This window comes from uncultured Apibacter sp. (assembly GCF_946479295.1).
GTDB lineage: Bacteria > Bacteroidota > Bacteroidia > Flavobacteriales > Weeksellaceae > Apibacter.
In genome coordinates, this window is the sequence record NZ_CAMLFD010000001.1 from 346,028 (window position 1) to 403,698 (window position 57,671).

Annotated in this window: 55 protein-coding genes and 1 tRNA gene; 20 read left to right on the forward strand and 36 right to left on the reverse strand. The window is 29.7% G+C overall.

Annotation, left to right across the window (positions count from 1 at the left end; all coding sequences use genetic code 11):
- Positions 1–1,597: 1,597 nt before the first annotated feature.
- The 10 genes from Q0T35_RS01635 to nuoE all read right to left on the reverse strand — a co-directional run bounded on the left by Q0T35_RS01635 (position 1,598) and on the right by nuoE (position 11,201).
- Entirely contained in the window at positions 1,598–3,070 is a 1,473-nt protein-coding gene (locus tag Q0T35_RS01635; protein ID WP_295840640.1) for an NADH-quinone oxidoreductase subunit M, read from the reverse strand.
- 27 nt (positions 3,071–3,097) lie between these two features.
- Positions 3,098–4,990, reverse strand: coding sequence for an NADH-quinone oxidoreductase subunit L (nuoL, locus tag Q0T35_RS01640; protein WP_295840642.1), 1,893 nt, complete (start codon positions 4,988–4,990; stop codon positions 3,098–3,100).
- A gap of 3 nt (positions 4,991–4,993) precedes the next feature.
- Positions 4,994–5,317, reverse strand: a complete 324-nt coding sequence (gene nuoK / locus Q0T35_RS01645; protein WP_293918894.1) for an NADH-quinone oxidoreductase subunit NuoK — start codon at positions 5,315–5,317, stop codon at positions 4,994–4,996.
- Positions 5,318–5,347: 30 nt separating this feature from the next.
- Positions 5,348–5,842, reverse strand: coding sequence for an NADH-quinone oxidoreductase subunit J (locus tag Q0T35_RS01650; RefSeq protein ID WP_293918895.1), 495 nt, complete (start codon positions 5,840–5,842; stop codon positions 5,348–5,350).
- 5 nt (positions 5,843–5,847) lie between these two features.
- Positions 5,848–6,345, reverse strand: a complete 498-nt coding sequence (locus Q0T35_RS01655) for an NADH-quinone oxidoreductase subunit I (protein ID WP_293918901.1) — start codon at positions 6,343–6,345, stop codon at positions 5,848–5,850.
- Between the two features lie 80 nt (positions 6,346–6,425).
- Entirely contained in the window at positions 6,426–7,475 is a 1,050-nt protein-coding gene (nuoH, locus tag Q0T35_RS01660; protein ID WP_293918896.1) for an NADH-quinone oxidoreductase subunit NuoH, read from the reverse strand.
- Between the two features lie 7 nt (positions 7,476–7,482).
- Positions 7,483–8,475, reverse strand: a complete 993-nt coding sequence (locus Q0T35_RS01665; protein WP_293918897.1) for a 2Fe-2S iron-sulfur cluster-binding protein — start codon at positions 8,473–8,475, stop codon at positions 7,483–7,485.
- A gap of 24 nt (positions 8,476–8,499) precedes the next feature.
- Positions 8,500–9,270 carry a hypothetical protein gene (locus tag Q0T35_RS01670; RefSeq protein ID WP_293918898.1) on the reverse strand — a complete coding sequence of 257 codons (771 nt, stop codon included), beginning with the start codon at positions 9,268–9,270 and terminating at the stop codon, positions 8,500–8,502.
- A gap of 37 nt (positions 9,271–9,307) precedes the next feature.
- Complete coding sequence (gene nuoF, locus Q0T35_RS01675; protein ID WP_293918899.1) at positions 9,308–10,639, reverse strand: NADH-quinone oxidoreductase subunit NuoF; 1,332 nt, start codon at positions 10,637–10,639, stop codon at positions 9,308–9,310.
- A gap of 31 nt (positions 10,640–10,670) precedes the next feature.
- Complete coding sequence (nuoE, locus tag Q0T35_RS01680) at positions 10,671–11,201, reverse strand: NADH-quinone oxidoreductase subunit NuoE (RefSeq protein WP_293918900.1); 531 nt, start codon at positions 11,199–11,201, stop codon at positions 10,671–10,673.
- 527 nt (positions 11,202–11,728) lie between these two features.
- Here nuoE and Q0T35_RS01685 point away from each other — a divergent pair.
- A tRNA-Leu gene (locus Q0T35_RS01685) sits at positions 11,729–11,813 on the forward strand.
- A gap of 653 nt (positions 11,814–12,466) precedes the next feature.
- Here the strand turns inward: Q0T35_RS01685 and Q0T35_RS01690 are convergent.
- From Q0T35_RS01690 to Q0T35_RS01735, 10 genes are all read right to left on the reverse strand, one after another.
- The gene (locus tag Q0T35_RS01690) at positions 12,467–12,643 is read right to left on the reverse strand and encodes a hypothetical protein (protein WP_295840644.1); all 177 of its coding nucleotides are present in this window, start codon (positions 12,641–12,643) and stop codon (positions 12,467–12,469) included.
- Between the two features lie 12 nt (positions 12,644–12,655).
- The gene (locus Q0T35_RS01695) at positions 12,656–12,802 is read right to left on the reverse strand and encodes a hypothetical protein (protein ID WP_295809757.1); all 147 of its coding nucleotides are present in this window, start codon (positions 12,800–12,802) and stop codon (positions 12,656–12,658) included.
- Positions 12,803–13,106: 304 nt separating this feature from the next.
- Positions 13,107–13,961 (reverse strand): DUF2726 domain-containing protein, encoded by an 855-nt coding sequence (locus Q0T35_RS01700; RefSeq protein WP_295840645.1) that lies wholly within the window; start codon positions 13,959–13,961, stop codon positions 13,107–13,109.
- 92 nt (positions 13,962–14,053) lie between these two features.
- Entirely contained in the window at positions 14,054–14,335 is a 282-nt protein-coding gene (locus Q0T35_RS01705) for a hypothetical protein (protein WP_295840648.1), read from the reverse strand.
- A gap of 293 nt (positions 14,336–14,628) precedes the next feature.
- Complete coding sequence (locus Q0T35_RS01710) at positions 14,629–14,814, reverse strand: hypothetical protein (RefSeq protein ID WP_295840651.1); 186 nt, start codon at positions 14,812–14,814, stop codon at positions 14,629–14,631.
- Between the two features lie 627 nt (positions 14,815–15,441).
- Complete coding sequence (locus Q0T35_RS01715; RefSeq protein ID WP_295840653.1) at positions 15,442–15,858, reverse strand: hypothetical protein; 417 nt, start codon at positions 15,856–15,858, stop codon at positions 15,442–15,444.
- A 352-nt stretch (positions 15,859–16,210) separates the two neighbouring features.
- Complete coding sequence (locus Q0T35_RS01720; RefSeq protein ID WP_295840654.1) at positions 16,211–16,561, reverse strand: DUF4280 domain-containing protein; 351 nt, start codon at positions 16,559–16,561, stop codon at positions 16,211–16,213.
- Positions 16,562–16,570: 9 nt separating this feature from the next.
- Complete coding sequence (locus tag Q0T35_RS01725; RefSeq protein ID WP_295840656.1) at positions 16,571–17,458, reverse strand: hypothetical protein; 888 nt, start codon at positions 17,456–17,458, stop codon at positions 16,571–16,573.
- Entirely contained in the window at positions 17,455–18,420 is a 966-nt protein-coding gene (locus tag Q0T35_RS01730) for a hypothetical protein (RefSeq protein ID WP_295840658.1), read from the reverse strand. The genes Q0T35_RS01725 and Q0T35_RS01730 overlap by 4 nt, the downstream gene beginning before the upstream one ends.
- Before the next feature lie 48 nt (positions 18,421–18,468).
- Positions 18,469–20,829 (reverse strand): phage baseplate assembly protein V, encoded by a 2,361-nt coding sequence (locus Q0T35_RS01735; RefSeq protein WP_295840661.1) that lies wholly within the window; start codon positions 20,827–20,829, stop codon positions 18,469–18,471.
- 496 nt (positions 20,830–21,325) lie between these two features.
- Between Q0T35_RS01735 and Q0T35_RS01740 the strand changes: the two genes are divergently transcribed.
- Positions 21,326–21,604, forward strand: coding sequence for a hypothetical protein (locus Q0T35_RS01740; protein ID WP_295840663.1), 279 nt, complete (start codon positions 21,326–21,328; stop codon positions 21,602–21,604).
- 293 nt (positions 21,605–21,897) lie between these two features.
- On the opposite strand, the gene Q0T35_RS01745 is transcribed toward Q0T35_RS01740, so the two are convergent.
- Entirely contained in the window at positions 21,898–22,101 is a 204-nt protein-coding gene (locus Q0T35_RS01745) for a hypothetical protein (protein ID WP_295840665.1), read from the reverse strand.
- A gap of 276 nt (positions 22,102–22,377) precedes the next feature.
- Between Q0T35_RS01745 and Q0T35_RS01750 the strand changes: the two genes are divergently transcribed.
- The 3 genes from Q0T35_RS01750 to Q0T35_RS01760 all read left to right on the forward strand — a co-directional run bounded on the left by Q0T35_RS01750 (position 22,378) and on the right by Q0T35_RS01760 (position 24,563).
- Positions 22,378–23,196: an AraC family transcriptional regulator gene (locus Q0T35_RS01750; protein ID WP_295840666.1), complete on the forward strand. Its 819-nt coding sequence runs from the start codon at positions 22,378–22,380 to the stop codon at positions 23,194–23,196.
- A gap of 188 nt (positions 23,197–23,384) precedes the next feature.
- Positions 23,385–23,627, forward strand: coding sequence for a hypothetical protein (locus Q0T35_RS01755; protein ID WP_295840667.1), 243 nt, complete (start codon positions 23,385–23,387; stop codon positions 23,625–23,627).
- 78 nt (positions 23,628–23,705) lie between these two features.
- The gene (locus Q0T35_RS01760; protein ID WP_295840670.1) at positions 23,706–24,563 is read left to right on the forward strand and encodes a carboxymuconolactone decarboxylase family protein; all 858 of its coding nucleotides are present in this window, start codon (positions 23,706–23,708) and stop codon (positions 24,561–24,563) included.
- 26 nt (positions 24,564–24,589) lie between these two features.
- On the opposite strand, the gene Q0T35_RS01765 is transcribed toward Q0T35_RS01760, so the two are convergent.
- Complete coding sequence (locus tag Q0T35_RS01765) at positions 24,590–24,964, reverse strand: winged helix-turn-helix transcriptional regulator (RefSeq protein WP_295840697.1); 375 nt, start codon at positions 24,962–24,964, stop codon at positions 24,590–24,592.
- Between the two features lie 505 nt (positions 24,965–25,469).
- On the opposite strand from Q0T35_RS01765, the gene Q0T35_RS01770 reads away from it, so the two are divergent.
- Positions 25,470–25,667 (forward strand): hypothetical protein, encoded by a 198-nt coding sequence (locus Q0T35_RS01770; RefSeq protein WP_366937719.1) that lies wholly within the window; start codon positions 25,470–25,472, stop codon positions 25,665–25,667.
- A gap of 220 nt (positions 25,668–25,887) precedes the next feature.
- On the opposite strand, the gene Q0T35_RS01775 is transcribed toward Q0T35_RS01770, so the two are convergent.
- A complete protein-coding gene (locus Q0T35_RS01775) occupies positions 25,888–26,235 on the reverse strand; it encodes a helix-turn-helix domain-containing protein (RefSeq protein WP_293916452.1) in 348 nt (115 codons plus the stop codon).
- Positions 26,236–26,438: 203 nt separating this feature from the next.
- Between Q0T35_RS01775 and Q0T35_RS01780 the strand changes: the two genes are divergently transcribed.
- Together Q0T35_RS01780 and Q0T35_RS01785 are read left to right on the forward strand one after the other, a co-directional pair.
- Positions 26,439–27,254 (forward strand): amidohydrolase family protein, encoded by an 816-nt coding sequence (locus Q0T35_RS01780; RefSeq protein ID WP_295840698.1) that lies wholly within the window; start codon positions 26,439–26,441, stop codon positions 27,252–27,254.
- 768 nt (positions 27,255–28,022) lie between these two features.
- Positions 28,023–28,424 (forward strand): helix-turn-helix transcriptional regulator, encoded by a 402-nt coding sequence (locus tag Q0T35_RS01785; protein WP_293916456.1) that lies wholly within the window; start codon positions 28,023–28,025, stop codon positions 28,422–28,424.
- 325 nt (positions 28,425–28,749) lie between these two features.
- On the opposite strand, the gene Q0T35_RS01790 is transcribed toward Q0T35_RS01785, so the two are convergent.
- Positions 28,750–29,079, reverse strand: coding sequence for a multidrug efflux SMR transporter (locus tag Q0T35_RS01790; protein ID WP_295840702.1), 330 nt, complete (start codon positions 29,077–29,079; stop codon positions 28,750–28,752).
- 319 nt (positions 29,080–29,398) lie between these two features.
- Between Q0T35_RS01790 and thrA the strand changes: the two genes are divergently transcribed.
- From thrA to Q0T35_RS01830, 8 genes are all read left to right on the forward strand, one after another.
- Entirely contained in the window at positions 29,399–31,846 is a 2,448-nt protein-coding gene (gene thrA / locus Q0T35_RS01795; RefSeq protein ID WP_295840704.1) for a bifunctional aspartate kinase/homoserine dehydrogenase I, read from the forward strand.
- Positions 31,847–32,023: 177 nt separating this feature from the next.
- Complete coding sequence (locus tag Q0T35_RS01800; RefSeq protein WP_293916462.1) at positions 32,024–32,962, forward strand: homoserine kinase; 939 nt, start codon at positions 32,024–32,026, stop codon at positions 32,960–32,962.
- Positions 32,963–32,986: 24 nt separating this feature from the next.
- Positions 32,987–34,282: a threonine synthase gene (gene thrC / locus Q0T35_RS01805; protein WP_295840706.1), complete on the forward strand. Its 1,296-nt coding sequence runs from the start codon at positions 32,987–32,989 to the stop codon at positions 34,280–34,282.
- Between the two features lie 253 nt (positions 34,283–34,535).
- Positions 34,536–35,243 carry a UMP kinase gene (gene pyrH, locus Q0T35_RS01810; RefSeq protein ID WP_293916466.1) on the forward strand — a complete coding sequence of 236 codons (708 nt, stop codon included), beginning with the start codon at positions 34,536–34,538 and terminating at the stop codon, positions 35,241–35,243.
- 43 nt (positions 35,244–35,286) lie between these two features.
- Positions 35,287–35,841, forward strand: coding sequence for a ribosome recycling factor (gene frr, locus Q0T35_RS01815; RefSeq protein WP_293916468.1), 555 nt, complete (start codon positions 35,287–35,289; stop codon positions 35,839–35,841).
- Positions 35,842–35,923: 82 nt separating this feature from the next.
- The gene (locus Q0T35_RS01820) at positions 35,924–36,778 is read left to right on the forward strand and encodes a prephenate dehydrogenase (protein WP_293916470.1); all 855 of its coding nucleotides are present in this window, start codon (positions 35,924–35,926) and stop codon (positions 36,776–36,778) included.
- 2,023 nt (positions 36,779–38,801) lie between these two features.
- Positions 38,802–39,872: an HlyD family efflux transporter periplasmic adaptor subunit gene (locus tag Q0T35_RS01825; protein WP_295840710.1), complete on the forward strand. Its 1,071-nt coding sequence runs from the start codon at positions 38,802–38,804 to the stop codon at positions 39,870–39,872.
- A gap of 3 nt (positions 39,873–39,875) precedes the next feature.
- Positions 39,876–42,032 (forward strand): peptidase domain-containing ABC transporter, encoded by a 2,157-nt coding sequence (locus tag Q0T35_RS01830; protein WP_295809653.1) that lies wholly within the window; start codon positions 39,876–39,878, stop codon positions 42,030–42,032.
- A 435-nt stretch (positions 42,033–42,467) separates the two neighbouring features.
- Here Q0T35_RS01830 and Q0T35_RS01835 read toward each other — a convergent pair whose 3' ends face one another.
- From Q0T35_RS01835 to Q0T35_RS01860, 6 genes are all read right to left on the reverse strand, one after another.
- Positions 42,468–42,974: a DUF2480 family protein gene (locus tag Q0T35_RS01835; protein WP_295809650.1), complete on the reverse strand. Its 507-nt coding sequence runs from the start codon at positions 42,972–42,974 to the stop codon at positions 42,468–42,470.
- Positions 42,975–42,980: 6 nt separating this feature from the next.
- Positions 42,981–43,658 (reverse strand): tRNA (guanosine(37)-N1)-methyltransferase TrmD, encoded by a 678-nt coding sequence (gene trmD / locus Q0T35_RS01840; RefSeq protein WP_295809647.1) that lies wholly within the window; start codon positions 43,656–43,658, stop codon positions 42,981–42,983.
- Positions 43,659–43,812: 154 nt separating this feature from the next.
- On the reverse strand, positions 43,813–44,349 hold the full coding sequence (locus Q0T35_RS01845) for a YfiT family bacillithiol transferase (RefSeq protein ID WP_295809644.1): 537 nt from the start codon (positions 44,347–44,349) through the stop codon (positions 43,813–43,815).
- Positions 44,350–44,362: 13 nt separating this feature from the next.
- The gene (locus Q0T35_RS01850) at positions 44,363–44,764 is read right to left on the reverse strand and encodes a hypothetical protein (protein ID WP_295840712.1); all 402 of its coding nucleotides are present in this window, start codon (positions 44,762–44,764) and stop codon (positions 44,363–44,365) included.
- A gap of 114 nt (positions 44,765–44,878) precedes the next feature.
- On the reverse strand, positions 44,879–45,574 hold the full coding sequence (locus tag Q0T35_RS01855; RefSeq protein ID WP_293916482.1) for an NUDIX hydrolase: 696 nt from the start codon (positions 45,572–45,574) through the stop codon (positions 44,879–44,881).
- A 5-nt stretch (positions 45,575–45,579) separates the two neighbouring features.
- Positions 45,580–46,056 (reverse strand): AsnC family transcriptional regulator, encoded by a 477-nt coding sequence (locus tag Q0T35_RS01860; RefSeq protein WP_293916484.1) that lies wholly within the window; start codon positions 46,054–46,056, stop codon positions 45,580–45,582.
- A gap of 227 nt (positions 46,057–46,283) precedes the next feature.
- Here Q0T35_RS01860 and Q0T35_RS01865 point away from each other — a divergent pair, with 227 nt between their 5' ends.
- The gene (locus tag Q0T35_RS01865) at positions 46,284–47,189 is read left to right on the forward strand and encodes an ion transporter (RefSeq protein ID WP_295809640.1); all 906 of its coding nucleotides are present in this window, start codon (positions 46,284–46,286) and stop codon (positions 47,187–47,189) included.
- A gap of 14 nt (positions 47,190–47,203) precedes the next feature.
- Positions 47,204–47,635: a nucleoside deaminase gene (locus tag Q0T35_RS01870; RefSeq protein ID WP_293916487.1), complete on the forward strand. Its 432-nt coding sequence runs from the start codon at positions 47,204–47,206 to the stop codon at positions 47,633–47,635.
- Positions 47,636–47,646: 11 nt separating this feature from the next.
- Here Q0T35_RS01870 and Q0T35_RS01875 read toward each other — a convergent pair whose 3' ends face one another.
- The 4 genes from Q0T35_RS01875 to Q0T35_RS01890 all read right to left on the reverse strand — a co-directional run bounded on the left by Q0T35_RS01875 (position 47,647) and on the right by Q0T35_RS01890 (position 52,833).
- Positions 47,647–48,711 carry an inorganic phosphate transporter gene (locus Q0T35_RS01875; RefSeq protein ID WP_295840713.1) on the reverse strand — a complete coding sequence of 355 codons (1,065 nt, stop codon included), beginning with the start codon at positions 48,709–48,711 and terminating at the stop codon, positions 47,647–47,649.
- A gap of 7 nt (positions 48,712–48,718) precedes the next feature.
- Positions 48,719–49,360, reverse strand: coding sequence for a DUF47 family protein (locus tag Q0T35_RS01880; protein WP_293916490.1), 642 nt, complete (start codon positions 49,358–49,360; stop codon positions 48,719–48,721).
- A 68-nt stretch (positions 49,361–49,428) separates the two neighbouring features.
- Positions 49,429–51,366: a DNA primase gene (gene dnaG / locus Q0T35_RS01885; protein ID WP_295809633.1), complete on the reverse strand. Its 1,938-nt coding sequence runs from the start codon at positions 51,364–51,366 to the stop codon at positions 49,429–49,431.
- 354 nt (positions 51,367–51,720) lie between these two features.
- Positions 51,721–52,833, reverse strand: coding sequence for an efflux RND transporter periplasmic adaptor subunit (locus tag Q0T35_RS01890; protein WP_293916494.1), 1,113 nt, complete (start codon positions 52,831–52,833; stop codon positions 51,721–51,723).
- 221 nt (positions 52,834–53,054) lie between these two features.
- Between Q0T35_RS01890 and Q0T35_RS01895 the strand changes: the two genes are divergently transcribed.
- Both Q0T35_RS01895 and Q0T35_RS01900 read left to right on the forward strand, forming a co-directional pair.
- Entirely contained in the window at positions 53,055–54,935 is a 1,881-nt protein-coding gene (locus Q0T35_RS01895; protein ID WP_295840715.1) for a RecQ family ATP-dependent DNA helicase, read from the forward strand.
- Positions 54,936–54,988: 53 nt separating this feature from the next.
- The gene (locus Q0T35_RS01900; protein ID WP_293916498.1) at positions 54,989–55,648 is read left to right on the forward strand and encodes a uracil-DNA glycosylase; all 660 of its coding nucleotides are present in this window, start codon (positions 54,989–54,991) and stop codon (positions 55,646–55,648) included.
- Between the two features lie 47 nt (positions 55,649–55,695).
- Here the strand turns inward: Q0T35_RS01900 and Q0T35_RS01905 are convergent, their stop codons facing one another.
- Positions 55,696–56,964, reverse strand: coding sequence for a hypothetical protein (locus Q0T35_RS01905; RefSeq protein WP_295840718.1), 1,269 nt, complete (start codon positions 56,962–56,964; stop codon positions 55,696–55,698).
- 125 nt (positions 56,965–57,089) lie between these two features.
- On the reverse strand, positions 57,090–57,671 hold the full coding sequence (gene lptC / locus Q0T35_RS01910; protein ID WP_293916502.1) for an LPS export ABC transporter periplasmic protein LptC: 582 nt from the start codon (positions 57,669–57,671) through the stop codon (positions 57,090–57,092).

Consider the following 57,671-nt stretch of genomic DNA (forward strand, 5'->3'; position numbering starts at 1 on the left):
ATACCGCTACATCTCTAATATAAAGATTTATAAAAGCCATCTCTTCTATACTTTTTATAACTCTATTCTATATTTATTTATAATTCAGATATTTACTAAAAAAAATAAAGGTTTTTTAAGGGAAATTTATATCAAATGATATTATTAGCTTTGGGATTTGGTTGATTATTGAATGGAATAGGAAGATTTGAAGCAGCGTTTGCCGTTCCTATAACAATTATAATGTCTGGGATTTAAACCGGTTTTCTTTGCAGTTGTAAGTTTTATTTCTAATAGTGTAGCCACTGGATTTTGAGCTGTTGATATCTTGGAAATTATTTTAGCTAGATAGGTGAGTATGCGAGAAAAAATTCAATCTACCAATACGAATATTACCATTTAATTAACTGTTTTAATGCTCATTACCTCTTTTAATTTAGTAAATTTAAATGATGTTATTCATAAAAATATAATGTTTTATTTATGTGCGGGAATCATACTGCTTTTGGTACAATATTTTTCTGATTTATATATCGATTGAAACTCCTACCATTTAAGGAAGTTTAGCTTCTATTATCATCATTATCATATTAGGAAAATTTTTAAGCTAAAATCTACCTGATTGAAATTCAAATAATTAATTTTTCCACTTTTATTCACTTTTATTCGTAGAGTGTATACCGCATTATATTATTGCTATATTATACTTACCAATCCTTTACTTCCGATTAAAGTTTTTTTTAAAGTAAACCTACTATTATTTCAAATAACTATCAATTTTAATATTCAAGACATTAAAAAATCAATAGGAATTTATTGGTTAACAGATACAGGAGGATTTATCCTTCAAAATATAAAAAAAATTATTTCTCATAGATTAGATAAGTCTGTAATAAATGTAGAGGGAATATTTTATCATAATAAAATGCAATAGTTTATAGACACATGTTTTATAAGTGGAAAAATTAATTATTTGAAAACAATAAAGATATTAACTCTTATAAAAAATTATATCCTGAAGCTACGAAAATAGGCTCTACTCTATAAGAAATTAGAATTTCCACTTTTAATCAAGATGGTATTTGTTACACTGAATGGATTTAGGTATTTGTAAAGGCTGATTTAGGAGTGACTGAAAACGGATGCGTTTGGATTGATCAAAATGTCGTTCACAAAAAACCTTATTTTATTAGTGAATATTTGGTTGTTATTTTAGACATGAATAAGTTAGTTAATAAGAGGCATGAAGCTTAAAAAACTATTGAATTTAATGAACTAAAATTTGGAATTTATATCCAGACCTTCTAAAATTGCTAATATTGAAGAGGCTTTGGTTATTGATATCTAAGATCCGAAAGGGGTTACTGTCATATTTAAAATAACAAACCCCTTTTTCATGGATATTATCCACACATTACTTGTTAGCAAAATTACCTAAGGAGGTTATTCTCCTTATTTTTTCCTATATGGTAAATATAATTATGTTTCTTAGCTTTTTATTATAATTGTAAGGTAAATATGAATAACTTTAGAAAATTGCATATTTAACTTTTACACTCAAATAAGTTTCAGCAGCCTAAATATCTTCTAACAATATTTACTAATTTATAAAGTACTTTTATTTTACTAAAAGTGATACTATTTGATGTGCAGTTTCAGAAGATAAAGACAACAAAGGTTGTGGATATACACCACAGACTATAATCAATGTTGCTATTACCATCAAACCTATTCGAGTTTGTAATGAAATATCTTTTTGACCTTCTAAAAATTCTTTATTTCCTTTCCCAAACATAGACATTCCATACATTTTAGTAACGTAAACAGCACAGAGTATAAGAGTTAAACCTGCGATAATAGCTCCCCAGATACTTAGTGTATAGACACTTTTTAATAAAAGAAATTCTCCAATAAAGGCATTGGTTAAAGGTACTGCCATAGTTCCTACGGATATAATCATAAATAAAACAGCTAAAAACGGAGCTTTTGTTGCTAAACCACCCATTTTACTTAAATCTCTAGTACCGAATTTTTTAATTAATATATCCGCAACATAAAATAATCCAACTACATTCACACCATGAGCCAACATCTGAACGGAAGCTCCTTCTATTCCTGTTATATCTACTCCACAATGCATGGAAACAATTGCGCTGGAAAAAATACCTGCAGCTATTAATCCCACGTGAGCCATAGAAGAAAAAGCTATCAGTCGTTTGATATCTTTCTGAACAATTGCTATCAACGATGCATATACAATTCCTATGATGGATAAAATTAAAGCTATTGTACCTGAAGTTCCTCCTACTGCTTCTGGCGAAAGTGGTAATAAGTATCTTATAATTCCAAATACTCCCATTTTAAGCATTATGCCTGATAATAGCATTGATCCTTGAGTAGGAGCCATTGTATAAGTATCGGCTTGCCAAGTATGGAATGGAAATATAGGCAATTTAATAGCAAATGCAAGGAAAAACATCCAAAAGATAAATATTTGGGCTTGTGAACTGATTTTAACTGTGTATAACGCATTTAAATCAAAGGATCCTGCTTGTAAATAGACATAGATCAATGCTACTAACATAAATAGGGATCCGAAAAATGTATAAATAAAGAATTTATAATTTATTTTCAATCTGTTTTCTCCCGTTCCATATATTCCGCATATAAACCAAATTGGAAGTAAGGTTATTTCCCAGAATATATAAAACATTAATCCGTCCAAGGAGGAAAATATTCCTACCAATCCAAACTGCATTAACAGAATTAAAGCATAAAAATTTGCAGGACGTTCATCGTTAAATGATGAATATATAATTATAGGTGTTAATGTGTTGGTTAAAAGAAGCATTAGAAGAGCTAAACCATCCATACCGAAATGTAAGGTGGATTTAATCGGAGAAAAATAAAGCTCTTTACCAAATTCAAATTGAATGCCTGAATTTGCTTTAAAATTATACCAAATAATAGCGGTTAATACCAATTCGGATATTGCAATTATAAAAGCTAAATATTTTGAAACATTTCCCTTTAAGGCAAATAATATGCCTGATCCTATTATTGGTAAAAGTAGTACTGCTAAAGTTAACATTATATCTTTTTACTTTTGTATTTAATATTAATGACTTAAAAATTCTGCAACTAGTAATAAAATAAATATACCTAGGGACATTGCAAATACATAAAACTCTACGTTACCGTTTTGTATTAATCTTACAACACTTCCGCAACCCTTGACGGTTTTTGCTGTTCCTTCTACTATTCCGTTTATGATATATTTATCCACAATATTCTTCAGAAACTTTCCAAGGTTTAAAACCGGATTAACAATTACTTCATTGTAAAATTCGTTAATGTAGGCAGCATGTGCTGAAATTTTTTCCCAGCCACTCATGTTCTCAACAATTTGGGCTTGTATTTTTCTCGTTACATATTTATTATAAGAAACAATGGCTACTAAAGCTATGACCGCTAAAGTTATGGCTAACAAGGTCATCTCGATTCCAAAAGAAGGCTCTTCATGTATATGTAAACCAACGTATATAGGCTGCAACCAATGTGCTAATTTTTGAGATATGCCCTCACCTAAATAATGGGGTAGATTTAATCCTCCGCCGATTGTAGTCAATATAGCCAATATGATTAATGGAAATGTCATTATTGCAGGACTTTCATGCATATGTTTCTTTTGTTCTTCTGTCCCCTTAAATTCTCCAAAGAAGGTAAGGAATAAAAGACGGAACATGTAAATACATGTTAAAGCGGCAGAAAATAGTGTTAGTCCCCAGATAACTTTATTTTTAGTCCAAAGTGCCACTAAAATTTCGTCTTTAGAGAACATCCCTGCTAAAGGCGGAATTCCACATATGGCCAACGTTCCTATTAAAAAAGTCCAATAGGTTACAGGTATTTTTTTTCTTAAACCGCCCATATATCTCATATCTTGCTCTCCACTCATCGCATGAATAACACTTCCTGCTCCTAAAAATAATAATGCTTTAAAAAACGCATGAGTTATTACATGGAATAAAGCGGTTGTATACGCTTCTGCTCCTAAGGCCGTAAACATTAGTCCTAATTGTGATACAGTTGAATAAGCTAAAACTTTCTTGATGTCGTTTTGTCTTAATCCTATGAATGCGGCTAATATGGAAGTAGCTAGTCCGATATACATTATAAAATCTAAGGTAATCGGTACCAAGCTATAGATTGCATTGGATCTTATAATCATGTAAATACCTGCAGTAACCATAGTTGCAGCATGGATTAAAGCTGAAACAGGGGTTGGTCCTGCCATAGCATCAGGCAACCAAGTATATAGAGGAATTTGTGCAGATTTTCCCATAGCCCCTACAAAAAGAAATATAGTGGCGGTTATTAATATCGGGTCATTGAGTTTAAATAAATTGGCTTTAGCTGCTATATCGGTATATTCTACACTTCCAAAATAATAAAACAGCATGAATATTCCAATTAGTAAACCTAAATCTCCAACTCTATTCATTACAAATGCCTTTCTGGCTGCATATCCATATTCTTTATTTGTATACCAAAATCCGATAAGTAAATAGGAACAAAATCCTACTCCTTCCCATCCGATAAATAGTATTAGGAAGTTACTTCCCATTACTAACAGAAGCATGGAAAATATGAAAAGATTTAAATAAGAAAAGAATTTATAAAAACCTTTATCTTCATGCATATATCCTATAGAATATAAATGAATAAGCGAACCTATCCCTGTAACGATCATCATCATTATTAAGGATAATTGATCTATTTGAAAGGAAAAACTAACATGTAAATGGTCTACTGTAAACCAATTAAATAATGAAGCTTTGATGGGTTCTGTAAATGTACTGAATAAATAAACAGATAAGAAAAAAGGTATCCAAACGGCTAAATTAGCAATTATTCCTACAACCTTTTTAGGCATTTTACTTCCAAAAATTCCACAAATTAAAAATCCAAAAAGTGGTAAAATTGGTATTAGATATATAATATTCTCCATTTCTTATCCTTTTAGTCTATTAAATAAGCTTACATCTACAGATCGTGTATTTCGATACATCATAGTTATGATGGCTAGTCCTACTGCAACTTCCGCAGCTGCTACAACCATGATAAAAAATACTAAAATTTGTCCATCTGCATCTCCTTTATAGGCAGAGAAAGCTGCCAACAATAAGTTAACTGAATTAAGCATCAGCTCCACACATCCTAAAATTATTATTGCATTTCTTCTTACTAATACTCCTGTCACTCCAATACAAAATAGTAAAGCGGATAAGTATATAAAATAATCTACCGGTATACTTTGTAATAAACTATTAATCATTTCTTTTTTATTTCAAGAAAATATATTTTGTTATAAATCTCTTTTTCCTATCATTACTGCACCTACTAAGGCCCCTAAGAATAGAATTCCAGCTAACTCGAAGGGTAATACATATTTACTAAATAATAAATGACCTAAATTTTTGGTCAATCCTATTTGGCTATCCGGACTGGTTGGAAAATCTATTTGCTGATATCCTTTCAGTGCTCCAATAAAGCCTATGAATACCATTCCACCGCATACGGTTGCTAATATTCTAAATGCACTTCCTTTTAAAGGTTCATCTTTTTCTTTCAAATTTAACATCATGAGCACATAAAGGAATAATACCATGATGGCTCCGGAATAAACTATAATTTGAACTATACTTAAAAATTGAGCATTTAACATTATATATAACCCAGCTATGGAAAAAAAGGTTAGAATTAATGAAATTATGCTGTACATAGGATTTTTACTGAAAACAACAAATAATGCGCTCACAACTGCACACGTAGATACTAAATAAAACAAAATTTCTTCCATAATTTTTATTTTTCTACTGGATATTTTTTTATTTGTCTTTGTGAAACATCAATTCTGTTATCCATACTTTCTACAAGCTTATCTTTTCTATATATGAAACCTTCACGCAAATGTTCCGGCATTACCAGTCGATCAGTTAGAAAAATAGCTTCTTTCGGACATGCTTCTTCACACATTCCGCAAAAAATACATCTGAGCATATTTATTTCGTAGCTTTCCGCATATTTTTCTTCTCTATATAGATTCTCTTCACCTCTTTTTCTTTCTGAAGCTACCATTGTTATAGCTTCTGCTGGACAAGCTAATGCGCATAATCCGCACGCGGTGCATCGTTCTCTTCCTTCATCATCTCTTTTAAGGACATGACGACCTCTATAAACTGGGCTGAAATCTCTCTTCTCTTCTGGATATGAAGTAGTAACCGGTTTTTTAAAAAAATGACTGAAGGTAATTTTCATACCTCCTAATACAGCAGGAAGGTATATTTTTTCCTTTAAAGTCATTTCTTTATTTGAAATTATTTTAGATTTATTGGTAAGCCTCTGCATAAATTTTAATCTTTCTTTACTTTTTTCTTTATTTTTTAGCCAAAAACAACCATTGTTGCAGTTATTAATAAATTGAGTATAGATAGAGGTATCATGACTCTCCATCCTAAACGCATAAGCTGGTCGTATCTGAATCTTGGCAAAGTCCATCTAACCCACATAAAACAGAATATGCAGAAGGTTGTTTTAATTAATAATGACACGATGCTAAGAATCCCTATTGCATTTTCTCCTAAAGTTCCATTTTCAGCCAATTTATTCATATAAGGAAAACTATATCCTCCGAAAAATAGGGTGCTTATTAATACCGAGCTTATAAACATATTTATATATTCCGCAAAGAGGAAAGTTCCGAATTTCATAGAACCATATTCTGTATGATATCCTCCAATTAGCTCTGATTCACATTCTGCTAGGTCAAAAGGAGCTCTATTTAATTCTGCAAACGAACATGTAACAAAGAGTACGAATGCCAAAGGTTGATAAAATACATTCCAAGCCAGTCCGTTTAAGAAAGATAATCCATATAAATTAGAGGCTTGTTGTTCCACCATTACTCGTAAATCTAAAGTTCCAGTCATCATAATGATTGACAGCAATGATAATCCCATGGCTAATTCGTAGGAAATCATCTGAGATGAAGCTCTTATCGCTCCTAATAGAGAATATTTATTATTGGAGGCCCAACCTCCTAACATGATTCCATACACACCGATTGAAACGATCCCCATTATATAGAGAACTCCTACATCAATATTTGCTACTTGAACTAAATAAGATTCTCCACCGATAAATAAAGATTTACCCCATGGAATGACTGCTCCAGTACTTAATGCAATGAGCATAAGTATCCCGGGGGATATGATAAACAACCATTTTTCTGCATTTTTGGGAACAAAATCTTCTTTAAAAAATAGTTTTCCTCCGTCACATAACGGTTGCAATAAACCAAATTTTCCAGCTCTATTTGGCCCAATCCTATCTTGTAAAAAGGCAGCTACTTTCCTTTCCATTAATGTTTCATAAGCTGCAGCTCCTAAACATAACACAAATAAAATAACTACCAATACTACTGTAAACCACATATGTATATTATTCTAATGTTTTAGCTTTATATTTTTCAATTTTGTAATGTGGATCATTTTTAGGTATTGGTAACTCATAATGATTAACCGAAATTACCGAATGATCACTAATGTGTGCAGGACCTTCAATGTTCCAATAATTCACGTCTTTTCTTTCAAATCTGCAATCGTTACAAATAAATTCTTCTACCTCATTGTATGCATCTTTACGTGCAGTTACTCTAATGATGGTATCTCCTTTCATCCATAAGACTGCCTTACCGCTACATTTTTCACAGGTACAGGTAGCATTTACCGGTTCTGTAAACCAAACTCTGCTCTTAAATCTTGCAGTTCTATCTGTTAAGGCTCCTACAGGACATACATCTATCATATTACCTGAGAAATCATTTTCAATGGCTTTACTTATATAAGTGCTTATTTCTGCATGATCTCCCCTGAATAGTATTCCCTGATTTCTTTGATCTGTCAGTTGATTGGCAACTAATACGCATCTTGCACAGAGAATGCATCGGTTCATATTTAATTTTATGTATGGTCCTAAATCGTCAGATTGAAAAGTTCTTCTTGGAAACTCGGAACGGGTTTTATCTAATCCATGCTCATAAGCTAAATCTTGAAGTTTGCATTCACCGGCTTGATCACATATTGGACAATCTAAAGGATGGTTGATTAGTAAAAATTCCGTAACTCCTTGTACAGCTTGTATTACTCTTTCGGAAGTAATGACTTTTACTTCCATTCCATCCATTACATTAGTTCGGCAAGCTGGTACTAATTTTGGCATGGGACGAGGATCTTTATCCGACCCTTTAGACACTTCTACCAAACAAGTGCGGCAACGTCCTCCACTTCCTTCCAATTTACTATAATAACACATCGTAGGAGGAACTGAAGCTCCTCCGATTTGGCGTGCTGCTTCTACAATTGGAATCCCTGGATTTACTTCTACAGTAATTCCATCTATTGTTACTTTTATTTTATTTGGTTGTTCGTTCATTAGATTTTTATATAACTTGATGCATTAAAAATGCCAACTGAATCCGAATGTATAATTCCATTGGAGATACAAAATTGTTTGGGAAGCTTTATCTGAACTGTTTGAAGTTGTTCTAATATCCGGCATTGATATTACTCCTTCTTTTAATTCAGTTCGTAAGAAAAATAGCTTCCAAAAAAGTAATTCTGCTCCTACTTTTGCGTCTAAGCCCCATCCTGCCAAATGAAATTTATCATGTCTTTCATTATTCATTATTGTAGCATTGGTTTTTGGTATCACGACCCCTAAACCTCCTCCTGCAATACTATTCAATTTAAAGAAGCCGGATGTTATGAAATTATGATAATATTCTAACTCTGCATTTAGGTAATTTAGACCGTCAGTATGCTCTAGATGTAAAAAATTATCGTCTAAATAAATGTATTCTCCATCTACAATTGCATTTTCAAATCCTGGAGTATTTATCGTTCCAGTAGATTTTACCCATTGTCCCGGTCTAACAACATATTTCATATGATCCATACCTAAAGAAACCGCCCAATTATCTTTAAAGAAATAACCGATTCTATAGTTTACTTGTGGTATTGTTACTCTTGTTGGATCTAAAAAATCATGAAAATTCCATCCGATCGGTTTATCGTCACCTTTAACGCCGTGTAGGGTAAAATTGTAATCATTTCCTGTAAAATGGACAGATGATCTTCCATAATAAGCTCGGTTCCAACCCCAGTAGGCATATACTTCACCTTTTCTGTGGGCTTTTCTTTTGTTTTCTTGGGCATCGACTGTACCCATTGTAAATATTGCTAATAAAAACAATAAATTACTTTTGTTAAATAGTTGCATATTCAGCTATACCATAATTTTTAGTTAAACATTCAGGATTATTAATATGCCATTCGAACTCATCTCTAAAATGTCTTATAGCTGCTGCAACAGGCCAGGATGCTGCATCTCCTAAAGGACATATTGTATTTCCGTCTATCTTATTTTGTATGCTCCACAATAAATCGATATCCTCATACGCTCCTCTACCTTCTTCTATTTTTCTTAATATTCTATACATCCATCCAGTACCTTCACGACAAGGGGTGCATTGGCCACAACTTTCATGGTTATAAAAACGTGCTAAAGTCATAGTATGACGTACAATACACTGATCCTCGTCTAATACTATAAACCCTCCTGAGCCTAAAGCTGTCCCTGTAACAAACCCACCATCAGCCATACTTTCGTAATTCATCAAACGGGTTTCTCCATTGGCTGTTTTTAATAACAGTTTTGCCGGTAAAATAGGTACGGATGACCCGCCGGGAATACAGGCTTTTAGTTTTTTCCCATTAGGTATTCCTCCACAATATTCTTCGCTGTAAATAAATTCTTCTATACTTAAATTAAAGTCAACTTCATAGACTCCCGGTTTATTCAGATTTCCACATGCTGAAATTAATTTGGTTCCTGTTGATCTTCCTACCCCCATTTTTGCATATTCTGCGCCGGTTATAGAAATGATTGCCGGCACTGTAGCTATGGTTTCTACATTATTTACTACAGTTGGGCATTGGTATAACCCTTTCACAGCGGGGAACGGAGGTTTTAATCTTGGATTTCCTCTTTTTCCTTCTAATGATTCTAATAAGGCGGTTTCTTCTCCACATACATAAGCTCCAGCACCTCGTTGTACATATATTTCAAGGTCATACCCTGTATTTTTAATATTTTTCCCCAAAAAACCATTTGCTTTCGCTTCTTGTATCGCCTTTTCTAATATATCGGGTATCCAGGAATATTCTCCTCGTATATAGATATAAGAAACATTCGCTCCTAAACAGAAAGAAGAAATAAGAATTCCCTCTATGAGCTGATGGGGTATATATTCCATTAGGAAACGGTCTTTAAATGTACCTGGTTCTGATTCATCAGCATTAACCACTAAATAACGTGGAACTCCTTCCGGTTTAGCTAAAAAGCTCCATTTCATACCAGTTGGGAATCCGGCTCCTCCTCGCCCTCTAAGACCACTGGTTTTTACTTCTTCCAAGATTTCATCCGGAGTCATTGTAAGGGCTTTTTCTGCGGCGGTATATCCTCCATGCTTTCTAAAAACTTCAAAAGTCTTTATTCCTTCTACATCAATATTTTTAAGCAATAATTTTTTACTCATTATATTATTATATATGCTTCTAAATTATTATTTAATCAATTGCAATATTTCCTGCTCTACAAAGATCAATGATTTCATTCACTTTTTCTTTGGTCAGATGTTCATGATAAAATTTACCGATTTGCATCATAGGCGCATACCCACAGGCCCCTAAGCATTCTGCAGGTTTTAATGTAAACATACCATCTGCAGTAGTTTCTCCTTCTTTTATTTGCAATTTTTCTTTGATATGTTCTATGATTTGATCACTTCCATTTAACATACATGGCCCGGTTCTACATACCTCTAATACATACTTTCCTACAGGCTGCATATTAAACATTGTATAAAAAGTAGCTACTTCATACACTTCAATTGGTGAAATATTTAATAAAGAAGCCACATAATCCATAACAGGGACATCTAGCCATCCTCCAAATTCTTTTTGAGCCAAGTGCAATACAGGAATTAAAGCAGATTTCTGCTTACCTTCCGGATATCTTGCGACTATTTCTTGTACTTTATTTAAGGATTCAGTGCTAAAAACTATCTCTTTATCAGGGCTTACACCGTTTTTAGTCATTTTTAGTTTAATGTTAGGCTGCAAATATACAATATTGAAATTTACTTAAAAAGTTAAAATCGGAGTTTTTGCCCCACATCAACCAATCTGGAATCATTATAAATAACAGTAAATTACTGCATTACAGCTAAAATAAAAATTCACAATGTCTTTATATACCCCATATTAAGCTAAATTTGATATTTTTCTTTTTCATAGCATAACTGACAGAAATCATATTTCACAAGGGTTTAACTTTTGTTAACGCCCTCTAATATTTTATGTGATACATTAAATTAATTTCACAGCTTGTAATATCCTAAATGAATGAGGTAGTTTGAACTTTTTATTTTAGTTTTACCTATGATTTATATTATTATGTTTTAAATTTTTTATCGATATTTAAAAACTTTTTATTTTTTAATTTCACTATTTACATATTAATTAGAGGGTCATTAAAATACTATGGTTTTCCACTCTTAAAAATTATTAAAATATTATTTTACATTTTACAAAATAAATGTATATTTGCAGTCCAAAACCAGTATGCGGATGTGGTGGAACTGGTAGACACGCTAGACTTAGGATCTAGTGCCGTGAGGCGTGGGGGTTCGATTCCCTTCATCCGTACCAAAAAAAGCAATTAACTATCAATCAGTTAGTTGCTTTTTTATTTTATCAAACCTGCATAACTCTTGCTCGATTATACGGTAATTATTTATAAAAAAAACTAAATACCTATAAATCAAATAAATATATAGATATTTTTATCGCTATATAAACCATATGACATTTATTTTTTAGGATTTTATAAATAAAATACATCTTCGAACCTTATACTAATTAAGAGCTCAATAAAACATGTTTTTCTTTTGCGTAATTATTTTGTACACAAACACACTTAAATACCATACAGACCAACAATTGATTATAGTAATAACCTGATGAGAGTAATTAAATAAAAAAGTTGAAAATTTTTAGATAAAAGTGAAAGAGTCACCTATAAAAAAGAAATTGAATTTCTTTTTTGGAACAACGTAGTAACTTTATATATAGACTTTTATGTATCAAATTTAGATAATTTATTTGATCGGGCTTATGAAGTATGGATTAAATATATTTTACAAGAATACTCAACGACATGCACAGCTATTTTAGATATTTCCTTTAGTTTCTGACACATTTATCATCTAACAAAATATCATTCGTAAATCCGTGATACACTTACTATTTTTGTTTTGATAAAAATATATTTCCAACGAGTAACAAAGTCCAAATAACATCTATTATATTCCAAATATTTCTGCCAATTTTAGTAACCCTTCTTCTGTTTGATCCCAAATAATTTTAAGAGCATTTCCAGACAAACTCCATTTACCTGTTTCTTGAATATCTTCACCATTATTACCAAATTTATGGTTGGTAAAGATTACTCTACCTGATGAGGTGAAATTTAAAATCATTTTATCAATTGCTTATTCTACTGAATACCGGATACCAATAAGTTTGTTTTGTTCTATTGAGGTAGTGGGTTGTTCTGAATCATAATTATCATCGTTCGAACAGTTGGTTAATGAAAGAACAAGGAAAAGACCTAATAAGAGTAGATTTAATTTTTTCATGATTTATATATTTTATTTTAATTAAAATAATTATATAAAATAATGACCGAATAGTCATTGTATGAAAATATTTATGTAATGACCTTTTGGTCATGAAAATAAATAATAAAGACGAATTATTGAAATTAGCTAATAGAGTAAAAAAAATAAGAATAGAAAAAGGTGCTAATCAGGAAATAGCCTATATTCATACAAGAATACTGGAAGAATAGATGTCTCCTATACAACTCTTGTTAAATTAAGTAAGTATTTTAATATGACATTAGAAGAATTATTGAAAAATATCTAATTAAGTTAAACTATATTAGTCTACATCTATTGAAATAGTTTCTCTAATAAGTGTAATAAAATCATTTTCATTACTGTTTTTCTTAATTGGTCTTATTCTTATAAGTTTTAGTCCAGCTACAGCAAGAATATTATCTTTCATTTTATCATTTTTAATTTGTTTCTCTTTATCATGATAATGACTATCTAACTCTATAAATTTAATGGGCTTATAATTATTCTCTGTATCAATAACAACACAGTCAATAAGTGCTCCAAAGAAATATTTTTTTTCTTCTGAAGATAATTTATTACTAATCATATCAAAATTTATAATAGCATTTAAAGATACATTAGGAATTACGAAATATGTTGGGTAAATTTCTCTGATAGCTTTGTAGAAACTATATTCTTGGTTAGATTTAAATAAACTTATTGAAGCATTAACACTACTAACATTTTTATTTTCTGTCACATATAATTTTGACTCTTGCGAGTGCTGTACAATTTTTGGCAGTTCTCTTTGGTACTGCTCTATAATCTTTTTACAAATAGGCTCATCTTTAAATATAGTAGCATAATTATATGCCGTAGCTAAATCTTTCTCAACTTCTACAATTTTTACAATTAATTTTCTATAATTATTTTCATTTAGTTTAAATACGTATTTGGGGCTTTCATGAAGTACGTAAAAATTTGTAAGACAGTGTTTATATGCCGGGTCATTAGTCGTTAATAATTCATCTATAAAATACTTATCAATTAATGGTTTTAAAACAGGCTCATTTATAATAAAATTGTAATTATCATTATCCTTAAAAATTTCAATAATTTTAGTCCAATCCTTTTTATTCACAAGCTGAAAAATTGATTCTGAATCTATTCTTTTCATAAATGATCAAATTTATTTATATAATTCATCTTTACAACAATTCCCGACTATTCCCCTAACTTATTTTCAATATACGCAATAATTCTTTTTCTTTATTTATCCCACAAAATATTTCCTCTTTCATCTAAAACATCTCCACATAAATCACATCTATAAGCATATTTTCCATCACATAAAGTATATTTGAGAGAACTATCAACACTTCTGATATGTTCATCATCATCTTTTAATACAATTATTCTATTTAGAGGAACTTCATTTTTAGCATCTTCCGCAATTAAAACTGTAACAATAAAATATGGTACAATTAAACTTTCATTATATTCCCTTCTATACTCTAAGACTATATCATCAAAATTATTTGTATTTAGCAATATCGTATCATTTCTGTGACTCCATTATCAAGAATATAATTTCGTAAAGATTGAATTGTTATTTTTCCAATATATATAAACTTAGATTTCATTTTTTATTTTCTTATAATTTTAAAGAGATAAAATTAGATAATATATGAATATGTTCAATTTAAATTTATTAAGAAGTAATTAACCATTTATTGTTAATTATTTTCTAAATTTATTGCTTAAAAATATTATTATCCCAATCTCCTTTTACCCTAAAGTCTAAAGGAAATGGGGAATATGTAGGATATTTATTTAATTTAGAGTTATTTATTTGATTTTTCATAATAATATTTCATATTTGTTACATTAGATAATTCTAAAATTGGGTTAGAATTATCAATGTTTAAAACAAAACCAAAAGGAGGGTAAGAAGATTCACAAATTACTCCATGTTTATTTGTAACTGAAAAACATCCATTTCTAACTTGTCCTTCGTTCATTAAATACATATAAATTTTATATCTCTCAGTGAGATTTTATGAATTTTCATCTAATACAAAATCTATTAGCCCTTCATAAGCATCTGTAAAATAAGTCTCATTACTACATATAAATATTAATATTATTTGTTTGATATAATTTAATAAATTAATATCTTTTATAGTAAATTCATAAAATTTGGCTCCTTTAAGGCTTTGATTGATAACGCTCAAACATATATTTGCAAGGTTTGTATAATCATTAACATATTTTAAACCTAAAAAATTATTACAGTCTTCACATAAATAATCTTTAGCATTTACAGCAAAATCCTTAAATGGAATTTATCTATATCTTGTATTTTTGTTAAATCCAGATCTTGGAGGAATATGTTCAAAACTTAATTTTTTTTTCTTTTTTACATATTCTACATATTCCTAACATACCTTTTTCATCTTACAAAGATAAAAGTATGAATTATTATAGAGCATTCAAAAATGTTGATAATATAAATTTTCATCCTGATATATTTTTAATCTTATCTAATAACTCTAACTTTAGGTAAAGAATACCGAGGAAATCTTTAATATAAACAGTAATCTGATAAATATAGAGAATTTATAACTGTTAGATTAAATCTTTGCTATTATAAATAATTAACCTATTATTTTATTGAGTATTTTACAGATTAAATGAGTTGATTCAACTTTTTTAGTTTCTATAGGCTGTTCTTTTGTTCCTCTTTTATGTAGTATATATTCATAAAATTGACACCATCTGACAGTTTCTTTATAATGATTTAAATTTTCATCGTATTTGTCTTTTCTCAAGTTTCTAATAAGTAGAAAAAACGAAAATGCAATTAATAAAATGAATGTATTAATAATTAAATAATCTTGTTTTCTTAAATCTTTAGTTATAGCAAATGTAGTAGTTAATACCATCCCAATTACAGCCAATAATTCAGTATAGTTTAGCACAGGTTTATCTGATAATTTATATTTTAATAATTTCAAATGAATTTTAATTATGTCAATAGGAATATTAGCAAATTCTTTTTCAATTTTTTCCAAACCAAAATTCCCTTAGGTAATCATCATCCCAATCAATACCCTGAATAAATGATAGTGTAGTTATTTTAGGATTGTAATTTTTAACTTTATTTTTAATAAAATTTATATCTTTAATATTTTGATGTTCTTAATATAAATAAGAATACAATAATTATGATTTCTAAAGTGATAGGTATACCAATAAAAAGAAATCATTTAAAAAAACAGTAATCTAGTTACAAATGTTACTAAAATAAATATGGATAAAATTATTCTATTATCTTTTTCCTTTTTTTAATTCGATTTTCTTCTAAAATTACTTTATATATAGTATTTTCTTCTTGTAATTGATAATTATCTTTTTTCTCTTCCATTATCCAATACTCTCAAAACTACTATTACCATCAACCAAAGGTGTTATTTTTCCACCTGTAGAACACATACAATAAGAATCTGTAGTTAGTTCTCTCTTTCCTTCAATAGTAAAAGGTGAGGTTTGTTCCCATTTAATCAAAGAAGGTGTACAAGGTAAATATCCTCCTGATGTCGGTTTGAGCTTACATTTTCCAAAAGGTATTATATTAGTATTTGCTTGTTTTTCTTGTTCTGTAGCAGATAGTTTTTCTCCGATTCTGGAAAAGTTCTGACTGGTTACTTGTATGGGAGTTTGCAAAGTTCCTTTATCACATTGTAGTTTGCTCCCTTCTATTACTGGTTGAGACATAAAATATTGTTAATTTAAATTATATTCTTTTCTTTCTAAAAAATATCTATCTATTTCATCCCAATAAAAATCAATTATAGTTAAGCTATCTTTGAGAATATCTAAATAATATATTCTATTAAATGATTGATATTTACAATTAGTATCAATGTTTGAAATAAAATATTTTTTCTCTTTTGTTTTTTTATTTACTACTTCCAGTAATATATAATTTACAACATAAAAATCACACAAATATTTATCCCGTTTATAACATTTTTCATAAGAATATCCATTTCTATAAATGTTCAAAATATAATCTTCTTTTTCATATAAAACTCCAATAAAATATGGAACATCCCATTTCCAATTAAATGACATATGAAATTTTGGTAATTCTTTATAAAAGATTTTATTTAATTCTGAATCATTAAAGTTTTTCAGTTTTGAACCAAAAGTTATTGTATGAATATTTTCTTCATTCCACATAATTTTTTTCATTTCATGTGCAAATGAAGAAGCTTTTAATGAATCATTAATAACTTCATCAACATATAAACTAATTTTTGGGTAATCATACAATATAGTTTTTTTTATTGTATCTTTAATCATAGAATCTGATAATATATTAAAGCTCTGATTCAATGTAGAGTATGAGCCTATAGATAACAAATTCATAAAAACTTCATCTGTCAGAGAATCTTTTACTGAATTATATGCAGGAGTTTCATCTAAATAAAAGCTCCATTTTTTTGGGTAATTATACAACACAAGCTGTTTTATTGTATCATTTAAGCTTGGGCTAAATAGTATAGTCTGTTTTTTAGGATTAAATGAATCTTTTTTTATACAGCAAGAAATAGAGGATATAATTATCAAAAGATAAATAAATACTATATAATAAAATATTTTTTTCATTTCACTTCTTCTATAGTTTTCACTTTTTTATTATCAATTACTCCTGCATGTAAATGATCATTATGGTCTCCCATATGTTTATGAGAAGGAAGATTTTTATACCATCCTCCTGTTCCTGTAATAATATCAGTAAAAAAGAATTTTTTAAATGCTAATACTTTTTTCTTTTCATCATTAAAATTTGATAAATACCTCGTATCTACACTTCGTCCATTATTATGGCTTACGCTTGGATAACTGGTTCCATCTCCAAAACACATTCCTGTAGATTGTATATCTGTTCTGTTTAATTCCCCTAAAGCTCCTATAAATCCCGCATAACATTCAGGGCTACAATATCTCCTGTCTGAACCATGAAAAGTATAATAAATCTTTACATCTCCTTTTGCATAACTTAGCGAATCCTTCATTCTTACTATTTTCACTTTTCCATTTTGTTTAGGGTACTTCCTATTTCCATACCCTCCAACACCATCTACATAAATGTCTCCATTTTCATATTCATAGCCATTTCTTGCATCACCACCTCCTGAAGTAGGATATTTATAAGTTTTTATATATCCTTTAGGAACACCAGATACTCTAACTCCTTTTTCTCTACCAATTATCTCCATCCAATTCACAGTACAAATTTCATGTTCCTTACCTTCTTTATCATGGTAAATGTATTGATATTTATTCTCAAACCCTTCTGTAATTTGCTTAGGAATATGTTTTTCTATCTTCCCTTCTGTTTCAGAGTTCCAGTAAATATGGTAGGCAACACATTTTATTTTATCTTTTATATTATGCTCTTTTTTTATCTTCCCACTCTTAATGATTATCTTCTGTTTAGGATATTTTCTGTTCATCATATCCTGTTTTTCTCTCTGCCTGTCTTCTACTGCTTTTAACCCTCCATCTTTCTTAGGAGGACAATCTATTTTCAATCTTATACATTTTTCGTTTTCCGGTTCTGGCATAACAAATCTGTCTTATAAAGTTAATCTTATTTTTGATAACGTTTTTTATTAAAAGTCAAAAAAACCTTTACTCTTTTTTTTATATTGGTGATACTCCCATTGTTTTTCTTCAAATTCATCCCATTCTATTTTGGTGTAATCTTTTCCTTTATAGGTTTTATAAACTTTATTTTCATCTTCTGCATCTGCTTGTTCTGGAATATCTTGTTGAATTTCATTTTTTTCAAATAGTATTTTTTTTATCCTTGCTATTCCTTCTTTATCTACCGTTCCTGTCAGGGTATATTCTTCTTCTGAATCCTCCTGTTCTATCATAATAGTAACTTCTTCTCCTTCTTCATAGTTTCTGGTATGAACCAGTAAATTAACCTCCTCATCAAAATAACTTTCATTGAGTTCTTTCTCAAAATTTTCATCCATTACTATTATATCTGTAATCTCTTTTTCTTTTCCATATAAAAACTCTCCGCTTTGTGCCAGTCTTCCCATCTGTGGGGCTTTATAGTCCAGTTGGTTCTTGGCTGTAAACAGAGCATTTGTACCATGTACATGGGTTCGTCCTAATGCTCCCATTTCTGCATTTCCTTTGGTATAGGTGATTAGTTTCTGTTTTCCGTATATATCTGCGATTTTATCTGCGGATATTTCCATATTGGAACTGCTGTGTATCTGGGTTTTCCCTATGCTGTTTTGTGTTATTTCATTTTTAGCTGTGGTGATTATATCTGTTGCTCGGATTTCTATTTTTTCTTCTATCAGCATTTTCAGGTTCTTTGCTATAATCTCAATGGTTTCAGGGGCTTCAATCCTGATACTTTTGTCCATTGTATCAAAGTAAATCATATTTCCAGCCTTATCTGTAATGGTAATACTAAGTTTATCCTCTGTATCATCCAACATGATTATATGTCCACTTCTGGTTTTAATGACTTTCAGGTTATTGCCTTTTTTGTCATATCCGCTTTTTTGTTTTCCATTATAGATACATCCTTCCACAAAAGGCTTATCCATACTGTTGGATTCAAAATCTACCATCACTTCATCTCCAATTTCAGGTTTCCAGTTAAATCCTTTGTCTGCTCCTGAGTGGGGCTGTAACATCCTAATCCATGGAGTTTGTTGGTTAGTGGCTTTCTGCCATGGGAATTGGACTCTTATTCTTCCTAAACCTAAAGAGTCATCTACTTCTGTAACTTCTGCCCTTTGCTTTTCTGCTTTGGGATAGGCTTTATCATCGTAATAGGGTGGAATAAACTGCTCATGAGGAATGGCTTTTAAAGTATTATAGTAGCCTTCTCCTGTTTCAAAATAATGCTCCAGTTCAGTAACCAAATAACTTTCCATAGGAATAATTTTATTTTTAAATACTTCACTTTGGAAATTATACTCCTTTATTTTGATAACGTCTGCAATATTAATATTGGGATTAAAAGTCTTAGCTTCTATAAAAAGTACATTCTCCCTGAACCGCTTCTGTCTTTTTACCAGTTCTGACAGCTCCTTGTTTCCTGTTTCCAGTAAGGAATGATTGTAATAGCTTTCAGGCTGGTTAAGATAAATATCTTTAGAAGTTTCTATGAGTTGTTGCTGGAAATGATTGTTAATATTTTGTTTCTGTAAACTATCAGAACCTGACTGAATAACTTCTCCCTGACTACTGTGATATGCCTGATAAGAGAAATTTTGAGGAATTAATTTAGTGTGGATTTCATAATCTTCCATATCTTCTGAATCCAATAATTCTACTGTTTTCCCTCCATATCCTCCGAATACCAGTGTTTCTCCGTTCCAATAGAGCCATTCTCCATATCTTTTGGAAAGCATCTGTATATACTCATATCGGGTTTGTTGGTATTGTGTGGTGTAAGAAATCCTATCTTTATATTTGGGCTTGGTTTTTATAGTCAAAAGGTCTGAGGGTAAGCCTAAAGAAAGGGATTGTACTATCTCATCAAGGGTTTTGTTCTCAAAGCTCTGACACATAGCTCCATCTTCCAGCAAGGCATCTGGTGATATACCCCGAATAGTCAAAAATGAATCCTGTCCTTGTTTTCTTCTTTTTATCTCTGTAATGAGTCCATTAAAATAAAAAGTAGTTTGGTTGAACTGCTTGAATTCAATATATATTTTTTTCCCTCCCAGATATTTGGTTTCTGACATAGGAAGACCTGAATTTGAATCAAATTCATCTGCTCTGCAATGAATGGTAAGGGTTGAATGGTCAAGGGTTTTCTGGATTAATTTTATGCTGAAAGACCCACCACCTGTAAAGACCTCTTTTCCATCTATTTTAACAAAAGCTCCGATAATATGACTCTTTCCATCTGCTAAGGAACTGTAGGTAGCTATGGAAGTAGATTCTTTCTTGGGTTCACTCCATGAAAAAGACCGATTGATTTCTGAATTCATAAAAAGGATTAAGCAAGGTTTTAACTAATAAAAATAATATTACCAAAATAAATATTTAGTTTATCCTGTATTTAAGGATTTCCGTAAATGAAGTGAAACAAGTATATGATTTTTGTCACATTACAACCTAATTCCTTTATTGGCAAGGGATTGAAGTATTTATTTTTTGTGTTAGTAAGCCTTATTTTTTACCCTAACACAAATGTAAAGGTAGTTTTTCTTAACAGGGACAGAATTCATGAATAGGGAAAGATTTTTTTTCTTATACAGAAATAAAAAATTTGTAATCTATTAGTTGGTTGTTCGGGGTGAAAATAAATATTTATTATGCTTTTAATAATGATTAATTTATAATACTTTTGTCGATAAAATTTCACCTTATGAAACAGAAAATAGTCTTTATCCTATTGTTATTGCCTGTATTGATCTTCTCTCAAAAAAAAATTTTTTAGGAATTGGCTTCCAGAGAGATATAAATGATATCTGGAGTATTGTTTTGGAAGAAATAAATGATTCAAAATATAAGGTTTATTATCCTTCCTTAGATTGTTCCGGCACTTGGACGCTAATTGAAAATAAAAAATACAAGAAATTTAAAGAGGAGATTACTGATGATAAAAATGAAATTTGTATTCCTGCAGAATATTTGTTGTTGGTTGATGATGATATTTCTCCATATACCAAAAGATTTTACCTTTATATAAATAATGAGGATAACCAGCCTATTGCTAATGGTTTTTTAAATGAAGTACCTGATGATTATTATCAGGATTGATTTTATATTGCAGAATTAAGATTTAAGCTGTTATTTCTAAAAATATTGCCAACTCATCTTTATTGGTAAATAAGTGTAATTTATCCGTTTTACATAAGCAAAATAATAGTATAGGTTCACTCATATTGATAGAAGTATTTTAAAAACTTTAGGTAGTAAATGATTACTATCCAGATATTATTCATTGTTCGAAAATTGGAATAGCTGTGCAATAAAATTATATTTTTTATAATCTTTCTACTTATTGAAAATGCTTTGTTATGAAAAACAAACTCTGCAATTAAATTGAATAACTAAATCAATCCTGCAAAAATAAAAATCATTACGATATATCGAGATTTCGAGCTAGACGGTAAACACATTACTGTTAAACCTCTCAATGATGTCTCCCATGTATCATGAAGATGAAGAGAAGGGAAAAACATTGAGAAAGCAATTTTTATCTGTCCTACCTCATCAAAAGATGAATATATACTTGAAACAGGCAGCAACGACATGTAATTTAAAAAAATAGATTATCAACATATTGCATCTCACACATGTTTATCACCTCGGTCAAGCTTGCCAATATGTTAGGGGATATTCTGAACTTAATCAGAAATTAAAGATCTTTATGATTGAAACTCATATGCTATTTAATTAGATTTATCAGGCTTTTACTGAATTGTCTAGTCAAAAAGAGAATAGACGTAAAAAGAGGATTGAATATTGGATGAAATATGAATAAATAATATTCAATTATCAAATTAGCAGTTTTTTATTAAATTTGGAATATGCTGAAAGAATACTCTGTCTCTGATATACTAAGTTTACCCTCTCAACATATTCCATATTTCGTAGGAACATTTGAAGACACCGAAGATGCTGATGTAGAATGGCCTCATCGTCACGACTTCTATTCCTTAGTATGGTTTACTCAAGGGAGTGGATTCTATGTGATAGATATGCAAGAATATGAAATAATCCCTAATCGAATGTTTTTAGTCAGTCCGAAACAAATTCATAATTGGGATTATTCACAAAATAGTGAAGGTTATGTATTAATCTGTGATTCGACTTTGGCCTTGGAACTAAACTTAAATGAAATTGCATCTTGCTTAGATATTGCTGATAACAAATCATCTATCGAAAACATATTCATTCATCTATTGACAGAGACAAAATGTAATGATAGTTTGACTAATGGAAATATTAAGGCAGGAATTTTATATTTATACTCTATTTTACAAAGGATATCCAAAGAAAATCAAGTTGTAAAACCGGATGTTGATAAAACTATTAGTAAACTAAAGCAGACTATTTTTGAAGATTTTCACCGTACTAAAATCGAAGAGTACGCTGACAAAATAGGAGTTTCAGTAAAAAACTTGAATGACATTTGTAAAGCTCATACAGGAGTATCAGTAAAGCAATATATATTAGATCTTAAAGTTATAGAAGCAAAACGTTTATTAATATATACTTCAAATAATATAAACGAGATAGCCTTCTCTCTCGGTTTTAAAGACAGTTCCTACTTCTCTCGTATTTTTAGAAAACGAACATCCTTATCTCCTTATGATTTTTTGAAAAAGTACCGAAAACACAAATAAAAGTCCTACAACAAATATAAATACTTAAACTAATTTTGTGTTAGTCAATTAAATTAATATTGTTTTGATAATAAGTTAATTATCCAAGGCTGTATTTTTTTTAAGAGCATGACAGCCGAAGTATTAACCCAATATAATTTTTATCACTAAATAAAAAAATAAAGCATATATAATTTTACAAAATTCATATGAACTATATCTTTTTTAGAAATAAACTACAAGATACATTTATTGAAAAATGGGTTGAATATATGAATATATCTGTTGAGATGAAAGAGATAAATGAGAAGTGGTTACCAAACTATTATGCTGAAGACAGACCAATTTCTTTGATGGGGCATCTAGATATGGAAAAAAATGCAGGGTTTAAGGATATTGATATTATTTGGAAATATTATGATTTTGCTGTTTGCAAAGCTGAAAAATTATAGGTCAAATCTGTTTTTACGTTTCTAAACTAATAAACTAGAAGTTAAAATTTTGTTATCATTTATTAAAATCTATCAAATATGAAAATATACACTTTTTTATTTTTAACTCTTATAAATATTACATTTATTTACTCACAATCAAACAATGTTTCAGATAAATACACCCAAGGTTGGAATAAGTTGAAAGAAATTGATGGAGAAGCAGGTGAGCGAGTAGTTAATGGATTAAAAGACATATCGCCAGAACTCAGCAGATTTATTATCGAATATTCGTTCGGTGAAGTTTACAGTCTACGTTCTTTAGATAACAAATCAAAAGAAATTGTTGCTATATCGTCTTTAATTGCACAAGGAGCTATCCCTCAACTCAAAGTTCATCTAAATGGAGCATTGAATACTGGAAGTTCTATCAATGAAGTAAAAGAGGTTATTTTGCAAATGTCTGTCTACTGTGGCTTTCCGAAATGTATTAATGCAATGAATGCTTTAAAAGAGGTATTAAATGAAAGAAAAGCTAAAGGGATCATTGATAAAGAAGGAAAAATTGCATCTACTAATAAATCAATGGATAGATATACTTTAGGTGCTAAATATTTAGCAATGTTGAAAGGTGATCAGGAACAAATTTTGAAAGACAGCTATCAAAGTTTATCTCCTGAATTAGTCCAATTTACAATTGAATATGGATATGGTGATATCTTCTCACGTAACAATCTGGATATAAGATATCGTCAAATAGCTACCATTTCGGCTTTAGCTACCTTAGGAAATGTTCAACCGCAATTGAAATTTCACATTAAGGCTGGTCTAAATATTGGATTGAATGTGGAAGAGATAAAAGAGATAATGTTATTAATAACAGTTTACGCAGGGTTTCCTTCTTCCATTAATGGTACAAACTCTTTAAAAGAAGTGATCAATGAAAAGGAAAAATAATAAATAGTCCTATTTTTCTATACTGACTATTCTTTAAAATCCACTAGCAATGCATTTTTATGCCTATCACCCCGCTCTCCTAGCTGTTCAAGAATTGGAATCAGTTCTTTTCCTATAGCTGTGAGTTCATATTCTACTCGGGGTGGTACTTCTGCATAAGCAGTTCGTATAACAAGTCTATTTTCTTGTATTTTACGTAACTGTAAAGTTAGCATTCGTTCTGTAATATTTGGAATACTCTTTTTTAATTCGCTAAAACGCATTTTACCATAAGCTAATTGACAACAGATTATGAGAGTCCATTGAACACTAATCAAACTTGAGGCATAAATTTGATTGCATTCTCCTGATAGAATAGCCTTATTCTCGAAATTAGTTGATGTTTCCTTTCTCTTACCCATTACTTACAAAAATGTCAGTACCATACAATTAGGTGTAAATATACAAATAATGATGCATTGTATATAGTATATACTTTTGTCATCTTTAATTAAAATATGTATATGTTTTGAAAAGGATTATCTTATTAGCCTTGATAATAAGTATGGGTATAACAGTTTTTTCTCAAGATAAAACAACATTGAAATCAACCCATTATAACAATGAAATCCCTGCATTAGTCTTTAAGTATAAAGGTACAATGCGCAACAGAAATATCCCTTAGTGTATTTATTCATGGATATTCGGAGAATTATACTTAATGGAGTAGAACAATTGATTGTTAAAGTATTGCTGATAAATACAATATGATTCTTGTTTGTCCTGAAGGTTTTACCACATACTATATCGATATCCCTTATGATATAAATCTTAGATATGAAAGTTTTTTCTTCAATGATCTTGTACCAAAAATACATATAAGAATTTAGTATTGATGAAAATAATGTATTCATCACTAGGCTGAGTATGGGGGGATATGGGGCTTTACGGTATTTTATTCTTCATCCTCATGATTTTAATACAGCGGGTTCTACAAGTGGGACCATAGATATTAATTTTTCTCTTTTTAGGCAAGTCAGCATAGAATTCTGTAACAGTACGAGAATGATCGATGATCTGGAAAGGTCAATTGGAAATAAAACTGATTGGGCTGATTATAGTTAGCTCTCATCAAAAAGTATGACTTTAGAAAAACATTTATTTTTGATTGTGGTACTGAGGATATATTATACCAAAGTTCTTTTCAATTAATTGATTATCTCTATAAAAAGAATATTCCCGCAACATTTATTAGCCAGACGGGCAATCATATATTGGCATTTTTCTATTGAACATCATTTTGTTTATTTTCAACAACATTTAAAATAATATTACTTGAAAAATATTATTCTTTCTTTCTCTTAATGTTATTCTCTGCCCAAGTACTTATCTTTTCAATGTAAGGTAGTATACCTTGTCCTAATTTGGTTAGTTTATATTCTACTTTAGGTGGAACTTCAGGGTATACTTTACGAGAAATAAAACCATCTTTCTCTAGCATCTTTAACGTAGACGAAAAAACTTTTAGAGAAATCCCATCAATCCTACTGAGTAATTCTCCAAAACGTAATATATTTTCTTCGCTCAATATTTGAATAATGAGAATAGACCATTTATCTCCAAATCGATGCATTACAATACGAAGAGGACATTTATTATCACAGGGTTTTCTTTTTATTAAAATTTTATTCATAAGTATTAAATAATCAATATTACTAACCTTTAGGTTATATAGTAAACTCAAAAGTAACGTATTGTTTTTTAAAACATTATGTAATACTTTTGATAAATCAAAAATAAAATTTTATTCATTAAATAGAAAATAATTTTATTGATACTTGCTATCATTAGCACAATAGACTTTAGAAGTAAACAAACAATTTAAATGGAAACAAAATGGATAATATTAATCAAAAATTACTTGTTATTGATAATCACTCTCATGTCACATTCCCGCTCGAAGATCATATTCATTTAATGGATGAAGCAGGAATAAACAAAACAATATTATTTAGAACCCTAGTACATCCAGAAAAGACAAAGAATCTATATGAATTGAGAAAGGAAATGAATCAGTTGAATTCAATTCTTAACGGAAATGTTTCTTTGGCTCAACTTAAGGCGAAAGATGCTGAAACAGAATTATTAACTGCAATAGAAAGATACCCCGATCGATTTATCGGTTTTGGGGCAATTCCCCTATCATTTAATACCGTTCAAATGGTTGAATATATTGAAAAAGAACTTCTCGCTAAAGAATTGGTTGGCATAGGTGAGTTTACTCTAGCTAGTGGTTCCATTTATTTATTAGAAAATGTATTTAAAGCTTCGAGTAAGACCAAAAACATTCCATTGTGGATACATACTCTCAATCCTCTTATACTTAAAGATATACAAGAAATAGAAATTATGGCACAAAAATATCCATCAGTTCCTGTAATTTTGGGTCATATGGGTGGAATGAATTGGTTAGAAGCTATTGATATAGTAAAGAATACAACTAATATATACATTGACACCTCTGCTAATTATTCTACGTTAGCTTTAAAGACTGTAATTGAAGAATTACCCGATAAAACTCTGTTCGGCGTTGATTATCCATACGGAAATATATTATTATCTCGAATAACAATTGAAGAAGTTTGTAAAAACAAAGATGTTTTAGCAAAAGTACTAGGTGGAAATATCCAAAAACTTTTGAAGATAGATTAAAATAATTGTTATTATTCTCGATGTACGCACTCAGATAAAAATAAGCTTTTTTCAAAGGTAATATTTACATAAGCATATATCGATTTACTCATAAACTTCTACTTTATAAATCACTTAAAAAACATATGCCAATGAATGATTAAATTAAAAGAGAGTTCTTCAATATTTACTTTAAACTGCTTAAAACATTATCAAATACAATGATTTGTTTCAAGGTTCATACAAATCAAAACATAGAAAAAAATTTCAAGAGAAAAAGCCTTTTAAAATTTACCAACTTATATTAGGTTATTCTTCTATTATATAGAATCTAAAAAATAACATATTATTCACCTAATTATAGGACACTAATATCCTTAACCCCTTCTAACAATTCCAACCAAGAAAGAGTAATTAGTTTATTAGTAAATTCCAAAAGATTGTAAATATCAATTCATATATGTTATTCTACTTTTTCTTCATTCAAAAATAAAGATTGTTGAGATATATGAACTAAGGTAGAAAATAAACAAGATAAATCAGTATAGCTATCTATTTCTAGAGTTAAACAATATTTTTTCATACTTATTTTTACGAATTGCTCTCAGACAACTTTAGCTTCTATACATAGTTTTTTGTTTTTCTTATTCATAACACAACACTTTGAAGCAAAAAATATAAAATAAATCTATATAGTATTGATAAGTCCTTTATATTATACATTTTTACCGATAAAATACAGGTCTCTTTTTATCAGATTTTTCTTATTTTTGCTAAAATACTTTTATTATGAATACAGATACAGCACCTAATAAAAAAGTACATCAGGGAAGAAATATAAAAAGATTAAGAGAAATGCTTGGAATTAAGCAAGAGTCTTTAGCTTTTGATTTAGGTGTTAGCCAAGCAACTGTTTCAGATTATGAACAAAAAGAAGCATTAGATGAAAAAATATTAGAGAAAGTTTCTCAGGCATTGAAAGTTTCTGTAGATGCTATTAAAAATATGACTGATGAAAATTTGACAAACTTTTTTCAATCATTTTATGATAATAGTAGTCTCAATTATCAATGTACATTCAACCCTATTGATAAAATTATTGAGTTATACTCTGAAAAAGAAGAACTTTATAAGCAATTATTAAAAGACAAGGATATTTTAATAGAAAAGTTGTCTAAGGATAGTAATTAAAGAAAATTCTAAAAATTCATATTCATACCACATATTTGAAATAGTCACGATTTCATATGACAGTTACTAATAAAAACAGTAACATTAAATTATGAAAAAGATAAGTTTTGACTACATCACAAAAAGTCATTAAAACAAATTATGAGTTTTAAGATTAGCCCGATAATTAGGAATGTAGGTTAATTGCTTTTTGATTTTATAAAATTTACACAATTGCAAAAACATTTTTTATCTTAAAAGGTAATTATAGGTCATCAATTATATAAGATATGCAGCATTATTAAATAAAATAAACACCAATATTTATTTTCAATATCTTTTATACTTAATGATTAGATACGAATTTTAATCCAATGATGCAGCTTACAAGAGTAATGATAAAAAAGATTCTCCAGAATGTTGCCGGTTCTTTGAAAACAAATATTCCCAATAATACTGTACCCGCTGCTCCTACTCCGGTCCATACAGCATAAGCTGTTCCTAAAGGCAAGGTTTGCGTGGCCTTTATCAGTAAAAGCATACTTGAAATTATACACACTAAAAAGCTAGCATACCAATAATAAACGGCATTGCCATGTGAATTTTTTGCTTGCCCTAAACTAAAAGTAAATCCTACTTCAAATAAACCTCCGATAATTAACAGTATCCAATTCATTTTTTTCTATAAATCTCTTTTTTCCTTGCAAAAATAAAGAAAAACTTATTTTTTATCTATTATTTTAATTTTTCAAAGTTCTAAGCATATTTTCTAAGATTTCATTTAATTTAAGGTAAATTGTAATAATTACAGGTTTCTAATTTTTTTATATATCTCATATCTTTTTTATGAATTATAAAAGACACCTCATCATACATTAAGTAATTATTGTATCTTATGTCTTCTTAATTATAAAAATATTTCGAAGTAATTTTAAAGTAATATTTTCTAATACTATAAAAAATCACTAAAATTGTAACCAATTGATAGCATTTATATGAAAATAGTAAAATTTGGAGGATCATCCGTCGGTTCCAGTCAAAGCATTCAAAATGTAATTGACATCTTGAAGCAAAAACATGCTTCCGGTGAAAAATTTCATGTAGTATCTTCTGCCATGGGAGGAGTAACTAACATTTTAACAGACTTAGCTCAAGCAGCTTCAGAAGGATATGATTTTAAAACGGGACTAACAGAAATTGAACAAAAACATTTTACGGTTATCAAGGAAATGATTGCGGTGAAAAATCAGAATCCGACATTTACCCAAATTAAGATTTTCATTAATGAAATCGAAGACCTTTTACAAGGCGTATACAGCTTACAAGAACTCAGCCTACAAAGCAAAGATCTCATTATAAGTTATGGAGAAAAATGTTCCACATTTTTATTAAGTCAAATTGCTAAACAATATTTTTCTAATAGTTTATATGTAGACACTTCTGCTTTAATAAAAACAGATAATAATTTTGGAAATGCACGAGTAAATACTCCTCTTACAGAGCATTTATTGAAAGAATATTATCAACAACATACCGAAAATATACTTTTTTTTACCGGTTTTATTGCATCCAATGAAAATAATAGAATTACTACTTTAGGCAGAGGTGGAAGCGACTATACAGCTGCCATCATTGCTGCTGCTTTAGATGCAAAAGAAATTGAGCTATGGTCTGATGTTGACGGTATGCTAACAGCCGATCCTCGTGTTGTAAAAAAGGCATTTTCTTTATCAGAACTTTCCTATACGGAAGCAATGGAATTATCTTACTTCGGAGCAAAAGTTATCTATCCACCCGCTATGATTCCGGCATTTCGAAAAAAAATACCAATTGTATTAAAAAATACATTTAATCCTACCTTCGAAGGAACCAGAATTGAGGAACATACTCATAAAAATATGTATCCGATCCGAGGAATTTCTTCAATCAACGAAATAAGCCTTATCAATATTACAGGGAGCGGAATGATCGGACAGATAGGATTTAGCGGTAAACTTTTTTCCTTACTTGCCCAAGAACATATCAATGTAATACTCATTACCCAATCTTCTTCAGAGCACAGTATTACTTTCGCTATAGAGCCTAAAGACGTACAAAAGGCGAAGCAATTATTTTGGAGCGAATTTGAGTTAGAATTGGAAACCAATAAATTAAACCCTCCGATTATTGAAGAAAACTTATGCGTTTTGGCCATAGTAGGAGAAAATATGAAACAAACTCCGGGAATATCCGGGAAACTATTCCATGCGCTGGGAAGAAACGGAATTAACATACATGCTATTGCCCAAGGATCTTCCGAATATAATATTTCGGTAATCATTAAACGCAAGAACATATCCAAAGCCCTCAATGCAGTCCATGATGCTTTTTTCACTCAATTAACTAAAACACTACATGTATTTAGTGTCGGAACCGGAAATATCGGAACTACCTTATTGCGTCAGATTCAAGCTCAGAGTGATTTTTTACGCGATAATAACGGCATTGAAGTAAAAATATCAGGGATCGCCAATTCCAGAAAAATGATTATTGATGAAGAAGGAATCGACCTTACCCAATGGGAAAAAGCTATAAATGCCGGAGAGGTATCCAACATGGACACATTTATCCAAAAAATAAAATTATTAAATCTTTCTAATTGCATTTTTGTAGATAATACCGCAAGTCCAGTCACAGGGACCTATTATAAAGAATTATTTGAATCGAATGTTTCCGTGGTTACTTGTAACAAAATTGCTAATTCGTCTTCCTATAAAGAATATAAAGATTTAAAAGACACAGCTAGAAGAAGAGGGGTTGATTTCTTTTATGAAACGAACGTAGGTGCCGGTTTACCGATTATTCGAACCTTAAAAGACTTAATGACCAGCGGCGATAGAATTCTTAAGATTGAAGCTATTTTAAGCGGTACGATTTCATACATCTTTAATAATTTTACCGGAAAGATTTCCTTTTATGAGGTCGTAAAAAAAGCTCATGAGTTAGGATATACAGAGCCCGATCCTCGGGAAGATTTAAGCGGAAAAGATTTTATGCGTAAAATGATGATTCTTGCTCGAGATGCTGGTTATGTGGTAGAAGGAAAAGATGTAAGTTTAGGAGCTATTCTTCCTGAAAGTTGTATTAATGCCCCATCTATAGATGATTTCTATAAAGAATTAAAAAAATCAGATTCCTATTTCAACCAATTGAAAGAAAAGGCCGAAAATGAAAATAAAGTTTTAAGGTATATCGGAAAATTGGAAAACAGCAAAGCTTCTATAAGCCTTGAATGGGTAGATTCCAACCATCCTTTCTATAATTTAACGGGAAGTGATAATATTATTTCTTTTACTACAGAAAGATACAAATTTAATCCGTTAGTTATAAAAGGACCGGGAGCAGGTGCTGAAGTTACAGCTGCTGGCGTTTTTGCTGATTTAATTAATGTAGGTGCCAATTAGATTTTTTGATCTATAGACTTTATATTGTTTTAAATTTTTATATTCAGAAGCTTTTAGTACGTATTTTTTCAAATTTAAACCATTAATAAACATATTGTATAAAGGATACAAGGCTTTTGATATCAAATATAATTAGCTTACATTTGTCTAAATAAAATTGAACGTTTTCAAATTTAGATGAGAGAAAAAGATAGTGTGCACGTTTTTGCTCCCGCGACTTCAGCTAATTTTATTTGTGGATATGATGTTTTAGGCTTAGCACTGAATGAGCCCGGCGATGAAGTATTACTAAAACGCGTTGATGAGCCAGGAATAAAAATAACTAAAATAACCGGAGATCAGGGGCTTTTGCCCACAGATCCGAATAAAAATACGGTAAGCGCTTGTGTAAAGATGATTCTGGATTTCTTGGGTAAAAAAAACTACGGGATTGAAATTGAACTTCATAAAAAAATGCCAATCGGAAGCGGTTTAGGTTCCAGTGCGGCAAGTACTATAGCGGGATTGTTTGCTATTAATCAACTTTTAGGCGAACCTTTATCTAAAAATGAGCTACTCCCATTTGCCTTAAAAGGTGAAGAGCTTGCCTGCGGACATGGTCATGCCGATAACGTTGCTCCTTCGCTTTTGGGGGGCATAACTCTAATACGTAGCTACAATCCATTGGATGTTATTAATCTTCCTGTACCTAAAGAGCTTTGCTGTTCAATTATCTTTCCGCATGTAGAAGTACAAACCCGAGCCGCGAGACAGATTTTGAAGAATAAAATAGAGTTGAAAGATGCGGTTTCCCAATGGGGAAATATTGCCGGATTGATCACCGGCTTATTTAATGAGGATTATGAGTTAATTTCAAGAAGCCTTGAAGATAAACTCATCGAGCCTACACGATCTATTTTAATACCAGAATTTGAAGCTATGAAGAAAATTGCTAAAGAAGAGAAAGCTCTGGGATTTGGAATATCCGGATCCGGACCTTCAGTAGTTGCTTTTACGAGAGGAATAGAATCGGCAAAAAACATTACGAAAAAGCTTAAAGAACATCTTAAAAAGAACGAAATAGAAAGTAACGGTTATTTTTCTCCTGTAAATATTCAGGGAGCAACCGTACTTTAAAATGTAAAGCATAACCATACGATAATGAAATTATACAGCACTAATAATAAAAATCTTAGCGTAACTTTTAAAGAAGCCGTTTTTACCAGCTTCCCCTCAGATAAAGGCTTGTATATGCCATTGAAAATTCCCAAACTATCGGAAAATTTTATACAGAATATCACGCAATATTCTTTTGATGAAATAGCTTTGGAAATAGCTCATGCTTTTATTGGAGAAGATATTCCCTATAATGACTTGGAAAAAATAATTAAGGATGCAATCAATTTCGATGCTCCATTAGTTTCGTTAGATGAAAATTTGGCTGTGTTAGAGTTATTTCACGGTCCATCTCTTGCTTTCAAAGATTTTGGCGCTCGTTTCATGAGTCGGGTGATGGCTTATTTATCCGATAATAAAGATAAAACACTCGATATTTTGGTAGCTACCTCGGGAGATACCGGCGGCGCTGTAGCATTGGGATTTTTAGGAGTTCCGGGCACACGGGTAACTATTTTATATCCAAAAGGTAAGGTTAGTGAAATTCAAAAACTCCAATTAACTACTAACGGACAAAACATACGCGCTCTTGAGGTTAACGGTACTTTTGATGATTGCCAGTCCTTAGTAAAAATGGCTTTTAATGATCCTGAGCTTAATGCTAAGTTAAGATTAACTTCAGCAAATTCTATAAATATTTCACGCTTGTTACCTCAAACCTTTTATTATCTATATGCTTATGCGCAAGCTCTCAAGATAAATAAAAAAAATATTGTTTTTGTAGTACCAAGCGGAAATTTCGGTAATATAGGAGCCGGATTACTTACCTATAAAGCTGGTCTTCCCGTGAAACATTTTGTTGCCGCTACCAATGTTAATGATACGGTTCCCGTTTATTTACAAAAAGGAATTTATGAGCCTAAACCATCTGTACAAACACTATCCAATGCTATGGATGTTGGTAACCCAAGCAATTGGGTGCGTATTAGTGACTTATTTAATGAAAATTTGGATGCGTTGCGTAATCTTATTTCTGCTTACTCCTTTACCGATTCGGAAACCATACAGAGCATTAATGAATTATATAAAAACTATAACTATATAGCTTGTCCTCATACTGCCGTAGCTTATTTAGCCGCAAAAAAGTATAACCATCCGGAGGATTTCACAATATTTTTATCTACAGCACATCCTTGTAAATTCATAGATGTCTATCCTGATAATTTTAAAAATAAAATTACTATACCGGATCAAATACAGCAACTCGAAAATAAAAAGAGCTCAGCTACTTCTCTTGAAAATAACTTTTCAAATTTAAAAGCTTTTCTTATAAGTGAATAACATCTTTGAGGGATCTAACCATTAAGTAAATATAAATTTTGTAAGGAAATCATAAAATTATCTTAATAAATTTTAAAAATTCCTTACTATATTTGCATGCAGAAAATTTCATAGTAAATGATTTCATTTATAATTATACTACTTTCTGTATATATTTACTTTATTATTTCCCTCCTTATTAATCATAAAGTAACATTATTACTTTCAAATACATTAGTTAATCTAAATAATAATAAAAACACATTAGCATATCATGAAATATAAAAGAATACTTTTAAAGTTAAGTGGAGAAGCTTTAATGGGAAATCAACAATATGGAATAAGCTCGGATATTCTTCAAAGTTATTCTAAACAAATTAAAGAAATCTCTGACATGGGGGTGGAAATTGCTATAGTTATCGGAGGCGGAAATATTTTTAGAGGAGTAGCAGGTGTTGCAACCGGAATTGACAGAGTTCAAGGAGACTACATGGGAATGCTTGCCACGGTTATCAATGGAATGGCACTTCAGAGCTCACTCGAAGCATTAGGTGTACATACCCGTTTGCAAACGTCTATAAAAATGGACCAAATCGCTGAACCTTTTATTAAAAGAAGAGCTGACAGGCATTTGGAAAAAGGTAGAGTGGTCATATTCGGAGCGGGAACCGGAAATCCTTATTTTACTACAGATACGGCTGCTACTTTGAAAGCTATCGAAATTAATGCTGAGGTAATTTTAAAAGGAACTCGTGTAGACGGTATTTACGATACGGATCCTGAAAAAAATAAAAATGCAGTAAAATTTAATAGCATTTCCTTTGACGAAGTATATGAAAAAGGACTTAAGATCATGGATATGACAGCTTTTACGTTAAGTCAAGAAAATCAACTTCCTATCATTGTTTTTGATATGAATAAAGAAGGAAATTTAAGAAAAATTATTGAAGGGAAAGAAGTAGGGACTTTAGTTTCAATTTAATTAATTAAATTTTATATTTGCAAGGCAACGTTAGTAGAAAATTATGGAAGAAATAAATTTAATTATTGAAACGACAAAGGAAAGCATGGAGTCCTCTTTAAGGCATTTAGAATCTGCTTTTAATAAAATTCGTGCAGGACGAGCAAATCCTTTAATGCTTCAAAACATTTTAGTGGAATATTACGGAGCCCCTACTCCTTTATCTCAAGTTGCCAACATCTCTGTTCCCGATGGTATGACTTTGAGCATTCAACCCTGGGAAAAGTCTACACTAAGCGCTATAGAAAAAGCCATTTTTCAATCTAATTTAGGTTTTACTCCTAATAATAATGGTGAAAATATTATTATAAACATACCTCCTTTAACCGAAGAAAGAAGAAAAGACTTGGTAAAACAGGCAAAAGCGGAGTGTGAAAATTCTAAGGTAGGTATTCGAAAAGCAAGACAAGAAGCTAATGCGGATATTAAAAAGATAGAAAGTGCTTCTGAAGATGAAAAGAAAAACGGAGAGGAACAGATTCAATCCTTAACGGATAAATATGTGAAATTAGCCGAAGAACATTTATCTCACAAAGAAAAAGAGATCCTGACTGTTTAATTTTACAATTATATATTAAAAAAAATTATAAATCGGTTTCTTTCTTTAAGAACCGATTTTTTTTACCTTTGAATTTATAGCTATGTCAAAAACAGTAAGTGTAATCGGATTAGGTCTAATTGGTGGTTCAATAGCCTTAGATCTTAAAAAAAGTGGATTTGCATCAAAAATTATCGGTGTTGATAAATCTAAACTCCATGAGAAACAGGCTTTGGAATTATCCATTGCCGATGCTATTATGTCTTTGGAAGAAGCTGTTTGCGCATCTGATTTAATTATTCTTTCCACTCCCGTGGATGTAAGCATGAAACTACTGCCGGCTATTTTAGATAGGCTTCCTTCAAATGCAGTACTTATGGATGTTGGATCCACCAAATCATCCTTAATCGAAAAAGTAAAAAATCATATAAAAAGAAAGTTCTATGTAGCTTCTCATCCTATGGCGGGAACGGAATATAGCGGTCCTTCTGCTGCTTTTCATGGATTATTTAAAGATAGGGCTGCAATCATATGTAACCCTGAAGATTCATCCCCTAAAGCCGTGGAACTAGTTTCTGAAGTGTATTCGAAATTAGGTTCCCGTTTGGTGCTTATGGATGCAGAGTCTCATGATGAACATGTTGGCTATGTATCTCATCTTTCTCATGCTATTTCCTATGCTCTAGCTGTCTCTGTCCTCGAAAAAGAAAAAGATGATGCCGCCATATTCAATTTGGCTTCGGGAGGATTTGCCTCAACTGTACGTCTGGCAAAAAGCTCTGTGGATATGTGGCTTCCCATTTTTGAACAAAATTCCAAATATATTTTACCTATACTCAATACTTATCTTAATAAACTCACGGAATTTAAATCTTACCTAGAAAATGGAGAAACTGAACATCTATATGAATTTATAAAGGAAGCTAATCGAATCAAAAATAAATTGGAAAAGAAATAAATTATATTAAAGCCCTTATTGGATTGTAAATAAAATTTTTACTTAAATTATTCTAAAGGGTGAATACTTTTATTGTTGGCGAGATTAGATTTTGCAAAACATCTATTGTTTCATAATTTAAAAAATTATTCCCTTTAAATTGGAAAAATTATAACTAATAGCTTTTCGTTATCAAAATTATCATTTTACCATCAATTATATTTTTATAAAACAAAATAAATTTTTAACAACTTAACCATCCATATGATTGGGTTATGTAGATGTCCAACCAATTTCAAAACTCTTTCGTTGTTTGTTAAATAAAATTATTCCTCCTTGATATTTAGTTAGCCTTAAAATGCAAATGAAATAAAGTATTTTTTTAGTAATTTATCTTTTCCTAAAAACAATAAATTTTTATCTATTTTATATCAATATTTTCTTTAATAGGTTTAATTAATATTTTTTGTTATTATTTTAGATGTCACTAATTAAATAAAAGGGCTTACATTTCAGTAAGCCCTTTATTAATTAAAAAAGTAACTTTATAATCACTTTTTCGACCTTACGTAAGCCATTTCCAACAACGTGGATTAATCCTCCACCTTCTGTTTTAACTAATTCTTCTTCAGTTAGTTCTCTTACGTTCAACAATTTTAAATTTTTCATAATATTATTTTTTTATTATTATTGTAAATATATATCATATTTTTAATTATTATCCATATTAATGATAAATATCATATTTTATTATATTATATTTATAAAGATATTGACAAATAATATATATTTTATCATAAACAAAAGACTATATATAGCTAAAATTAGATTAAAAATTACTAATACAATTATCTTCGGAAGAGACTGTTTGCGATTCTGATCCAATTATTATTTACGCTCCTGTAGGTGTAAGCATGAAATTACTACCTATTATTTTAGATAAACCTTCTTCGATTGTAGTACTTATTGATATAGAATACACCCAGTCAACTTTAATCAAATTTGCTTCAGAAAGATTTACCTCAACTTAACGTTTAACAAAAAGCCCTGCGGATATATGACTCCTTATTTTTGAACAAAAACTCAAGTATATTTTACGTATACCCAATATTTATCTTAATAAACCTACGAAATTTAAATCTTACCTAGAAAATGGAAAAACTGAACATTTATATGAATTATTAAAAAATTAATCAAATCAAAAATAAATCGTAAAAGAAATAGATTTTATCGAAACCCTTATGAGTTCTAAAATAAAGATTTTAATTTTATTATTCCACTAATTAAATAAAAAGGTTTATTAAAATGCAAGACCGTAAGTAATTTCTAATTTAATTATTATTGAAACCTCTCATAAACGGACAAAAAGCTCCATACTCCCCCACATTAACTTACTATTTTTAAACAAGTTATCTCACATCCAATGATATTGAATTTTTCATCATATTATTTTCTTATTATTATTTCAAAAATTTACATTTTATCCCCCTATACATAATCACGATAATTATAATATCATTTTTTTTAGATCTATTTATTAATACTAATTAATTTATTATAGAAATAATATTAATATATATAAAGTACATTACAATAATTTTTTATCATTTTAAATTATATGTATATGAATCCATATAAACCTATAATGATTAAAATCAGTTTTAGATAAAACCATCTAAATCTCTACATTTTTTTTACTTTATATATAGAAACAACGTTTTATACTTCTTTAAACTTGAGTAAGAAAGCCATAGATTTTAATTTTTGTATAAGTTATAGCATGTGCTTTATACCGGCTGTCTTCGCGAACATCTTTTGAAAATATTTTTTTATGACATCTAGGGAATTTATACTTAAACTAATTATAATAACTTTAAAACAATACCCTAAAATAATTATACAAATTTTTCAATAGTTATTAAATATTATTTACAATTAAATATAAACACTAATAAACATATAAATTGAATATACAACGTAAAATATAACTATATTTGTATCAATTTGTATATTTGTATATATTTATTATACTACTATGATAAAGATGTATTTACCAATATTAATATTTATTTTATTAATATTTATTTTTCTTCCAATAGTACATATTCCGATAAATTCTTCTTCCAGAGGCATCATACGTTCTTATAATGAAAATGTAACAATTATTTCAATAGTCAGCGGAAGAATAGTAATAAATAATCTAACACACAATAATCAAATTATTAAGAAAGGCGACACTCTTTTAGTAATAACAACGCAACAATTAGAAACTCAAAAAAATTTACAACGCTCTCATCTTTCAGATAGTTATGCTCAATTAAATGATCTTAATAAAATTGTTACGGGTAATTTTCAACTATTAGAAACCGGACAATACCAAAAAGAAGTCACCGCCATGCTTGAAAATATTGCACAAATTCAAGCCGAAGTCAACCTTGCAAATAAAGATTTTAAAAGAGCTGAAATTTTATATATGGAAGGTGTAATATCGCAATCGGAATATGATAAAGAGCTATCTAAGTTTGAAAATTTAAAAAAACAAATCTCAACGATTAGAGAAAAACAGATAGCACAATGGGAAGCACAAAAAAGAGAAACTGAAAGGAAAATTAATGAGCTCAAATCCGAATTTAATAGATTAGGCCAGGAAGCTGAAAATTATATTATAATTTCTCCAATTTCAGGTAAGTTAATGAATTTTAAAGGGAAACAAAAAGAATCTTACATCATCGAAGGAGAAGAAATTGGAGTAATATCTCCCGAAGATAAGATAGTTGTTGAAGTCTATGTTTCTTCCAAAGATATCGGATTTATACATCTTGAGCAAGATGTTAAAATTCAAATGGATACATATAATTACAATCAATGGGGGCTATTAACAGGTAAAGTTATAAAAATTGAACAATATCTTACTTCAAATGAGAAAACAGGAGAAAATTACTTTAAAGTATTTTGCTCAATGGATAAAAATTTCTTACAGTTAAAAAATGGACATAAAGGAAATATTGAAAAAGGGATGACTCTTACCGCTCGTTTTCATTTAACTGACCGTACATTATGGCAATTATTATTTGACCGTCTCGATGATTGGTTTAATCCAAGCCTAAAAGAATAAGTAATGAAGAAAAAAATCCTTGTAAAACAACATGATTTTAAAGATTGTGGAGCCGCATGTTTAGTTTCCATATGTGCTCATTATGGAAAATCTATTTCAATTGCTAAAGTACGTCAAATTTGCCATACCGATACCAGAGGAACTAACGTGCTTGGAATGATTCAAGGCCTTAATGATCTCGGTTTTAACGCAAAAGGTGTTAAGGGCGGTTTAGATTCAATTACCAAAATCCCTTTACCTTCTATCGCGCATATCATTTTAAACGAGACCATGCATCATTATGTAGTTATTTATAAAGTTTATAAAAATACTATATCCTATATGGACCCTTTTAAAGGAGAAATTGAGACAAAAACATTAGAAGAATTTTCAAAAATTTGGTCTGGCGTAATAATCTTACTGGAGCCAAATGAATATTTCGAACAACGCAATGAAAAAGTTAATATCTACATAAGATTTTGGAATTTAATTAATCCACATAAAGCTATATTATTACAATGTCTTTTAGGCTCCATAATTTATACAATTCTGGGTCTATCAATGCCTATTTATATTGAAAAAATAACAGACTATGTTTTAATTGATGGAAATTTAAGACTATTAAATATATTATCAGTCGGCATGATTATAATATTATTTTTTCAAATTTATATAAATAGTATTAAAAGCATATTAATGCTAAAAACGGGGCAAAAAATAGATAAACATTTAATTTTAGGATATTACAAACATCTTTTAGATTTACCTCAACGCTTTTTTGACACCATGAAAATTGGAGAAATCATATCAAGAATAAATGATGCTGTTAAAATTCGTTCTTTTATAAATGATGTTGCTATTCAGATATTTGTTAATTTCTTTACTATTATTTTTTCATTTATACTCATGTTCTATTATAATTGGAAATTGGCACTAATCATATCTTTAGTTATCCCTATATATTCTGTAATTTATTGGTTAACAAATAATAATAGCAAAAAAATTGAGCGTCAAGAAATGGAAAATTCTGCAGAGTTAGAGTCTCATTTAGTCGAATCTATTAATTCTATTACTACAATTAAACAATTTGGAATAGAAACTTTTGAAAACAATAAAACAGATAATCTTTTCACTAAACTTATTAATACAATTTATAAATCTGTATTAAATTCAATTCTTCCTATAAGCTCTACTGAATTTCTAACGAAAATTTTTACTATCATTCTTTTATGGATAGGATCAAGATATGCGATAAAACAAATCATTACACCAGGAGAATTATTATCGTTTTACGCTTTAATCGGTTATTTTAATACACCCTTATTAGAGTTAATTGGATTGAATAAAACAATTCAAAGTGCAATTATTGCTGCAGATCGTCTTTTTGAAATTATGGATCTTGAAAGAGAAGAAACTACTAATAATTTTGAATTAACAAGAGAAAACGTTGGCAACATAGAGTTTGATAAGATCACATTTAGTTATGGAAGTAAGGTTACTGTTTTCAAAGATTTTAGCTGCATTATCCCTAAAGGGAAAACTACTGCTATCGTTGGTGAAAGTGGATCCGGCAAAACCACTATAGCTTCTTTGCTTCAAAAATTATATCCTTTAAAAAGCGGAAAAATAAGTATAGGAAATTACGATTTAAATTATATTTCAAATTATTCACTTCGGAAATTAATTTCTACAGTACCTCAACAAATTGATCTATTTTCAGGAAATGTTATAGAAAATATAGCAATAGGTGAAGATTTCCCAGACATTCAGAAGATTATAAATATAACTAAAAATGTTGGAATTATAGAATTTATTGAAAATCTACCTAATGGTTTCAAAACCTATTTGGGTGAAAATGGCTCAATACTTTCAGGGGGACAAAAACAAAGAATTGCTATAGCTCGAGCTCTTTATAAAGATCCTGAAATTTTAATTCTAGATGAAGCAACTTCTTCATTAGATTCTGAGTCTGAGCAGATCATACAAAAAACATTACTTGACTTCAAAAGCATGGATAAAACTATGATTATTATAGCTCATAGATTAAGTACTATTGCTTTTGCTGATAACATAATTGTTATCGACAAAGGAAAAATAATAGAACAAGGATCACATAAGGAATTAATTAATTTAGATGGAAAGTATGCTTCTCTTTGGAAAAAACAAACTTTGGTTATATAATAAAATAGAGATTTATTTAGAACGTTTAGTGACGACCTACCTAATTGATCAATAAAATAACATTCTTTAAAAAAGGCTATAATTTTAATTATATGAAAAGATATTAAAATAATATTAGTTTTACTTAATTTTCAAATATAACTTTGATTATAATACCTAAGCTGCTGCTAAATGGTCCTCCAAAATATATATTTTATAATCAACTAATTGTAAAATTGAATGTAAATATTCTTATTTTTTCTTTACCATAGATCATTCCTTAATTATTTTGTATGAATCTAATTCAAAAAATAGATTTTTCATTATCTAAATTATCATTTGTTCCATTAACTATATTTTTCATAAAGCAAGATAAATTATAGATAGTTTAAATATTTATAATTAGCTTTAGTAAGTATCTAAGTTATTTCAGATCTCTTAAGATTATTAATAAAATTACTTTTTTCTTTTATATATAGGTACGGTGCTGCAAGCCTCTCCAAACATTAGTGAGGAAGCCAGAGGTTTTAACATTTGTATAAGTTGTAGATATGCGTTTTGTGGAACCGGTTTACGAGAACATCCTTTAATAATAATTTTTTTATCTTGATATGTTTCTTTATCCATTTTTTCTATAATTTCAGTGTAAATATCTCTTTCAAGGTCTTCCAGTGTTCCGAATGATATCAACTTAGCTATTCCTGTTAAATAACTAGCAATTAACAAGTAAGACCAGGAAGGTATAATAACATCAGAAGAACAAATTATAGCGACATAGGTATTTTTATATATTTCCCAATCTAATTTTGAAAGTTTTTCTCGAAAATCTTTTTCTTTAAGGACTAAACCTTCATATAGATAATCTTTTAAATCAAACAGTACTCTTTTTTCTTTAGGATAAAAATCTTCTAAATCAATGGTAATAAGCCCGCTTTTTTCTACTTTATTTATAATTTCATCCATCGTAAATTATTCATTTAATAAGTCAGGCCTTCTTTCTTTCGTACGTTTATAAGACATTTCATGTCTCCATTCATCTATTTTAGCAAAATTACCGCTTAATAGAATTTCGGGTACCTTTAAACTCTTATATTCTTCCGGTCTTGTATATACCGGAGGCGCTAGCAAATCATCCTGAAAGGAATCATAAAGGGCTGATGTTTCATCATTTAATACACCTGGAAGTAACCTAACTACCGCATCTACTAAAACACATGCTCCAAGTTCTCCTCCGCTCAAAACGTAATCTCCTATCGAAATTTCCCGTGTTATAAACATATCTCGAACTCTATGATCTACTCCTTTATAATGTCCGCAAAGTATGATAATATTTTCTTTTAATGATAAGGTATTGCAAGTCTTTTGATTCAAGGTTTCACCATCGGGAGTCATATAAATTATTTCATCATAATTTCTTTCTAATAATAATTTGGAAATGCATTTATCAATAGGTTCAATCATAAGGACCATTCCTGCTCCCCCTCCGTATTGGGTATCATCTACTTGACGATAATTTCCTTTCGCATATTCTCTTAAATCGTGAAAATGAATTTGTACGAGTCCTTTGTCTTGCGCTCTTTTCATAATGGATTGCTGTAAAGGACTTTTCAATAAATCCGGTACCACGCTTATTATATCTATTCTCATACTCTATTCTCTAATACAATTTTCAATAATTTATTGAACCTTATTTCTTTATTAATGAATTAGTATTGTTATTTTCTAGAAATAACAATTTTATTAAAATAGCTAATTAAATGTAATATTTTAATATTCTCTATTTTTCGAACTTAAACATTTTTTACCAATTTTTTGTTTCTTTTAGGTGAGTTATATGGGCTAAGTGATGATTACCATGCCAGGCATACGTTCCAATAGATTCTTTTATTGTAAATTCTTTATTAATTCCTGGGTGAATGAAAGTCTTCTTAAGATCTTCTTCTGTAAGTTGTTCTAATAAATATCCCCATCTTTCGTGTACTCCTTCAACTATAGTTAAAGAAGAGGCTATTGGAAAATTTAGACTATCAGGCAATTCTGCCCATCGTTTCTCATAGTAAGGTTTAATTACAGGATTATTTTCAGTTAATGCTAATTTTATCCTGATAAACGAATTCATATGACTATCAGCCAAATGATGAATAACCTGCCTAACTGTCCATCCCTCTGGTCTATAAGGGGTATTCAACTGTTCCTCTTTTAGTGTTTGCACTTCTTTTCTTAATCTTTCAGGTAAAGATTTTATCTGAATAATCCACTGTTCCAATTCTTGTTGAGAAACATTTTCAGGCATTTCAAACTTACCTATCGGATATTTAAGTTTTTCAAGATTTAACATGTTTGTTATATTTTTATTTAAATAATTTCCATCTTGGTATAATTGGAACTAAGGCAAAACCGATAAATAAATATAATCCGTTAATAGCATCTAATTCTTCAAAGCCTAATGATAAATGAAATAAAATATCTAATATTAAAGTCAAGCCAAAGAGATATATTCCCATTTTGAAGAAATTAAAGGTAGCTATTGCACCTATGATCATAAGTATGCCTAAAACAATATTTGAGACAAAAAACCAAGTTGAGGCACCCGGAAAATATATTTTCATAAAACCTAAAATTCCGAGAAAAATAGGTATAAAGCCCATAAAACCCATATATAGACATGAAAATATAAATGTTACAGATTTTTTTTCTTTTACCTGAAAATATTCCTTAGGACGTTTACCGAAAATTTCTTCATCAGAACTCATATTTTATCTATTTATAACCAAAGTAAATGTACAAAAAATTTATAGGGATATAACGAATACAGGAGGAATAATATTCCTCCTGTATTTATACTTCTTATCTCGTATCTAGATAATTTAAAATAAAAAATCGTAACCTTTCAGACTTAGTTTCTCATATTTTTCTGCATCAAACTTATATAACTTAGCAGATTTTCTAGACGTAGAATTATCTATTAAATCTGTTTCAATAATTAATTGAGAATTTACTATTTTTTTTCTGAAATTTCTTTTATCCATTTCTCGGTTTAAAGCGGTTTCATATAATTTTTGTAATTGAGATATGGTAAAATGTTCAGGCAACAAATAAAATCCTATTGGTCTTCTTTTTACTCTTCGTTTTAACCGTTCTTTTGCATAATCTATTATATCATTATGGTCAAAAGCCAAATCCGGAATTTTAGAGTATTCAACCCATTCTTCACCCCTATCCTTAGAATATTTTAGAAGCTCATCGTCTAGCTTCACTGTAGCGTAATAAGCTATATTAACTACTCTTCCTAAAGGATTTCTAAAAACTTTTGCAAAAGCTTTTAATTGTTCAACGAAGATATAATCTTTTTGTGTATGTAAAAACACTAATTTTTCTAAATTAGAATCAATACCTTCATGGGCTTTCACATATACAGAGGGCAGAAGTTGAGCGCCTTTAAATGGACCGTTATTTGTATCATTACTCAGTAAAATACGCAACCTTTCACCATCAAAACCAAACAAAACCAAAGAAACAGATATGGCTACCTTAAAATAAATTTCTTTTTCTTCAGGAAGCATTATTTTTATTTAAACAAAGCATCCATTAATCGGTTTTGATCGTTGATGCTTTCTTCTAGTGAAATCATACTTTCTGTTCTTAAAACATCGTCAATATCATCTATTTTATAAATAACATTTTTTGCATCTTCAGCATCTTTAGCGCTAATTTTACAATAAATATTATATTTCCCTGAAATTACATTCGCAGTTGTCACATTTGGAATAGCTGCTAATTTCTCTAATACGCTTTGAGTTTTACTTGATTTAGTCAACAAAATTCCTACATAAGCTATAAAGCTATATCCCAAAATATTGTAATCAATATTTAAACAAGTTCCTTTGATAACCCCTACATCTTCCATCTTTTTAACTCTTACGTGTATAGTTCCTGCGGATACATCCATTTTTTTTGCAATTTCAGTAAAAGGCATTCTGGTATTAATAGATAAAAATTGTAAAATTCTTTTATCAGTTTCATCTATATAAAATTTCTCTTTCATGGTAAAAACTTTATTGTTTGTTAATTTAATTTATCTTTATTTTACAAATATATAAAATTAATCTTCAACCTATGTATGTTTTTATACAAATTCTTTAAAATTTAAACAAAATCTCTACTAAATGAACAATTCTACTCATTGATTTTAAGTATAATTAATTTTATTTTTATCTTTGTTATCAAATTAATTGATAATAAGATATTTTTTTTAGTATTAATAATTTAGTTTTGAAAAAAATTATAAAAGAAATAAAATTATTTTTTATAGGTAAAACACCTGAATGTAAAAAAGGTACAGCTACATGGAAAGCTGAACTTTATGAAATTATTTTCGAATCTGATACGATTAGAGGTAAAATTTTTGATGTAATTCTTCTTTTTTTTATTACTCTAAGTACGCTCATTATTATGCTGGAAAGTGTTCCGGGAATTAGCTCGAAAATAGGATTTTGGCTTTATATTTTAGATTGGTGGGTCACTATTTCTTTTACTGTAGAATATATTTTAAGAATATCCACCGCAAAAAAAGCAAAAAAATATTCCACCAGTTTCTATGGAATTATCGATTTATTATCCATTATTCCTACCTATTTAAGTATATTTTTTGTAAAATCTCATTTTTTATCAATTATACGAATATTAAGACTTTTACGAGTATTCAGAATTTTTAAAATGGGAACGTATATTGATGAAAGCAATTCCCTTTTAATTTCATTGAAAAGAAGCAAACGCAAAATATTTGTGTTTTTATATTTTATTATAATCACAACGTTAATTTTAGGTTCTTTAATGTATGTAATTGAAGGCGGAAGAAATCGTAATAGCTTTTCCAGCATTCCTCAATCGATGTATTGGGCAGTAGTTACTTTAACAACGGTCGGATATGGTGATGTAGCTCCTACCACTGTTTTGGGTAAAATTATCGCATCCGGTATTATGATCTTGGGATATTCTATTATTTCAGTTCCGGCGGGATTATTATCTGCTGAGTACAGAAGAAATAAGAAAAACGAATTAAATGTCAAAAAATGCAATTTTTGTAATACAATTAATAATGAAGCTGATGCTATTTACTGCAAACATTGCGGACATATTCTGAATGAACCTATAAAAGATAACGCAAAGAATAACTGACTTCTTATAATTATATGTTTACCGACGAATATTATATGAAAATTGCTTTACAGCTTGCAAAAGAAGCTTTTTTCAAAGATGAAATACCGGTAGGTGCCCTAATTGTTGCCAATAATAAAATTTTAGCTAAATCATATAATTTAACAGAATTGTTAGTTGATGTTACCGCTCATGCGGAAATGCAAGCTATTACTGCTGCAAGTAATTTACTAGGGGCAAAATACCTTATAAATTGTACTTTATATGTTACTCTTGAACCCTGTACGATGTGTGCCGGAGCCTTATATTGGTCTCAAATAAGCAGGGTTGTTGTAGGTACCTCAGATAAAAATAGAGGTTTTTTGTCAAAAGGATTATCACTGCATCCGAAAACAGAATATGTATCAGGTATTTTAGAAAATGAATGCTCTTTATTACTTAAAAATTTTTTTGAGTCAAAAAGATAAAAATGTATTTGTTACATAAACAGTTTTACTATTGAATAAACAATCATTGCAAGTACTGCACTAACCGGAATGGTAAGCACCCATGCCCATAACAATTTAATAGTAATTCCCCAACGCACTGCAGACACCCTTTTAACTAAACCTACTCCTATAATGGATCCTGTTATAGTGTGGGTAGTACTTACCGGTATTCCCCAATGCTCACTTAAGAATAAAGTTATTGCCCCTGATATTTCCGCCGTAACTCCTTCTAAAGGAGTTACTTTCGTGATACGGGTTCCCATTGTTTTTATGATTTTCCATCCACCCGACATGGTTCCCAATGCAATTGCTATAAAGCTACTTATAGGTACCCACCAATAATCTGTAGTGAAATGCTGGAATCGTTCAGCTGTTGTTAGGTTCATATATTCCATAGAATGAGCAATATTAACTTCAAAATAGATAAATGCTGCTCCAATAATACCCATTACTTTCTGTGCATCGTTTCCTCCATGTCCAATGCTGAAAGCTGCTGATGAAACTAATTGTAATTTTTTAAACCATTTATCTGCTTTATAAGGATTGGCATTTCTACAAATATTCATAATTATTAATGTAATAATTGATGAAACTATCATTCCTATGACAGGAGCTATGAATATAAATAATATTATAGGTATTACGACCGGATAATTTATAACTGTTTGTCCTGCTTGACTAAATCCTCCTATATGGGCAACGGCCGCTCCTATAAATCCTCCGATTAATGTATGGGAAGAAGAAGATGGAATTCCGGCCCACCATGTAAATAAATTCCAAATAATTGCTGCTACCAGCCCTGAAAAAATAACTTCCAGAGTAATAAAATTTTCATGAACTGATTTTGCTATGGTATTTCCAATTTTAAATTCTCCAACAATATATAAGGAAACAAAATAAGCAACAAAATTAAAAAATGCTGCCCAAAGAACAGCTTGAAAAGGAGTTAATACTTTTGTCGAAACAATGGTGGCAATTGAATTTGCCGAATCATGAAACCCATTAATATAATCAAATATTAATGCTAATATCACGATAGTTACAAGTAAAGCCATAAAGTGTTTATGAGTATTTAACTAAGATAGATTCTATTATATTAGCTGAGTCTTCACATTTATCTGTAACGTCTTCTAAGTATTCCAATACGTTCTTCAGTTTTATAATATCCAATACATCTCTTTTACTTTCAAATAATGCACCAATTTCCTTACTGAAAAAATCGTCAGCTACGTTTTCAATCCTATTTATTTCCACACAAGAAGCTAAAACTTCTTTAGGTTTTTTAAAATTTCTAAGATTATAAACTGCTTTTTGGAGCTCTAATACGCAATCATGGATAAGATTTGCAAAAGTAAAATAGGCTGGAATATAAGGTGACTTATATAGCATAATATATTTACATGATGCATATAATATATCTGCAATATCATCAAGTGCTGAAGTTAATTGATGGATATCCTCTCGATCGAAAGGGGTAATGAAATTTTTTCCTAATTCTATAAATATGCTGTGTGATAACTTATCATTAGCATGTTCATAATCTTCCATTTTCTTATAAAATGCCTCTGTTATAGTTTCTTGTGATTTCATCCCCTCTACCATATCTTTCGACATGGCAGCCAGATTATCAACAACTTGTTCGAATAAAGTATAGAAAACCTTATCTTTCGGTTGAAATAATCTAAAAAATGCACTAATACCCATAGCTTGCTTTTTAGTTTACTTTATGTAAGCAAATATATCGAATTTTAAATTAATCAATATATCTTTTTTTAAATTACACGATTTTCAAGTCTATGTATTTGTTTAAGAAGTTTATCCAACGTCATAATTTGATTAAATATTTCCAATCTTCTTTCTTCTGATATTTCACCGGAACTTAATTCTTTAGCTAATTTTTTATTTATTTCTGAAATTCTTATTGCTTTATATTTAAGAATTACATCTTTTGTATTTTTTGATAAATTTTGTTCTAACGTAGGAACATAAATTTCTTTAAGTTCCCAATTGTTACTAATTGAGTATTTCTTTAGCAATTTCCCTGCAGCAAATTGAGTGATATCATCTTCTTTTGATTTAACAAAATATTCTCCGGTTCTTAATTGATTATTTTCTATACCTTCGATTATTTCTAAATAAATTTTATTATAAAAATCTATGGTCAATTGCAAATCATCTTCTTTAAACCTCTGAACTATTTCTTCAATTACTGTTGTGGTATAAGGTTCTTCTTCCTCTAAATAACTTATTACTATTTGGTGATCTCCGTATGAAAGAAGCAATTCTAGAATATCTTCTTCAATTTTATAAGTAAAATCTATCTCTTCTTGTTGAGATTTATCAACGGGTTGCAATACAACTTGCTGCCTTTTATTACTACTGACTCCTGTTTGAGTATTTTGTTGGGTTAATTGGGCTAACTCACTAAATAATACTTGCTCTGAAATATCTAATATACGCGAGCATTCTTTTACATAAATCTCTCTTTGAATTAGATTTTTAATCAAAGCTATACTTCCAACAATGTCCCTAATTAATCCTGCTTTTTTTATCGGGTCTCCATTGGTTTCTCCTAGTAATATATCGGTTTTAAAGCGAATAAAATCTTTACTGTTTTCTTTAAAAAATAGTTCTATTTCATCAGCAGTATGTTTTCTCGCGAAGCTGTCCGGGTCTTCTCCATCAGGAAATAATAAAACCTTAACATTCATCTCTTGTTCAAGAATCATGTCTATGCTTCTAAAAGAAGCTTTTATTCCAGCTTGATCTCCATCATATAAAATGGTTATATTATTAGTTAACCTTTTTATTAGTCGTATTTGTTCGACAGTTAGTGAAGTACCTGAAGACGCTACTACATTTTTAATACCATTCTGATAGAGGGATATCACATCCATATAGCCTTCTACCAAAAAACAATTATCTTCTTTAATGATAAAAGACTTTGCATGAAATAATCCATATAGAACCTGACTCTTATGATAAATTTCACTTTCAGGCGAATTTAAATATTTAGATGCTTTTACGTTATTTTGTAGTATTCGTCCTCCAAAACCTAATACTCTTCCTGAAAAACTATGAATGGGAAAAATTACTCTTTCTCTAAAACGATCAAAACCTTTATCTGTTACATCTTTAAATATGGTTAAACCGGATTGTTCTAATATCTCTTTTTTATATCCCTTATTAAATGCGAATTGCGTAAAAGCTTCCCATTCCCTAGGGGAATAGCCTAATTGAAATTGTTTAATAATATCATCGCGTATACTTCTTTCTCTAAAATAAGAAATACCTATATTATTGCCTTCTTCGGTTTTCCAAAGTTGATTCTGAAAATATTCATTAGCTACTTCAGATAATTGATATAGGCTTTCTTTATTTAATTGAATTTCTTTTTGAGTTTCAGTCTGCTCTTTACTATCCTCCTCAATTTCAATATTATATTTTTTTGCCAGGTAACGTAAAGCTTCTGGATACGTGTAATGTTCTTGTTCCATGATGAATGTAACCACATTACCTCCTTTTCCGGATGAAAAATCTTTCCAAATCTGTTTTGATGGGGAAACCATAAATGATGGAGTTTTTTCATCTACAAATGGGCTCAAACCTTTATAATTACTCCCCGATTTTTTAAGATTTATAAAATCGGAAATTACTTCTTCCACTCTGGCTGTAGAAAAAATCTTATCTATGGTCTCTTTGGAAATCATAAATACAAAAATACGTTAATTTAAATTTATCGTCTGATAAGTTTCTTTACCTAATGCTACAAATTATGTTGACTTTTGTTTTAAAAATATTATATTATGATTGATATTTAATACATTAATGGTAATAGTAAAAGGGATATTAAATTTAAAGTTTTTAGATATATATTCATTTTAAGAAGTATTATTACTTTATTTTATTAAAGTCAATGGAGTAGTATCTTCTTTTAGTGAAATTTATAGTATTTAGTTATAAATTATTTTTGAATTATTTAATCAAATATTCAGTTTTCTTATAATAAAAAAGCATCTGAAGAAAAAATCAGATGCTTTACAATTGTTTTTTATATATGATAACTATTTTTTTCTTTCTGATTTATCTTGATCGGAAGTATTCCAAATTTTTAATTTATCGTTCTTAGAAATACCTTTAACTTGTACATATATTCCGTCAGATAATCCTAATTTAACATATACTTTTTTAAATTTCCCATCAGACTGTAAAACTTCCAAATAAGGTTTTTCTCCGTCAAATTGCATTAAAGCTTCTCTAATGGCTAAAATATTTTTTCTTTCACTAAGAATTACTTCTGCATTAGCACTATATCCAGCACGTATAGAAACACCTTCAGGAATTATAATATCTGCTTTGATTTTATATTTTACCGCTCCATTTTCTTCTTTACCTTGAGGGGAAATAAAAGTTAATCTTCCATTTATATCTTTATCTTGAAGAGCACCGATAATTATTTTAAGTTTCATTCCTTCGTGCATTTTTCCTGCATCAGATTCATCAACCTTACCTTCAAAAATCATCTTACTAATATCCGCTATACTTGCAATAGTTGTTCCTGCATTAAAAGTATTAGCTTCAATTACTTGGTCCCCTACTTCTACAGGGACTTCCAAAGCCTGTCCATTTGCCGTGGAACGAACTTGGATACTGGCTAAATCTTCTAATCCTGAAGTTATACCCGTTTTAGCAATATCATAATCTTTTTGAGCTTGATTTAGATTTTGCTTAGCTATTTTATATTCTGTTTCTGCGCTTTCGAAATCTTGCTTAGAAATAACTCCTTGACCAAACAAAAGCTTTTGACGATCGAAAACTTTTTTTTGATTAGCTAACTTAATTTCTGCAGAGTTAATATTTTGCATAGCTGTATTAACAGTAGATACCACCGGCACAACTTTAATGGTAGCCAATAATTGTCCTACTTTTACTTCATCACCCTCTTTTATATATATTTCTTTTATGATTCCCGAAATATTAGGTTTGATTTCAATCCTTTCTTTTGGGTTAATTTTACCGGTTGCCACAGCTTTTTGCTGAATAGTCATAATTACCGGAGACTCTGTCTCAAACTTATCATTCGACCGTGTATTGGTTATTATTACATACCAAATACAATACAATAAAAGTGCAATAAAAGCAATAGATAAAACTATTTTAAGAACTTTATTATTCATGATAACTAATTTCAATTATATTTGTATAATAATCTCAAAATTTGTTACGTAAAAAATAACTTTTTTAAGTTTTTTTCTACTTTACTTATTTTAGTTGTAAATATAGGATTCTTTTTTTATTTATCTCACATAATATCAGCAACAAACATTTATAGCAATCTAGATTCGGATAATTTTTTCTTTTATATATTTGTTGTTTGAAAATACATCCCTTATTTTAAATGGACCCTTCATTACCAAATAAAATTCTTGAATCTTATTGGGGATATAAAGAATTCAGGCCTCTTCAAAAAGAAATAATTCTTACAATTTTAGAAGCTACCGACACGGTTGCTCTACTACCTACAGGGGCAGGCAAATCAGTTTGTTACCAAATACCTTCCATTATAGCCCGGGGCACTTGCATTGTAATATCTCCCTTACTTGCTCTCATTAAAGATCAAGTTAGTTTATTAAAAAAGAAAATGATTCCAGCTGAATTTATTTCTTCCGAACAAACTCCTGATCAACAAATTTCAGTATTTAATAAATTAAAAAATAATGAATTAAAATTACTATATGTTTCCCCGGAGAGACTATTAAATAAAACATTTTTAGAAATCAGTAAAGACATTGAAATATCCTTTATCGCCGTAGACGAGGCACATTGTATCTCTGAATGGGGAAATGATTTTCGTCCGTCTTACCAACAAATTAAAAAATTTAGGGAACATATCGGATATCATATTCCATGCATGGCATTAACAGCCACTGCAACGCACAAGGTTCTTTCAGAAATAATAAAAAAGCTAGACTTAACTAATGCTCAAGTTTTTAAAAAATCATTTAAAAGAGAGAATCTTTCTTTACAAGTCATGAACATACATGATAAATTAGGACAGATTGAAAGAATATTACATCGTTATAAAGGATCAGGAATAATTTATTGCAGAACAAGAAATGAAACTAAAAATGTATATGATACTTTAAAAAGAAAAGGGCTTGATGTTGACTTTTTCCATGCAGGTTTACCTGCTTATGAAAAGATAAAAAAACAAAGAGAATGGACGGATAGTGACAGTAAAGTTCTAATTTCAACTAATGCATTTGGAATGGGTATCGATAAGGAAAATGTACGTGTTATTATTCATCTTTCCCCTCCATATTCTTTAGAAAATTATTACCAAGAAGTAGGACGTGCAGGGAGAGACGGACATTTATCACATACTTTTTTGTTATGGAATGAGCAAGAGTTTTCAGATATTTATTCTTCATTAACCCAAACTATTTCTTCTAAATCTGAATACAGCAAAATTTTACGTTATTTATTTTCAATGTTTAGCATTGTACCCAATGAATTACCTGAAAATATTTTTGATTTTGATTTAAATCTATTTCAACAGCGTACCCAAATAAGCAAAAATAAAATCATCCCTATATTAGAATTTCTTCATAATAGCTCTGTACTCCAGTGGAAATTTGAACCATCGGAAAGTCTGTTAAAAATAAATTTTCCCATTGAAAGATTAGATACAAATTTTTATGGTAAAGATTCTATTATATTGGAAAAAATAGCAAGAAAAATAACCGGCGTTTTTTCGTATCAAATTAAATTTGATGAAAAAAAATTAGCTGAAAGTCTTTTAATTCCTACTCATGACTTACATTCTATGCTAGTAAAATATAATCAAACGGGAGATATTTCCTATATAGATGGCAATAAACAAAAAATTCTTTTTCTTGAACCGAGAAATGATCAAATATTCTTAGGTAAATATTGGGATAAGTTTCAAGCAATCCAACAGAATAAATTAGTAAAATACAAGGAGCTGGAATTTTTTATAAAAAATAAAAAATATTGTAGAATGAGACTAATTCTGGGATATTTTAACGAAAAATCAAACCAGTCTTGTGGTAAGTGTGATGTTTGTTGTGAATCTAAAATTGAAGGAGATTCTTACTTACTAGAGATTCTTAATTTTATAAAAAAAGAGCCTAGAAGTAGAGAGGACATTTATGCAGAATTTCAAAATATACCTTTTGAAAAAATTCATGAATATTTACAAGAATTGATTTCAGAGAATAGAATTAAAGCATTAAATTTCAATACTTATTCTATTTAATTCACATCAAAAGTTTAGAAAATTTCTCTTATTTATTTTTTACCTTTACTGGTATGAATATAGATATTGAACCATCCTGGAAAAATTTATTACAATCGGAATTTGAAAAACCCTATTTTTCTTCTTTAATAAATTTTGTAAAGCAGGAATATAAAGAACATACCTGTTATCCTAAAGGGAAAAATATTTTTAAAGCTTTTGAATTAACTCCATTCGACCGGGTTAAAGTAGTATTGTTAGGTCAAGATCCTTATCATGGAGAGGGACAAGCTATGGGATTATGTTTTTCTGTACCAGATGGAATTGTTTATCCTCCTTCTCTTAGAAATATTATTACCGAATTAAAGAATGATACCGGAGTAGAATTAAAATCGGGCGATTTAACTCCATGGGCAAAACAAGGAGTGTTTTTGCTAAACGCAACTCTTACTGTGCGGGCTCACCAAGCCGGTTCTCATCAAAAAAAAGGATGGGAAACCTTTACTGACTCAGTGATTCATAAAATATCTTCAGAAAAAGAGCATGTTGTTTTTATATTATGGGGAAGCTATGCACAACAAAAAATTGATTTAATTGATACTCACAAACATTGTATTATAAAATCAGTTCATCCTTCTCCTTTATCTGCACATAGAGGTTTTTTCGGCTCGAGACCTTTTAATCGTACGAATGAATATTTAGTTTCAAAAAAAATAAAACCTATTCAGTGGTAATGCTGAATAGGTTCTTTATTTTATTGGAATAAATATATTTTATTCAATTATTTTTTAAGTTCTTTTTCTAATTCTCTCATTAATTTCCTTTCATTTTTCTTGTACAATTTTTTCTCCTTCCTAGTCATATCTTCATAATTTTTTTCAAAAAAATCAGAAGTATCCCCTACTTCTTCACCTATAACCTGTATTTGTTCAATTCCATCTTCTCCAATAGTTGAAATTATTTTTTTATCCTCTTCCACTTCTACATTATCTTCTTTTCCTTCATTAGGTATAGAAACTTCAATTTTTTCATCTCTTTCAATTTGCGGAGCAGGTCGGACAATTGATTCTATCTCTATCGTTTTTTCTTCAGTTCGCGGAGCAGGATTAACAATTGGTTCCATTTCTACTGCTTTTTCTTCAATTTGAGGAGCAGGGCTAACAATTGATTTTATCTCTATCGTTTTTTCTTCAGTTCGCGGAGTAGGATTAACAATTGGTTCTATTTCTACTGTCTTTTCTTCAATTTGAGGAGCAGGACTAACAATTGGTTCTACTTTTACCGTTTTTTCCTCAATTTGAGGAGCAGGACTAACAATTGGTTCTATTTCTATCGTTTTTTCTTCAATTTGAGGAGCAGGACTAACAATTGGTTCTACTTCTACCGTTTTTTCTTCAATTTGAGGAGCAGGACTAGAAATTTCCTCTATTATTTCTTCTGATCCGAAAGCTTCATTTGAATTTTTTTGTTCTTGATTTATTTTAACCTCCGGAGCAGATAAAAATTCCTTCGATTTATCTTCAACTACATTAGCTTCCTCTATTTGAATTTCTATTTCTTTTTCCGGCGAAACAACTTCTTGTTTTTCTTCAACAATTTCTTCCGGAACCTCATTTACAACAGTTGAAGCTTCATTTACTTCAGTTAATTTTTCTGGTTTCTTTTCTTCTCTTTTATTTATTACAGGCATTTCCTCTGCTTTCGGCAAAGTAGAAACTTCTCTTTCTAATTCGGTTTTTACGATTGTTCCATCAATCAATTTCCAATATCTGTTTCCAGCTTCATCTTGTACAATTACCACTTCATTTGGTGAAGTAAACGTTGGGACTACCGATTTTTTAGTCTTTATTATATTAATTTTTTCATCTTTTCCATACGCAAATGCATAGCCATTACTTGTACTTCCCTCCAATGAACCCCTATAAACTAAGATATTTTCTCCATCTTGCTTAAAATAAACATCTTGTTCAGATGTTTCTTTTACTTTTCCTCTTTGAGCGTATGCTGAAAGCGTAAGTAGTAGAAGAAAAACAGTATAATTTTTTTTCATTGTTGTTTACTTATTTTAATTAAAAAATATAAATTTTTCAAGTTACTAATATACATCTTTATTTAATAATTACATATTTTTTTATTTATCAAGGTCATTTATATTATTTTTTTTTGAAATAAAAATTATTTACTATTTGTTTTTAAATCATCGTTATAAGGCAATGTACCTTTATTTTTTTTCAACTTAAAATTCTTAAAATCCTCAGATGATTCGATTCCATTAAACGAAATATTGGTAGTAATTCCGTCTGCTCTATAAATTTTTACTGTATCATTAGAAAAAATTTTCCTTTCTTTCTTATTCCAAAATATCTCATTGGTTTTTAAGGTATCCTTATCCGAGTTAATGATCACTACATTCTTACGAGCCTCATACCAACCCGTAGATTCAATTATTTTAGCATAATCAGCCTTTAAATGTCCGGGATCTTTATCTTTTTGATAAAAATCCAGATCCAGCCCTTTAGGAAAAACAGTATAGGGAGTTGGAACAAATTCATATTCCTCCATAAGGGGAGCTCTTAATTTAATAACTGCATAAATTGAATCAGTCAATGTTATCGTAGCATTATATATTTTTCTTGAAGCAAAATTTGTATTTTTCCCCCCTCTATTTTCTCCTTTTTCATCTGAACAAGAGGCATAAATAAATATAAAAATGATTAGAAATATCCAGTTCTTTATATCTTTAATTTTTAGTACCAT

Excerpts from the sequence above, each read along its gene's own strand:
- Q0T35_RS01635 (WP_295840640.1), bottom strand. The coding sequence starts at position 3,070 with ATGTTAACTTTAGCAGTACTACTTTTACCAATAATAGGATCAGGCATA.
- nuoL (WP_295840642.1), bottom strand. The coding sequence starts at position 4,990 with ATGGAGAATATTATATATCTAATACCAATTTTACCACTTTTTGGATTT.
- nuoK (WP_293918894.1), bottom strand. The coding sequence starts at position 5,317 with ATGATTAATAGTTTATTACAAAGTATACCGGTAGATTATTTTATATAC.
- Q0T35_RS01650 (WP_293918895.1), bottom strand. The coding sequence starts at position 5,842 with ATGGAAGAAATTTTGTTTTATTTAGTATCTACGTGTGCAGTTGTGAGC.
- Q0T35_RS01655 (WP_293918901.1), bottom strand. The coding sequence starts at position 6,345 with ATGACTTTAAAGGAAAAAATATACCTTCCTGCTGTATTAGGAGGTATG.
- nuoH (WP_293918896.1), bottom strand. The coding sequence starts at position 7,475 with ATGTGGTTTACAGTAGTATTGGTAGTTATTTTATTTGTGTTATGTTTA.
- Q0T35_RS01665 (WP_293918897.1), bottom strand. The coding sequence starts at position 8,475 with ATGAACGAACAACCAAATAAAATAAAAGTAACAATAGATGGAATTACT.
- Q0T35_RS01670 (WP_293918898.1), bottom strand. The coding sequence starts at position 9,270 with ATGGGTACAGTCGATGCCCAAGAAAACAAAAGAAAAGCCCACAGAAAA.
- nuoF (WP_293918899.1), bottom strand. The coding sequence starts at position 10,639 with ATGAGTAAAAAATTATTGCTTAAAAATATTGATGTAGAAGGAATAAAG.
- nuoE (WP_293918900.1), bottom strand. The coding sequence starts at position 11,201 with ATGACTAAAAACGGTGTAAGCCCTGATAAAGAGATAGTTTTTAGCACT.
- Q0T35_RS01690 (WP_295840644.1), bottom strand. The coding sequence starts at position 12,643 with ATGATTTTAAATTTCACCTCATCAGGTAGAGTAATCTTTACCAACCAT.
- Q0T35_RS01695 (WP_295809757.1), bottom strand. The coding sequence starts at position 12,802 with ATGAAAAAATTAAATCTACTCTTATTAGGTCTTTTCCTTGTTCTTTCA.
- Q0T35_RS01700 (WP_295840645.1), bottom strand. The coding sequence starts at position 13,961 with ATGAAAAGAATAGATTCAGAATCAATTTTTCAGCTTGTGAATAAAAAG.
- Q0T35_RS01710 (WP_295840651.1), bottom strand. The coding sequence starts at position 14,814 with ATGTATTTAATGAACGAAGGACAAGTTAGAAATGGATGTTTTTCAGTT.
- Q0T35_RS01720 (WP_295840654.1), bottom strand. The coding sequence starts at position 16,561 with ATGTCTCAACCAGTAATAGAAGGGAGCAAACTACAATGTGATAAAGGA.
- Q0T35_RS01725 (WP_295840656.1), bottom strand. The coding sequence starts at position 17,458 with ATGAAAAAAATATTTTATTATATAGTATTTATTTATCTTTTGATAATT.
- Q0T35_RS01730 (WP_295840658.1), bottom strand. The coding sequence starts at position 18,420 with ATGCCAGAACCGGAAAACGAAAAATGTATAAGATTGAAAATAGATTGT.
- Q0T35_RS01735 (WP_295840661.1), bottom strand. The coding sequence starts at position 20,829 with ATGAATTCAGAAATCAATCGGTCTTTTTCATGGAGTGAACCCAAGAAA.
- Q0T35_RS01745 (WP_295840665.1), bottom strand. The coding sequence starts at position 22,101 with ATGTCGTTGCTGCCTGTTTCAAGTATATATTCATCTTTTGATGAGGTA.
- Q0T35_RS01750 (WP_295840666.1), top strand. The coding sequence starts at position 22,378 with ATGCTGAAAGAATACTCTGTCTCTGATATACTAAGTTTACCCTCTCAA.
- Q0T35_RS01755 (WP_295840667.1), top strand. The coding sequence starts at position 23,385 with ATGAACTATATCTTTTTTAGAAATAAACTACAAGATACATTTATTGAA.
- Q0T35_RS01760 (WP_295840670.1), top strand. The coding sequence starts at position 23,706 with ATGAAAATATACACTTTTTTATTTTTAACTCTTATAAATATTACATTT.
- Q0T35_RS01765 (WP_295840697.1), bottom strand. The coding sequence starts at position 24,964 with ATGGGTAAGAGAAAGGAAACATCAACTAATTTCGAGAATAAGGCTATT.
- Q0T35_RS01770 (WP_366937719.1), top strand. The coding sequence starts at position 25,470 with ATGGGGGGATATGGGGCTTTACGGTATTTTATTCTTCATCCTCATGAT.
- Q0T35_RS01775 (WP_293916452.1), bottom strand. The coding sequence starts at position 26,235 with ATGAATAAAATTTTAATAAAAAGAAAACCCTGTGATAATAAATGTCCT.
- Q0T35_RS01780 (WP_295840698.1), top strand. The coding sequence starts at position 26,439 with ATGGATAATATTAATCAAAAATTACTTGTTATTGATAATCACTCTCAT.
- Q0T35_RS01785 (WP_293916456.1), top strand. The coding sequence starts at position 28,023 with ATGAATACAGATACAGCACCTAATAAAAAAGTACATCAGGGAAGAAAT.
- Q0T35_RS01790 (WP_295840702.1), bottom strand. The coding sequence starts at position 29,079 with ATGAATTGGATACTGTTAATTATCGGAGGTTTATTTGAAGTAGGATTT.
- thrA (WP_295840704.1), top strand. The coding sequence starts at position 29,399 with ATGAAAATAGTAAAATTTGGAGGATCATCCGTCGGTTCCAGTCAAAGC.
- Q0T35_RS01800 (WP_293916462.1), top strand. The coding sequence starts at position 32,024 with ATGAGAGAAAAAGATAGTGTGCACGTTTTTGCTCCCGCGACTTCAGCT.
- thrC (WP_295840706.1), top strand. The coding sequence starts at position 32,987 with ATGAAATTATACAGCACTAATAATAAAAATCTTAGCGTAACTTTTAAA.
- pyrH (WP_293916466.1), top strand. The coding sequence starts at position 34,536 with ATGAAATATAAAAGAATACTTTTAAAGTTAAGTGGAGAAGCTTTAATG.
- frr (WP_293916468.1), top strand. The coding sequence starts at position 35,287 with ATGGAAGAAATAAATTTAATTATTGAAACGACAAAGGAAAGCATGGAG.
- Q0T35_RS01820 (WP_293916470.1), top strand. The coding sequence starts at position 35,924 with ATGTCAAAAACAGTAAGTGTAATCGGATTAGGTCTAATTGGTGGTTCA.
- Q0T35_RS01825 (WP_295840710.1), top strand. The coding sequence starts at position 38,802 with ATGTATTTACCAATATTAATATTTATTTTATTAATATTTATTTTTCTT.
- Q0T35_RS01830 (WP_295809653.1), top strand. The coding sequence starts at position 39,876 with ATGAAGAAAAAAATCCTTGTAAAACAACATGATTTTAAAGATTGTGGA.
- Q0T35_RS01835 (WP_295809650.1), bottom strand. The coding sequence starts at position 42,974 with ATGGATGAAATTATAAATAAAGTAGAAAAAAGCGGGCTTATTACCATT.
- trmD (WP_295809647.1), bottom strand. The coding sequence starts at position 43,658 with ATGAGAATAGATATAATAAGCGTGGTACCGGATTTATTGAAAAGTCCT.
- Q0T35_RS01845 (WP_295809644.1), bottom strand. The coding sequence starts at position 44,349 with ATGTTAAATCTTGAAAAACTTAAATATCCGATAGGTAAGTTTGAAATG.
- Q0T35_RS01850 (WP_295840712.1), bottom strand. The coding sequence starts at position 44,764 with ATGAGTTCTGATGAAGAAATTTTCGGTAAACGTCCTAAGGAATATTTT.
- Q0T35_RS01855 (WP_293916482.1), bottom strand. The coding sequence starts at position 45,574 with ATGCTTCCTGAAGAAAAAGAAATTTATTTTAAGGTAGCCATATCTGTT.
- Q0T35_RS01860 (WP_293916484.1), bottom strand. The coding sequence starts at position 46,056 with ATGAAAGAGAAATTTTATATAGATGAAACTGATAAAAGAATTTTACAA.
- Q0T35_RS01870 (WP_293916487.1), top strand. The coding sequence starts at position 47,204 with ATGTTTACCGACGAATATTATATGAAAATTGCTTTACAGCTTGCAAAA.
- Q0T35_RS01875 (WP_295840713.1), bottom strand. The coding sequence starts at position 48,711 with ATGGCTTTACTTGTAACTATCGTGATATTAGCATTAATATTTGATTAT.
- Q0T35_RS01880 (WP_293916490.1), bottom strand. The coding sequence starts at position 49,360 with ATGGGTATTAGTGCATTTTTTAGATTATTTCAACCGAAAGATAAGGTT.
- dnaG (WP_295809633.1), bottom strand. The coding sequence starts at position 51,366 with ATGATTTCCAAAGAGACCATAGATAAGATTTTTTCTACAGCCAGAGTG.
- Q0T35_RS01890 (WP_293916494.1), bottom strand. The coding sequence starts at position 52,833 with ATGAATAATAAAGTTCTTAAAATAGTTTTATCTATTGCTTTTATTGCA.
- Q0T35_RS01895 (WP_295840715.1), top strand. The coding sequence starts at position 53,055 with ATGGACCCTTCATTACCAAATAAAATTCTTGAATCTTATTGGGGATAT.
- Q0T35_RS01900 (WP_293916498.1), top strand. The coding sequence starts at position 54,989 with ATGAATATAGATATTGAACCATCCTGGAAAAATTTATTACAATCGGAA.
- Q0T35_RS01905 (WP_295840718.1), bottom strand. The coding sequence starts at position 56,964 with ATGAAAAAAAATTATACTGTTTTTCTTCTACTACTTACGCTTTCAGCA.
- lptC (WP_293916502.1), bottom strand. The coding sequence starts at position 57,671 with ATGGTACTAAAAATTAAAGATATAAAGAACTGGATATTTCTAATCATT.